This is a genomic window from Bacteroidota bacterium (assembly GCA_025059945.1).
Taxonomy (GTDB): Bacteria; Bacteroidota; Rhodothermia; order JANXDC01; family JANXDC01; genus JANXDC01.
The window spans coordinates 57672-111706 of the sequence record JANXDC010000015.1 but is presented as its reverse complement, the minus strand read 5'-3'; the positions used below and the strand labels follow the sequence as shown (position 1 = coordinate 111706).

The 54035-nt window shown below is 62.8% G+C and carries 57 protein-coding genes and 2 tRNA genes (2 of these 59 cut by a window edge); 33 read left to right on the top strand and 26 right to left on the bottom strand.

All coding sequences use genetic code 11. The features are described 5' to 3' along the window. From NZ993_08500 to NZ993_08475, 6 genes are all read left to right on the top strand, one after another. A protein-coding gene (locus tag NZ993_08500; protein ID MCS7155827.1) for a hypothetical protein crosses the window boundary here: on the top strand, positions 1 to 340 show its 3' portion. Its footprint begins 50 nt before the window's first position; the window shows 340 of its 390 coding nt (coding positions 51-390); the start codon falls outside the window, past its left edge; the stop codon is at positions 338 to 340. Then, positions 337 to 1038, top strand: a complete 702-nt coding sequence (locus NZ993_08495) for a hypothetical protein (protein MCS7155826.1) — start codon at positions 337 to 339, stop codon at positions 1036 to 1038. The genes NZ993_08500 and NZ993_08495 overlap by 4 nt, the downstream gene beginning before the upstream one ends. A gap of 94 nt (positions 1039 to 1132) precedes the next feature. After that, positions 1133 to 2350: a hypothetical protein gene (locus tag NZ993_08490; protein MCS7155825.1), complete on the top strand. Its 1218-nt coding sequence runs from the start codon at positions 1133 to 1135 to the stop codon at positions 2348 to 2350. 13 nt (positions 2351 to 2363) lie between these two features. Next, positions 2364 to 2819, top strand: coding sequence for a hypothetical protein (locus NZ993_08485; protein ID MCS7155824.1), 456 nt, complete (start codon positions 2364 to 2366; stop codon positions 2817 to 2819). A gap of 403 nt (positions 2820 to 3222) precedes the next feature. Next, the gene (locus NZ993_08480) at positions 3223 to 5733 is read left to right on the top strand and encodes an adenosylcobalamin-dependent ribonucleoside-diphosphate reductase (protein MCS7155823.1); all 2511 of its coding nucleotides are present in this window, start codon (positions 3223 to 3225) and stop codon (positions 5731 to 5733) included. A gap of 58 nt (positions 5734 to 5791) precedes the next feature. After that, a complete protein-coding gene (locus tag NZ993_08475) occupies positions 5792 to 6397 on the top strand; it encodes a hypothetical protein (GenBank protein ID MCS7155822.1) in 606 nt (201 codons plus the stop codon). Positions 6398 to 6863: 466 nt separating this feature from the next. Here the strand turns inward: NZ993_08475 and NZ993_08470 are convergent, their stop codons facing one another. From NZ993_08470 to yajC, 5 genes are read right to left on the bottom strand one after another with little or no spacing between them, the layout of a single operon-like run. Beyond that, positions 6864 to 7133 (bottom strand): acylphosphatase, encoded by a 270-nt coding sequence (locus NZ993_08470; GenBank protein ID MCS7155821.1) that lies wholly within the window; start codon positions 7131 to 7133, stop codon positions 6864 to 6866. Further along, positions 7130 to 7750 (bottom strand): DNA-3-methyladenine glycosylase 2 family protein, encoded by a 621-nt coding sequence (locus NZ993_08465; protein ID MCS7155820.1) that lies wholly within the window; start codon positions 7748 to 7750, stop codon positions 7130 to 7132. The genes NZ993_08470 and NZ993_08465 overlap by 4 nt, the downstream gene beginning before the upstream one ends. 14 nt (positions 7751 to 7764) lie before the next feature. Next, a complete protein-coding gene (locus tag NZ993_08460) occupies positions 7765 to 9138 on the bottom strand; it encodes a TldD/PmbA family protein (protein ID MCS7155819.1) in 1374 nt (457 codons plus the stop codon). Continuing rightward, positions 9135 to 10364: a bifunctional 3,4-dihydroxy-2-butanone-4-phosphate synthase/GTP cyclohydrolase II gene (locus tag NZ993_08455; GenBank protein MCS7155818.1), complete on the bottom strand. Its 1230-nt coding sequence runs from the start codon at positions 10362 to 10364 to the stop codon at positions 9135 to 9137. Before NZ993_08455 ends, NZ993_08460 begins: the two co-directional genes overlap by 4 nt. 15 nt (positions 10365 to 10379) lie before the next feature. Next, positions 10380 to 10700: a preprotein translocase subunit YajC gene (gene yajC, locus NZ993_08450; protein MCS7155817.1), complete on the bottom strand. Its 321-nt coding sequence runs from the start codon at positions 10698 to 10700 to the stop codon at positions 10380 to 10382. A 121-nt stretch (positions 10701 to 10821) separates the two neighbouring features. Here yajC and era point away from each other — a divergent pair, with 121 nt between their 5' ends. The 5 genes from era (at position 10822) to NZ993_08425 (ending at position 13717) form a co-directional block, all read left to right on the top strand. Further along, the gene (gene era / locus NZ993_08445; protein ID MCS7155816.1) at positions 10822 to 11748 is read left to right on the top strand and encodes a GTPase Era; all 927 of its coding nucleotides are present in this window, start codon (positions 10822 to 10824) and stop codon (positions 11746 to 11748) included. Positions 11749 to 11753: 5 nt separating this feature from the next. Beyond that, on the top strand, positions 11754 to 12239 hold the full coding sequence (gene mog, locus NZ993_08440) for a molybdopterin adenylyltransferase (GenBank protein MCS7155815.1): 486 nt from the start codon (positions 11754 to 11756) through the stop codon (positions 12237 to 12239). After that, positions 12229 to 12720 (top strand): hypothetical protein, encoded by a 492-nt coding sequence (locus NZ993_08435; GenBank protein MCS7155814.1) that lies wholly within the window; start codon positions 12229 to 12231, stop codon positions 12718 to 12720. The genes mog and NZ993_08435 overlap by 11 nt, the downstream gene beginning before the upstream one ends. Before the next feature lie 79 nt (positions 12721 to 12799). Continuing rightward, the gene (locus tag NZ993_08430) at positions 12800 to 13162 is read left to right on the top strand and encodes an iron-sulfur cluster assembly accessory protein (GenBank protein MCS7155813.1); all 363 of its coding nucleotides are present in this window, start codon (positions 12800 to 12802) and stop codon (positions 13160 to 13162) included. Between the two features lie 102 nt (positions 13163 to 13264). Further along, positions 13265 to 13717 carry a tetratricopeptide repeat protein gene (locus NZ993_08425; protein MCS7155812.1) on the top strand — a complete coding sequence of 151 codons (453 nt, stop codon included), beginning with the start codon at positions 13265 to 13267 and terminating at the stop codon, positions 13715 to 13717. On the opposite strand, the gene purB is transcribed toward NZ993_08425, so the two are convergent. The 3 genes from purB to NZ993_08410 form a co-directional block, all read right to left on the bottom strand. Beyond that, complete coding sequence (gene purB / locus NZ993_08420; protein ID MCS7155811.1) at positions 13714 to 15009, bottom strand: adenylosuccinate lyase; 1296 nt, start codon at positions 15007 to 15009, stop codon at positions 13714 to 13716. The genes NZ993_08425 and purB overlap by 4 nt on opposite strands. Positions 15010 to 15089: 80 nt before the next feature. Further along, a tRNA-Val gene (locus NZ993_08415) sits at positions 15090 to 15164 on the bottom strand. Between the two features lie 39 nt (positions 15165 to 15203). Then, positions 15204 to 15276 (bottom strand) — tRNA-Gly (locus tag NZ993_08410). Between the two features lie 141 nt (positions 15277 to 15417). Between NZ993_08410 and rpmH the strand changes: the two genes are divergently transcribed. The 4 genes from rpmH to yidC are packed head-to-tail and all read left to right on the top strand — an operon-like array spanning position 15418 to position 17999. Next, entirely contained in the window at positions 15418 to 15573 is a 156-nt protein-coding gene (rpmH, locus tag NZ993_08405; protein MCS7155810.1) for a 50S ribosomal protein L34, read from the top strand. A gap of 11 nt (positions 15574 to 15584) precedes the next feature. Then, positions 15585 to 15980 (top strand): ribonuclease P protein component, encoded by a 396-nt coding sequence (gene rnpA, locus NZ993_08400; GenBank protein MCS7155809.1) that lies wholly within the window; start codon positions 15585 to 15587, stop codon positions 15978 to 15980. Continuing rightward, positions 15970 to 16182: a membrane protein insertion efficiency factor YidD gene (gene yidD / locus NZ993_08395; GenBank protein MCS7155808.1), complete on the top strand. Its 213-nt coding sequence runs from the start codon at positions 15970 to 15972 to the stop codon at positions 16180 to 16182. The genes rnpA and yidD overlap by 11 nt, the downstream gene beginning before the upstream one ends. 29 nt (positions 16183 to 16211) lie before the next feature. Continuing rightward, on the top strand, positions 16212 to 17999 hold the full coding sequence (gene yidC / locus NZ993_08390) for a membrane protein insertase YidC (GenBank protein ID MCS7155807.1): 1788 nt from the start codon (positions 16212 to 16214) through the stop codon (positions 17997 to 17999). Here yidC and NZ993_08385 read toward each other — a convergent pair. The 5 genes from NZ993_08385 to NZ993_08365 form a co-directional block, all read right to left on the bottom strand. Then, positions 17996 to 18160 (bottom strand): hypothetical protein, encoded by a 165-nt coding sequence (locus NZ993_08385; GenBank protein ID MCS7155806.1) that lies wholly within the window; start codon positions 18158 to 18160, stop codon positions 17996 to 17998. The two genes, yidC and NZ993_08385, sit on opposite strands and share 4 nt — an antisense overlap. A gap of 113 nt (positions 18161 to 18273) precedes the next feature. Further along, positions 18274 to 18759, bottom strand: coding sequence for a 2-C-methyl-D-erythritol 2,4-cyclodiphosphate synthase (gene ispF, locus NZ993_08380; GenBank protein ID MCS7155805.1), 486 nt, complete (start codon positions 18757 to 18759; stop codon positions 18274 to 18276). Then, complete coding sequence (gene ispD, locus NZ993_08375; protein MCS7155804.1) at positions 18756 to 19466, bottom strand: 2-C-methyl-D-erythritol 4-phosphate cytidylyltransferase; 711 nt, start codon at positions 19464 to 19466, stop codon at positions 18756 to 18758. The genes ispF and ispD overlap by 4 nt, the downstream gene beginning before the upstream one ends. 3 nt (positions 19467 to 19469) lie before the next feature. After that, a complete protein-coding gene (queA, locus tag NZ993_08370; GenBank protein MCS7155803.1) occupies positions 19470 to 20543 on the bottom strand; it encodes a tRNA preQ1(34) S-adenosylmethionine ribosyltransferase-isomerase QueA in 1074 nt (357 codons plus the stop codon). Between the two features lie 176 nt (positions 20544 to 20719). Beyond that, the gene (locus tag NZ993_08365) at positions 20720 to 21412 is read right to left on the bottom strand and encodes an SDR family oxidoreductase (GenBank protein ID MCS7155802.1); all 693 of its coding nucleotides are present in this window, start codon (positions 21410 to 21412) and stop codon (positions 20720 to 20722) included. 76 nt (positions 21413 to 21488) lie between these two features. Between NZ993_08365 and NZ993_08360 the strand changes: the two genes are divergently transcribed. After that, entirely contained in the window at positions 21489 to 22916 is a 1428-nt protein-coding gene (locus tag NZ993_08360; GenBank protein ID MCS7155801.1) for an aminotransferase class V-fold PLP-dependent enzyme, read from the top strand. Here the strand turns inward: NZ993_08360 and NZ993_08355 are convergent. Genes NZ993_08355 through NZ993_08340 form a run of 4 tightly spaced genes read right to left on the bottom strand, consistent with a single transcriptional unit; the run spans position 22913 to position 25843 of the window. Then, positions 22913 to 23569 (bottom strand): ATP-binding protein, encoded by a 657-nt coding sequence (locus NZ993_08355; protein ID MCS7155800.1) that lies wholly within the window; start codon positions 23567 to 23569, stop codon positions 22913 to 22915. The genes NZ993_08360 and NZ993_08355 overlap by 4 nt on opposite strands. Positions 23570 to 23622: 53 nt before the next feature. Next, entirely contained in the window at positions 23623 to 24666 is a 1044-nt protein-coding gene (locus NZ993_08350; GenBank protein MCS7155799.1) for an NAD(P)H-dependent glycerol-3-phosphate dehydrogenase, read from the bottom strand. A 6-nt stretch (positions 24667 to 24672) separates the two neighbouring features. Beyond that, positions 24673 to 25320, bottom strand: a complete 648-nt coding sequence (gene plsY / locus NZ993_08345; protein MCS7155798.1) for a glycerol-3-phosphate 1-O-acyltransferase PlsY — start codon at positions 25318 to 25320, stop codon at positions 24673 to 24675. A 43-nt stretch (positions 25321 to 25363) separates the two neighbouring features. Beyond that, on the bottom strand, positions 25364 to 25843 hold the full coding sequence (locus NZ993_08340) for a M23 family metallopeptidase (GenBank protein ID MCS7155797.1): 480 nt from the start codon (positions 25841 to 25843) through the stop codon (positions 25364 to 25366). Positions 25844 to 26039: 196 nt separating this feature from the next. Between NZ993_08340 and NZ993_08335 the strand changes: the two genes are divergently transcribed. The 3 genes from NZ993_08335 (at position 26040) to NZ993_08325 (ending at position 29899) form a co-directional block, all read left to right on the top strand. Then, entirely contained in the window at positions 26040 to 27317 is a 1278-nt protein-coding gene (locus NZ993_08335; GenBank protein MCS7155796.1) for a molybdopterin molybdotransferase MoeA, read from the top strand. After that, complete coding sequence (locus tag NZ993_08330; GenBank protein MCS7155795.1) at positions 27292 to 28401, top strand: PA0069 family radical SAM protein; 1110 nt, start codon at positions 27292 to 27294, stop codon at positions 28399 to 28401. Before NZ993_08335 ends, NZ993_08330 begins: the two co-directional genes overlap by 26 nt. A gap of 127 nt (positions 28402 to 28528) precedes the next feature. Continuing rightward, positions 28529 to 29899 carry a tryptophanase gene (locus NZ993_08325; GenBank protein MCS7155794.1) on the top strand — a complete coding sequence of 457 codons (1371 nt, stop codon included), beginning with the start codon at positions 28529 to 28531 and terminating at the stop codon, positions 29897 to 29899. Here NZ993_08325 and sdaAA read toward each other — a convergent pair. From sdaAA to NZ993_08300, 5 genes are all read right to left on the bottom strand, one after another. Then, positions 29871 to 30806, bottom strand: a complete 936-nt coding sequence (gene sdaAA / locus NZ993_08320; GenBank protein MCS7155793.1) for an L-serine ammonia-lyase, iron-sulfur-dependent, subunit alpha — start codon at positions 30804 to 30806, stop codon at positions 29871 to 29873. The genes NZ993_08325 and sdaAA overlap by 29 nt on opposite strands. A 12-nt stretch (positions 30807 to 30818) precedes the next feature. Continuing rightward, complete coding sequence (locus tag NZ993_08315; GenBank protein MCS7155792.1) at positions 30819 to 31862, bottom strand: bifunctional phosphoglucose/phosphomannose isomerase; 1044 nt, start codon at positions 31860 to 31862, stop codon at positions 30819 to 30821. 111 nt (positions 31863 to 31973) lie between these two features. Next, positions 31974 to 32963, bottom strand: a complete 990-nt coding sequence (locus NZ993_08310; GenBank protein ID MCS7155791.1) for a tetratricopeptide repeat protein — start codon at positions 32961 to 32963, stop codon at positions 31974 to 31976. Positions 32964 to 33091: 128 nt separating this feature from the next. Further along, complete coding sequence (locus tag NZ993_08305; protein MCS7155790.1) at positions 33092 to 33223, bottom strand: hypothetical protein; 132 nt, start codon at positions 33221 to 33223, stop codon at positions 33092 to 33094. Between the two features lie 57 nt (positions 33224 to 33280). Continuing rightward, positions 33281 to 34222, bottom strand: a complete 942-nt coding sequence (locus tag NZ993_08300; protein MCS7155789.1) for a tetratricopeptide repeat protein — start codon at positions 34220 to 34222, stop codon at positions 33281 to 33283. Between the two features lie 159 nt (positions 34223 to 34381). On the opposite strand from NZ993_08300, the gene NZ993_08295 reads away from it, so the two are divergent. From NZ993_08295 to NZ993_08265, 7 genes are all read left to right on the top strand, one after another. After that, positions 34382 to 36472 (top strand): peptidyl-prolyl cis-trans isomerase, encoded by a 2091-nt coding sequence (locus NZ993_08295; GenBank protein ID MCS7155788.1) that lies wholly within the window; start codon positions 34382 to 34384, stop codon positions 36470 to 36472. Positions 36473 to 36578: 106 nt separating this feature from the next. Further along, positions 36579 to 39473, top strand: coding sequence for an excinuclease ABC subunit UvrA (gene uvrA / locus NZ993_08290; protein ID MCS7155787.1), 2895 nt, complete (start codon positions 36579 to 36581; stop codon positions 39471 to 39473). Between the two features lie 48 nt (positions 39474 to 39521). Next, complete coding sequence (locus tag NZ993_08285) at positions 39522 to 40709, top strand: amidohydrolase (protein MCS7155786.1); 1188 nt, start codon at positions 39522 to 39524, stop codon at positions 40707 to 40709. Beyond that, a complete protein-coding gene (locus tag NZ993_08280; GenBank protein ID MCS7155785.1) occupies positions 40697 to 42541 on the top strand; it encodes a lamin tail domain-containing protein in 1845 nt (614 codons plus the stop codon). Before NZ993_08285 ends, NZ993_08280 begins: the two co-directional genes overlap by 13 nt. 4 nt (positions 42542 to 42545) lie before the next feature. Then, positions 42546 to 43352, top strand: a complete 807-nt coding sequence (murI, locus tag NZ993_08275; GenBank protein MCS7155784.1) for a glutamate racemase — start codon at positions 42546 to 42548, stop codon at positions 43350 to 43352. 65 nt (positions 43353 to 43417) lie between these two features. Beyond that, entirely contained in the window at positions 43418 to 44380 is a 963-nt protein-coding gene (locus NZ993_08270) for a ring-cleaving dioxygenase (GenBank protein MCS7155783.1), read from the top strand. Beyond that, positions 44377 to 45039: a molybdopterin-dependent oxidoreductase gene (locus NZ993_08265; GenBank protein MCS7155782.1), complete on the top strand. Its 663-nt coding sequence runs from the start codon at positions 44377 to 44379 to the stop codon at positions 45037 to 45039. The genes NZ993_08270 and NZ993_08265 overlap by 4 nt, the downstream gene beginning before the upstream one ends. Here NZ993_08265 and NZ993_08260 read toward each other — a convergent pair. The 3 genes from NZ993_08260 to NZ993_08250 are packed head-to-tail and all read right to left on the bottom strand — an operon-like array spanning position 45033 to position 48246. Next, positions 45033 to 45959 (bottom strand): DUF58 domain-containing protein, encoded by a 927-nt coding sequence (locus NZ993_08260; protein MCS7155781.1) that lies wholly within the window; start codon positions 45957 to 45959, stop codon positions 45033 to 45035. The two genes, NZ993_08265 and NZ993_08260, sit on opposite strands and share 7 nt — an antisense overlap. Further along, positions 45956 to 46501, bottom strand: coding sequence for a tetratricopeptide repeat protein (locus NZ993_08255; GenBank protein MCS7155780.1), 546 nt, complete (start codon positions 46499 to 46501; stop codon positions 45956 to 45958). The genes NZ993_08260 and NZ993_08255 overlap by 4 nt, the downstream gene beginning before the upstream one ends. 11 nt (positions 46502 to 46512) lie before the next feature. Then, positions 46513 to 48246, bottom strand: coding sequence for a DUF885 domain-containing protein (locus NZ993_08250; protein ID MCS7155779.1), 1734 nt, complete (start codon positions 48244 to 48246; stop codon positions 46513 to 46515). Between the two features lie 390 nt (positions 48247 to 48636). On the opposite strand from NZ993_08250, the gene speD reads away from it, so the two are divergent. Next, positions 48637 to 49029 (top strand): adenosylmethionine decarboxylase, encoded by a 393-nt coding sequence (speD, locus tag NZ993_08245; protein MCS7155778.1) that lies wholly within the window; start codon positions 48637 to 48639, stop codon positions 49027 to 49029. Between the two features lie 79 nt (positions 49030 to 49108). Continuing rightward, on the top strand, positions 49109 to 49987 hold the full coding sequence (speE, locus tag NZ993_08240; GenBank protein MCS7155777.1) for a polyamine aminopropyltransferase: 879 nt from the start codon (positions 49109 to 49111) through the stop codon (positions 49985 to 49987). On the opposite strand, the gene NZ993_08235 is transcribed toward speE, so the two are convergent. Next, the gene (locus tag NZ993_08235) at positions 49984 to 50955 is read right to left on the bottom strand and encodes an NAD-dependent epimerase/dehydratase family protein (protein ID MCS7155776.1); all 972 of its coding nucleotides are present in this window, start codon (positions 50953 to 50955) and stop codon (positions 49984 to 49986) included. The two genes, speE and NZ993_08235, sit on opposite strands and share 4 nt — an antisense overlap. Positions 50956 to 51038: 83 nt before the next feature. On the opposite strand from NZ993_08235, the gene NZ993_08230 reads away from it, so the two are divergent. The 5 genes in view from NZ993_08230 to ribE are tightly spaced (each overlapping or abutting the next) and all read left to right on the top strand, a layout consistent with a single transcriptional unit that may run on beyond the window. After that, the gene (locus NZ993_08230; protein MCS7155775.1) at positions 51039 to 51452 is read left to right on the top strand and encodes a CoA-binding protein; all 414 of its coding nucleotides are present in this window, start codon (positions 51039 to 51041) and stop codon (positions 51450 to 51452) included. After that, a complete protein-coding gene (locus NZ993_08225) occupies positions 51434 to 52174 on the top strand; it encodes an HAD family hydrolase (GenBank protein MCS7155774.1) in 741 nt (246 codons plus the stop codon). The genes NZ993_08230 and NZ993_08225 overlap by 19 nt, the downstream gene beginning before the upstream one ends. Then, positions 52171 to 52941, top strand: a complete 771-nt coding sequence (locus NZ993_08220) for an SDR family NAD(P)-dependent oxidoreductase (protein MCS7155773.1) — start codon at positions 52171 to 52173, stop codon at positions 52939 to 52941. Before NZ993_08225 ends, NZ993_08220 begins: the two co-directional genes overlap by 4 nt. Beyond that, a complete protein-coding gene (locus NZ993_08215; GenBank protein MCS7155772.1) occupies positions 52934 to 53791 on the top strand; it encodes a PHP domain-containing protein in 858 nt (285 codons plus the stop codon). The genes NZ993_08220 and NZ993_08215 overlap by 8 nt, the downstream gene beginning before the upstream one ends. Then, positions 53775 to 54035 carry the 5' portion of a 6,7-dimethyl-8-ribityllumazine synthase gene (ribE, locus tag NZ993_08210; GenBank protein ID MCS7155771.1) on the top strand. It continues 204 nt past the right edge of the window, so 261 of the gene's 465 nt are visible here — the first part of the coding sequence; the start codon lies at positions 53775 to 53777; the stop codon falls past the right edge of the window. The genes NZ993_08215 and ribE overlap by 17 nt, the downstream gene beginning before the upstream one ends.

The window sequence follows — 54035 nt, the reverse complement described above, 5'->3', positions numbered from 1 at the left end:
GTCCCCTCCGCCGGAGCTTCTAGAAGGGTTGCGGCAGGCGGCCCGACACCGGGTTCGCATCCGGCGTTTGCGTCGCTGGGGGGTGCGCCTAGTGGCCGCCGCGCTCCTGGCGATCGCCGCGGGAACCGCTTGGTGGCGTTTTTATCCCCGCAACGAAATCGCGCTAAGGACCCAGAACCCGGAGGCACTTGACCCCCTCACAAGGCCTGAGCTTTTAGAGTGGGATTACCCCAGCCTCCATCTGCAACCCCGCCTACAAACGGTGCAGCATCAGATCGTCTGGATGCAGCAGGTGGTAAGCCAAGAAGTGCAAAGTGCGCAGGAGGAGTCCATCCCATGAGGCGTTCGTGTGTTTGGGCGCTAGGCGCGATCCTGTGGGCCGCGACCTTGGCCCGCGGCCAAAGCGCCAGCCTGGAGGTGCGCAACGGACGGGCCTACATCAACGGCCATGAAGCGGTTCCAGGGGCGATACCCGAGGGCCTGGACCTTAGGGGTTTGAACGGCATTCGCATCGTGCTCGCAGGACCCAATAGCTGGGGAATATTCACGGATCGCGGGGGCAGGCGCTGGGCGTTCTCGGTGGACGGCCGCTTACGGCCGGCAGAGGCCCTGGAGGGCGCAAGCCCCCGGGCCCGTTTCGTCAACCCCTTTCCGTTTGGACCCGGCCTACTGGGACAAGAGATTCCGGAGCAAGAGCTAGCCGCTCAGAGGGCCCGCCTACAAGCCTGGGAGACGCAGATGCAGGCCCTGGAAGTGCAGCTGGATCAGCTACTGGCCCGGTATCATCGGCTGCTTGGGGAGCCGTATGCGAACCAGATTCCGGCCGAGCAGGTGCGGGCCCTTGAGGGGCGCCTGCGCAACCACTTAAACGAGCTTTTTGAGCTTCAGCAACGCCTGTACCAACGACAGATCCAAAGCCTGCAACAGGAGCTAGAGCGCCTCAATCGAACTTTAGAAGAACGCCAGCGACTGCGCGAGCAGATCATCGAGCGTCGGCTGCGGGAGCTCCTAGGAGGACGCCGAAATGGGGGCGAGTAGGAGCCAGCATGCGCGCTGTGGGGCATGTGTACTGCTTGGGGCCGCGGTTTTAGCACACGAGCCCCTGCACGCTCAGCCCCCAGCTAGTAGGTCTGTGGGCGCGTCGCAGCAGGCCCCCCAGGTCTATGTCGACTGTCCAGGCGGGCACTGCGACCTAGACTACATCCAAACCCAGGTGGCCTTTGTGCATTACGTGCGGGATCCGGCGCAAGCAGAGGTGTACGTGCTGGTAACCACACAACCGACCGGAGCGGGGGGCGTAGCGTACACGCTCACCTTTCAAGGGCGGCGCCGTTTTGCGGGCCTTCTCGATACGCTTCGTTTCGCCCTGCCACCTCAGAGCGCAGCCGACACGGAACGCCGAAAGCTGGCGCAAATGCTGCGCCTGGGCCTGACGCGCTATGCGGCCCGCACCCCGATAGCGGACCAACTGCGGCTCGTCCATGAGTCCCCCTCGGATGCCACGAACCCCGCACCTCCCAGGGATCGCTGGAAGAACTGGGTCTTTAGCCTATCGGCCAACGGGTTTTTCAGCGGGGAGCAATCCCAGCGATACGCGAACTACTACGGTGCGCTTTCGGCGCGCCACATCACGCCGGATTGGAAGTTTACGCTCACGGTAGCCTACAACCATGGCTGGAGCCTCTTCAAGTTGGGCGGCCGAGACCTGAGGACGACGAACTGGAGCCAGAGCGTTAACGCGCTTTTGGTGCGGAGTCTAGGCTCGCATGGGTCCGCAGGAGCGTTTGCCGGTCTTGCGCGCTCCACGTTCAACAACCTCGCCTGGAGCGTGGATTTCAAACCGGCCTTCGAATACAATCTTTTTCCCTACGCCGAGGCCACCCGACGGCAGTTTCGCATCCTCTACCGGGTGGGGCCAAGCTGGAGCCGATACCGGGAGGAGACGATCTTCGGCAAAACGGCGGAGGGGCTTTGGGCGCAGCACCTTACGCTGGCCCTGGAGTTCCGAGAGCCCTGGGGTTCTGCGAGCGCCTCTGTAGAGGGCTTAAACTACTTCCACGATTGGGGCAAGCGAAGGCTCACGTTCTGGGGATCCGTCAACTTACGCCTGCTCAAAGGCCTGGGCCTAGACCTTTCGGGCAGGCTCTCGTGGATCCAAGACCAACTCTCCCTTCCTAGGCGAGGGGCAACAGAGGAGGAGGTTTTGCTGCGCCAGCGGCAGTTGGCCACGCATTACCACTACTGGATCAACCTGGGGTTGACCTATACGTTTGGGGCGATTTACACCGCCGTGGTCAATCCCCGATTCGGAAGCACCAGCGGACGTGGGGTGCAGATCATCCTGCAATAGGAGGCCGGTAAAGATGACCTCTGTGGCGATCTTGTTTTTAGGCTTAGCGCTTACGGCGCACGCCGATTCCGACACCGTGAGCGCACGCGCCTATACGATTCGCATCCAAGAGGGCCGCATCTGGCTCAATGGACGCGAGCTTAAACCCGACCCAGACGGCGTGGTCGCCTTTCGGCTCGACTCCGGAGAGCGAGTCTTGATCTTACCCAAGACCGAGTGGCGCTACGGCCTATTGGGATGGCTATGGTTCTACAGGCCTGAGCGGCGCATCTGGATTCCTCGCTTTCGGCTTGAGCGGGATGATTCGATCTTCTTGCGCCTGCCCGAGATCCGGTTCCGACTGGAACGCTTCAATGACCCCCGAAGGGACCCGGAGGCCGAACTAGAGGCCCTGGAGCGGCAGGTGCGGGAGCTAGAGGCGAGGCTACGGGCTTTGCGCGAACGGCTTCTTCAACACCCCGACCTATGAGCCACTTTCCTTCCCTCCTCCTATGCTACCTATGGTGACGGGGCCCCCATGGGCCCCGTCACCTTTTTGAGGCCAGCAACGCGTAGCCTCTTTGCTCTACTGCTCTAGGCCGGGATCTGAAGGGCCAGAGGGCGACGGGTTCGTTTCTGCATAACGGACCTTTCTGGGAGATAGGCCGATGATTGTGGATAAAAGCCGACGATCGGGGCTAAAATTTGGCATGCTACTTGATTTGTCCCTTGCCCTCCTTTTGGGAGGGCCCCACGGGGAGGCACGCCCGGTTCTGACCCATCTTATGCTCGAAGGCGCGCTGTGGAAAAAACTTCATCCCTTCTTCTTGACGAACCGCCTGTAGGTTGCGTACTTGCTTACGTGTTTCGACACACGGGAGGTCTAATGCATTATGCTAGAGCGCATGTTCGCCCATCAAGGGAAGATGGCCCGACGAATCGGTCCGGAGCGTGTTAACGGATACGCGGAGCTACACCGCTATCTCAGCCAGAAGGTGCAGAGGGGGCAGCTGCCCAGCCATCCCGATTACCTGGGCGGCAACGAGCTGGCCACGAACATCTATCAGCGGAAGTACTATCTCAAGGACCTCGAGGGCAACCTGATAGAAAGGCGCCCCGAGGACGTTTTCGTGCGCCTTGCCGCCTTCATGGCTGCCATCGAGCCCGAAAAAGCCAAGCGGCGGCAGTGGGCGGAGGCCTTCTATCGGCTTCTGTACGAGGGGCGCTTCATCCCCGGCGGCCGCGTAATCGCTGGCGCGGGAGATTTGTATCGGGTCAAGACGCTGGCCAACTGCTTCGTCACCCAGATAGCAGAGGACTCAATTGAGGCCATCTACCAGGCCGCTTACGAGTGCGCCCGCACCTATTCCTTCGGCGGAGGGATTGGGGTGGACGTCTCCCCCTTGAGACCCAAGGACTCCGTGGTGCACAACGCAGCCGATCGTTCCACGGGGGCGGTCTCCTTTATGGAGCTGTTTTCCCTCACCACGGGGCTCATCGGTCAATCCGGACGGCGCGGGGCGCTTATGATCACCCTCGATGTCAAGCACCCGGACGTGCTGGACTTTATCCGGGTCAAAAAGATCCCGAATTGGGTCACGCGCCAGATCGTGGAGCAATGCCAATGGACGGGGCTGTTTTCGGAGCGGCAACTGCGGGAGATCGAACGCCAGGTGATGGAAAATACGCAGGTGCGTTTTGCCAACATCAGCATCAAGGTCTCCGATGAGTTCATGCAGGCCGTAGACGAGCAGACCCGTTACGGGCCGCAGGCGCTGTTGGTTTACCGTAAGCTGACGCGCTCCACGCTGCGACAGGCCTATCAGGGCCCGGAGCTCCACTACGCTTCGGGTATCCCCTCCAAGGATATTCGGGCCTATGAGCTGTGGCGAGTGTTTGAGGATCTGGAGGCGCTCAACCGCTTTCTTTCTCAAGAGGGTCTTCCGAAGCTCGATGAGGCTCTTTTGCGGGACCCCTCCCAGCGCGACGTGTTTGGGGATTACGTTATAGAGCTTCCGGAGCGCGCCTACGACCTAGCCATCCGCTATGGCGGAGATTTTCTGCTGTATTTCGGCTCAGAGCCCACAGGGGAGATCCGGCGCCTAGTCAAGGCCCGCGATATCTGGGATGCTTTTGTAGAGGGCAACTACCGCACAGCCGAGCCTGGGCTCATCTTCTGGTCCACTATGGTGCGCTATAGCCCCTCCAACTACGTGGGGCGTCCGATTTCCTGCACCAATCCGTGCGCCGAGGTGCCGCTAGAAGACGGGGGGGCTTGCAACCTGGGGTCGCTGAATTTGAGCCGTTTTGTGCGCAACGGCTACCGGCCCGACGCGGCGATCGAATGGGATCGCCTTTGGGAGGCCACCCAGGAGGCCGTGCGCTTTCTGGACAACGTGGTAAGCTGGAACGAGGTGCTCAACCCTCTGGAGAAGCAGCGCCGGGCAGCGGCCGAGACCCGAAGGCTAGGCCTGGGCGTGATGGGCATCGCGGACATGCTCAACCAGCTCGGCATCGGCTACGACAGCCCCGCGGCCCTCGAACTGCTGGAACAGGTGATGGCCCACATCGCCAACGCCGCCTATCAGGCCTCTGCGAAGCTGGCTGCCGAAAAAGGGCCTTCGCCGCTGTTTGCTTTCGACTGCTATAGCCAAGGACCCTTTTTCCAGGAAGCGCTTTGGCCGGAAACACAGGCCTTGATCCGCCAACACGGCCTGCGCAACATCGCCCTGCTGTCGATCGCGCCCACGGGCACGATTTCCAACATCGTCTTGGCCTTTGAACACGAGGGGCGACACTACATCGGGGTATCCGGGGGTATCGAACCTATCTTCGCCCTGTACTATACCCGACGTTCGGAGTCCTTCGGCAACCAGTTCTTCCGGGTCTTCCACAGCACGGTGCAGGCTTACTTAGACATGCATGGCCTTTCGGAGCGGGCGCAGCACGTGGATCTGGCGGAGCTGCTTCCGGAGCATTTTCTGCGCACGGCGCATCACATCGACCCCTCGATGCGCGTGCGGATTCAGGCTATCTGCCAGCGCTACATCGATCACTCTATTTCCTCCACGGTGAACTTGCCCGAGGACATAGAGCCGGAGGTCATCTCAAACATCTACCTGGAGGCCTGGAGAAACGGCCTAAAAGGCATTACGGTGTATCGAGACGGCAGCCGCTATCCCATTCTCAGCGTGGACGGCAAAAAGACGCGCTTTCAAGAGATCAAAGACAAGCGGTTTCGCATTCGCCTGGCCGATGGCACCACGTTAGAAGCGGCCGGAGACGAGGTCGTGCGCCTGCCGAACGGGCGCTTGACAACCGTCTATCACCTTTTGGAACGCCGACAACAGTCTGGCTCACCCCAGCTTGAGTCTTTGCCAGACGTTAGGCTGCATCAGAATTAAGCGATGTCCCTGTTTGCTTCCTTACAATAAAGCCCGTTAACGTCATGAGGAGGCGGTCATGTTAGAACTCCCGACGATGCCGGTCGAGGTGGAGGAGATCAAAATCGAAAAACCCATCGCCGGCCCGCAGTTGGGCACCGATTCCGGGGTGATCGTAACGCGTCCTGATGTCGTAGAAGCGAAGGTTTATAAGCTGCGCAGCGGCTTTGTGAAGCATAGCGTCTACATCACACTGGGCTACATTGAGGAAAACGGCCGCAAGCGGCCCATTGAGATCTTCATTAACTCCAAAGATCTGACGCGGGCCGCCGAGTACGCCGTGCTAACACGGCTGATCTCGGCCATCTTTCGGAAATCCACGGACGCAACTTTCATCCTGGAGGAGCTCAAGGGAATCTACGACCCCAACGGAGGCTACTTTAAAAACGGCCGTTACATACACTCCTTCTACGCGGAGGTCGCTGAGATCATCGAGCGCTTCTTCCAGGATATCGGGTGCATGCCCTCGGGATCTAGCCAGCCGGGCTCCGAAGCTCGTGTCCCCTCTCAAGAGAGCACAGAGCTGAAGCTCTGCCCGGATTGTGGGCGTAGAAGCGTGAAAATCGAGGCCGGATGCCTCGTCTGCATCGATCCGGATTGCGGCTATTCCAGATGTGATCACTAAACGTATAACCCATTTGAGAAATCGGCCCGCCTTACGGCGGGCCTTTGTTTTGGGGCGAAACTTATTTACATTTTATCCACAATGTGTATAACCTCCCATTAAGCTAGTTTCCCGAACGCGGTGCATATCAGCTGTGAAAAGGGATGGGGATAGGTGTAAGGAAAGGGTGTGAGTTGGCTGGGGAAAACTCATGACATGTGCCTCCGGAGCGGATAAGAAACCCGATCTTCCACATCTCGTTCACCGGTTTTTCACTTGGTTGCACTTGTGTATAACCCAACAGCACAAAAGGCTTCTGATATGTGAATATGTGGATAACGCGCTCGCTGCAGCCCAAACTCGTCATTCTCGTTATCCACGATGTGAGTAATACTGTGTACAACTTGTGAGTCATAGGGACTCAAGCGTGTTTTTCCTCTTTTCCACGGGCCTTATAGCTACAACAGAACTTTTTTCGATGTGGGGCTTATCGAATAGAGAAACCAGAGATGGGGGGAAGACTGGACAGCGGGGTCGTCTGGATATCCTCCACGCGGGCTGCTGGTGGACCATCCTGGCACCAGAGCAGCATTTGCTCAACCTGTTGCTCCGGCCCGATAAGGAGAAGGCTTACGGAGCCATCTGCCTCGTTACGGACCCAACCGGAAAGCCCCAAGAACTGAGCTCTCCTTAAGGCCCAGTATCGAAAACCTACGCCCTGCACGCGTCCGGTGATGCGCGCCTGAACGGCCTTCATAGGCTGGGGTCTCCGTCTACGCTTTTCCACAGATACCAGGTAGCGATGGTTTCATAGGGGGCCCAGGGGCGAGCGATAATCCGAAGCGCCTCAAGACGTGCTAGTTCCCCTAGGTTGTATCGCAGTCGTATCGCCCGCTGAAGCCCCAGATCTTGCAGGGGGAGCACCCGGGGATGAAGGTAGGCGAAGATGAGCACCATTTCGACCGTCCACCGGCCGATGCCAGAAAAGGCGGTAAGCCGGCCGTAGACCTCTTCCGCCGGTGCCGTGGCGAGCGCTTCCAGATCCAGGCGGCCCTCGCAGATCGCCTCCGCTACGCGCCGCAGGGTGAGCGTCTTGGTCTGGGAAAGCCCAATCTGCCGCAGGCTTGCCTCTGGCGTTCTTAGTACGGTTTCTGGATCCAAGCGCTCTTGTCCCACTGCCTGACATAGCCTCTGGTAGATGCTTCGCGCCGCGCGTATGGAGATCTGTTGTCCGATAACGGCTCGGCAGAGCACATCGAAGGGCGGCCCGAGCGCCTCCAGCGTACACGGGCCCAGGGTCTCGATCAGCTCCCGCAACACCGGATCGACCCGGCTTAGGTGCTCTTCGGCCTGTTTCCAGCGAGATCGCTCCATGCCGATTGAACCGTTTAGGCTGGGTTGTGGGCTATCGCGCGAATTGCGCCTATGAGCACGCTCGGAGAGGCGGCGGAGACCGGAAGCGCCTGCCCCTGCTTGAGACAAGTTCCATATGCCGCGCCAAGGTGCAGATCGTTGCCCACGGCCAGCACACCTTTTAGGAGCCGATCGGATGAGGCGACGAGGCGAAAGGGCGCTAAGGGATAGCGGACGCGCCCGTGTTCTACCCAGTACGCCTCTACGACCTCAAACCAGATTTTCGCCGAATCGGGCAGCACACCTCCCGGACCCAGGCGCAGAACCCATAACCCCTCCTCAAGCCCCTCTAGAAGGGAGTCTGCGCTGTATGGCCCGGGGGCGAGCACGGTGTTCGTCATGCGGGGCAGGGGCGGGTGCCGAAAATTCATCCGCCGTCCGTTTCCGGTCGGGCTTCGGCGCAGCCGGGCCGCCCAAAGCCGATCGGTGAGCAAGCCCACCAGTTCGCCCTCGGCGACTAGCAGGGTTTGCTGTTGCGGGGTGCCTTCATCGTCAAAAGCCGCCGATCCCCGCCCTCCCGGAAGGGTGCCCCAGTCCCAGAGCGTAACGGCGCTCGAGGCGATGCGGGCTCCTGGTCGAGGTCGTCCGTCTTGGGCCGACCATACGTCCGCCTCCACGCGATGCCCCAGTGCTTCATGCCAGAACATGCCGGTCCAGCCCGGGCCCAGCAGCACCGGATACGAACCTGACCGCAGGGTCTGGGCCTCTCGCTGTCGTTCAAGGTCTTGGTAAAGGCATCTAAGCGCTTCTTCCGGCAGCGCGATCCAGGAGGCCTCCGGGCCTCCTATGCCCCCATTCAGGTAAAGGGCCCGCATGAGGCCCCGAGGACCCCGCTGGGCGACTTCTACGCGAGCCGTCCAGCTGCGGCTGTATTCCTCGATGAGACGGCCTTCCGTGTGGACAATGCATTTGTGACGTTCGTTTAGGATGAGGGTCGCCTCCAGGTGCGCTATTTGGGGCAGGGCGTCGTATACCAGCGCCCGCAGGCTAGCGAGGGCCTCTTGAATCAGGTCCTCTGACGGTTCTTCGGATGTGGCCGGTTTGACCGTGATAATACGCAAATCCGACTGCAGGGGTGCGGATCCGGGCAGGCGATGGGCTTCGACGGCGGCGCGTAGTTCTCTCAGAGCCGTGCCCTCAAGCGCACAAAAGCGGACCTCAAGCGGGGAGGTCCAGGCTCGGAGGGCCGCTCCTTGGTAGCCGTCTTGTTTGATCTGACAAGACCCATCCGGTAGCAGGCAAAACCAGCGCTCAAGGGTTTTTTCCAGGAAAAGATCCGCAAAGTATCCCCCCCCTCGAAGGCGATGCGCCATCTGTAGCAGCGCTTCTGCATCCCAGGGGAGGTTCATGGTTGAGAAGGACGCTGATCAAGCAAGATCAGGTGTCCAAGCCGGTCGCGTTTGGCCTCTAGGTAGCGACGGTTATGGCGATTCGGAGGGACCTCGATGGGCACCCGTTCGACGATCTCCAGCCCGTAGCCTTCGATTCCGATTCGCTTGATGGGGTTGTTGGTGATCAGGCGCATCTTGCGCACCCCGAGGGCGCAGAGGATTTGGCATCCGATGCCGTAGTCGCGGTTGTCCGCCCGGAAACCCAAGACCTCATTGGCCTCGACCGTATCGAGGCCCTCTTCCTGCAGCTTATAGGCGCGAAGCTTGTTTAATAGCCCGATCCCGCGCCCCTCCTGCTTCATGTACAAGAAGACGCCCTTTCCGGAGCTGGCGATCATCTGGAGGGCGGCTTCGAGTTGGTCTCCGCAGTCGCAGCGCAAGGAGTGGAAGATGTCCCCCGTTACGCACTGCGAGTGCACGCGCACGAGCACCGGCTCTTCGGGGCTCCAGCTGCCCTTGGTCAAGGCCAGGTGCTCTTCGCCCGTGATGATGTCTCGAAACGCGCTGAGCCGGAAATCCCCGAACCGGGTGGGTAGCTGCACGGAGATCACCTCTTCAACCAGGGACTCCGTGCGCATCCGATAGGCGATGAGGTCCTTGATCGTAATGAGCTTAAGCCCAAACCGTTGCGCCACCCGGTATAGGTCGGGCACGCGGGCCATGGAGCCGTCTTCGTTCATGATCTCCACAAGCACGCCGGCCGGGTAAAGCCCCGCCAGTCGGGCCAGATCCACGGCGGCCTCCGTATGTCCGGCCCTTCGAAGCACACCCCCTTCGGCGGCCCGGAGCGGGAAGACGTGACCGGGCCGGGCGAAGTGCTCGGGAACCTCTTGGGGATCGGCTAGGGCGCGCACCGTGCGCGCCCGATCGGCGGCCGAAATGCCCGTCGTGGTGCCGATCGTGTAGTCGACCGATACTGTGAAGGGCGTGCCATGTAGAGCCGTGTTGTCCCGCACCATAGGCTCCAGCCTGAGCTCCTCGGCCCGCTGCCGGGTGATGGCCACGCAGATAAGCCCCCGGCCGTACGTGGCCATGAAGTTGATCATCTCCGGGGTGCAGAGGGCCGCTGCCCCGATGAAATCCCCCTCGTTTTCCCGATCTTCGTCATCGACCACGATCACAAGCTTGCCCTGGCGCAGGTCGTCGAGGGCTTCCGGGATGGTGTGAAAACGAATCGGCTCCATACCTTAAGGGCGGCCCTATTCCTTTTTGGCCAACACGGCCGCGATGGCGTTTTTGTCAAACCGGATCTTGGTCTCTTCGTCCACTTCCAGCAAGACCGTATCGCCGTCGACGCTTACGACTCGGCCGTGAATGCCCCCGATCGTGACGACCTTGTCCCCCTTCTGCAGAGCCTCCAGCATTTTCTGTTTCTCCCGCTGGCGTTTCTGCTGGGGCCGAATGATGAAGAAATAGAAGACCACAAAGATCAGGATCAGCGGCAAAAACGTGGCCAAAGGGTTGGGCGCTTGCCCCTCCGGAGGGGGGGCCATGAGCAGCACTTGCAGGAGCGAAACCATGAGCTTCCTCGTTCGTTTTTAGGGTACCTTGCGCAAATCTACGGCCAAATTGGGTCGCCGTGCCAGTTTGAACTGGCCGCCGCTTGCGTATAATCCCACGCCGTGCCTACTTGCTGGGGTCATGGCCGATGAGCTGACCATAGCGCCCTTCGAGGCGCATTTGCCCCCGGACCATCGGGCGGGCTATGTGGCCTTGCTCGGTCGGCCCAACACGGGCAAGTCCACCCTATTAAACACATTATTGGGCCAAAAGCTCTCCATCGTTTCGGCCAAACCTCAGACGACGCGTCATCGGATCTTGGGCATTCTAAACGAGGAAAACGCCCAAGTTGTCTTCTTCGACACGCCGGGCGTTATCGCACCCCAGTATTTACTGCACCGGGCTATGATGCGAGCCGTAGAGGAGGCCGTGCGCGAGGCCGACGCGGTATTGTTTCTGGTAGACGCCACGCGCCCGGATCCCCAGGATCCGAGCTTGGAGTACCTACGGGGCCTCTCCAAGCCCGTGCTATTGGCCGTAAACAAGCTCGACGCGGTCTCCGAGGACCAGAGCCGCCGCGTTCTGGCCCAATATGCGGACCGGTTTGGCTTTGCCGACCTTATTCCGATCTCGGCGCTAACCGGCTACAACGTGCCGTCCCTTAAGGAGCGGATCCTCCAGGCTATTCCATTCGGGCCGCCTTTTTATCCGAAGGAACTCCTGAGTGCTCATCCGGAGCGTTTTTTTGTGGCGGAATTGATTCGGGAGAAGATCTTCGAGCTTTTCGAGGAGGAGATCCCCTACTCCGCTCAGGTCAACATCGTCGCCTTCAAGGAGCGGCCCGAAGGCAAGGATTTCATCGACGCCGAGATCGTACTCGAACGCCCTTCGCAGAGGGCTATTCTGTTGGGGCGAGACGGAAGCAGGATCAAGGCTTTGGGCATACGGGCCCGAGCCGATATCGAGGCCTTCTTGGGGCGTCCGGTTTACCTGCAGCTGCACGTAAAGGTGCGGCCCAATTGGCGGCGCAAGGCCGCGTACTTGCGCAGTTACGGCTATAAGCTATAGCGAGCATGGAGCCCATTCGGACCGGAATCCTGACCGTAAGCGATCGGGCCTTTCGCGGCATTTACGCGGACCGAAGCGGGCCGAGCCTGCGCGAGGCCTTGGACGAGCGCTTCATGGTCGTCGCCTATGAAGTCGTGCCCGATGAGCGGGAGCAGATCGAGGCCGCGCTTCGGCGCTTTAGCGACACGCTGAGCGCAGAGCTTGTGCTCACCACGGGGGGCACCGGTCCGGGACCGCGAGACGTCACCCCAGAGGCCACGCAGGCCGTCTGTGACCGGTTGGTGCCGGGCCTGGGGGAGTGGATGCGCGCCGAGGGCCGACGCCATACGCCGTTGGCGATCTTGAGCCGCGCCATAGCTGGCATTCGCAACCGCACGCTTATCGTCAACTTGCCCGGAAGCCCGAAGGCCATATCGGAGCTGCTGCCTGATCTGCGGGAGCTGCTTTCGCATGCCGTAACGCTATTGCGAGGAGGTGGGCATGAGCTTTGAAGAGCTGCTGTTTTGGGCCTTGGTGCTGTACTGGGTCTGGGTTTTTCTGTTTCGCGGCCGTCAGCGGGCGCCCCAAGAGGCCCCGGCGCCGCAGGCCCCGCGGAGACGTCATGCCGAGGCCGTGGAAGAGGCGCTTCAGGAGATCCGGCGCGCGCTGGCTGAGCTCACCCTCGAAGCGGAGCCCGCTCCCTCGTTGCCCGCCCCTACTGCCGAGCGCGTTGAGGAGCGTTTTCGGTGGACAGAGGGGGCGATCCAAGAGGCGTCTTTTGAGAGGGGTCGCTTTTTCGATTCAGAGCCCCCTCCTGAGAAAAAGGCTCGGCCATCTGTCGCACCCCCCCTCCGCTTGCCTCCGAGCCCGCAACTTCCGCCCTTGCGGGGGGAGACCCTCCGGTGGGCCCTCTGGTACCGCGAGGTGTTGGGGCCGCCGCGCGCTCTGCGCCCCTGGCGCCCCCACTGGGACCCTTGGGAACCTAGGCCATAGGCGGTGGCGTTAGCTTGACACACAAAACGGGCTTGCCTAGCTTGCAGATAACGAAAGTGTACCAGCAGGAGGCGCATCCATGAACACAAGCCCAGAGGTTCGCTCCGATACGTTGGCCCCAGTAGTGCTTTCGGCCCGCGCCGCGGAGGAGATCAAGCGCATCATAGAGGAAAAGCAGGTGCCCGCCGAGTATGGCCTGCGTGTAGGCGTGCAAGGCGGGGGATGTGCGGGGTTATCCTATGTGCTGGGCTTCGATACGCCGCGGGAGTTCGATGACATCTTCGAGCAAAACGGTATCCGTTTGATCGTCGACCGCCGCCACGCGCTGTACCTCATGGGCACGGTGCTGGACTATCACGATGGACTTAACGCGCGTGGGTTCGTCTTTCACAACCCCAATGCCAAAAGCGCCTGTGGCTGCGGAAGCTCCTTTACGACCTAATTACAGGAGCCCACTGGTAGGGGGCCTCTGCCGAACGGCAGGGGTTTTTTCTTTTTTGGTATGGTTTCTGCGCGGCTGCTTCATGCACAGCCTGTGGAGGCAATGATGAGGCGCTTGGGCAGTCAGCTTGCGCTCTTCGGTATCGGCTTGGGACTCAACGCATGCGCGCCCTCCGGCCCCCCTGTGCGGGAGGACCTGCTCGATGTGGCGTCGCGGCGCATTCCGGAGCCTCAGGTGGCGGCATACGAAATCTACGGGCAAAACTTGTCGCAAGAGCTCAGCGTAGGCATTCGTCTTTATGCCATCGGGCAGTACACGCCCGCCGAGATGCGCTTTCGTCAGGTGCTGGCCCGAAACCCGCGCGATTTTTCCGCGAATTACTGGCTGGCGCGGGTATTGTACACGCAGGAGCGGTATCAGGAGTCGCGCGTCTATTTTCAGTACGCGCTGCGGTATCTGGATCCAAGCACCCCGAACTACACCAAGCTGCAGACGGAGATCACCCAGTATTTGCGTCAGATTCTGGCCCGTTCGGGCCCTTGGTATCGCCGTTAAAGCCCGGCGCGTTCAAAAAGGTAATCGACGTATTGCAGGTAGGGGTCCAGGCTGAAGGCCTCTTCCAGATCCCGGTCGGTTAAGTACCGACGAACGCGTTCTTCCGATTCCAGCAGCTCGCGAAAAGAGCGTCCCTCCTCCCAGGCCCGCATGGCTAAGGGCTGCACAAAGCCCGAGTAGGCCTCCTCTCGCGTTAGCCCCTTTTCGATGAGCTTAAGCAGAACCCGTTGGGAGAAGCCGAGCCCCAAGCTGTGGGCGAAGTTGGCGCGCATGCGCTCCGGGTAGACCCGCAGCTCCTCCAGGATATGGCGCATGCGCGCCAGCATGTAATCCAAAAGGATCGTGGTGTCGGGCAGGATAACCCGCTCTACGGCGGAATGCGAGATGTCGCGTTCATGCCAGAGGGCTACGTTTTCGTAGGCGGCGATCATGTTACCGCGCAGCAGGCGCGCGCAGCCGCTTATGTTCTCGGCCCCCACGGGGTTGCGCTTATGCGGCATCGCCGAGGAGCCCGTTTGGCCCTCGTAGAAGGGCTCCTCTACCTCTCGAACCTCGGTGCGCTGCAGGTGCCGGATCTCTATGGCGATCTTTTCGAGAGAGGCCCCGATGAGGGCTAGCACAGCGACGTAGTGGGCGTGTCGGTCGCGCTGCACGATCTGCGTGGCCACGGGTTCCGGTTCGAGGCCGAGCTTGCGGCAGACGTACTCCTCCACGAAAGGCGGCAGGTGCGCAAACGTCCCCACGGCGCCGCTGAGCTTGCCCACGCGCACGGCCTCGGCTGCGGCCTCAAAGCGCTGCTGTTGGCGGCCCAGTTCCACATACCAGACCGCCAGTTTGAGCCCAAAGGTGGTAGGTTCCGCGTGCACCCCGTGCGTGCGGCCCATGATGGGCGTGTATTTGTAGCGTCGCGCCAGCTCCCCAATTGTCTGGCGAAGCTGAGCCAGCCCCTCCCGAAGCAGCCGGTTGGCCTGCAAAAGGCGATACGCCAGGGCGGTGTCCAGGACGTCGGAGGAGGTAAGACCATAATGCAGCCACCTGCGCTCCGGTCCCAGGCTTTCTGCGATCGCCCGCGTAAAAGCGACTACATCGTGCCGGGTAAGGCGCTCCAGCTCCTGAATGCGGCCTGGATCCAGGCGCACCCCGCCTCGGATGGCCTCTAGATCCTCTCGGGGTATGACGCCCAGTTCGGCCCAGGCCTCGCAGGCGGCTAGTTCTACCTCAAGCCAGGAGCGATATTGGTTCTCTTCGCTCCATATGGCCCCCATTTGGGGGCGCGTATAGCGGGCGATCATGAATTCGGGTGGAAATTTTTTAAGGAAAAGCCTGCCGTTTCTGCCCCAGTTACGCCTTCGGGGCAAAAGCGACACTCTTGTGGGCGGTGACGGATTCGAACCGCCGACCCCCTGCTTGTAAGGCAGGTGCTCTAGACCGACTGAGCTAACCGCCCAAACTAAGAAAGGGGGCGGCGGAAAGCCGCCCCCGCGGGAGCGGGCGACGGGAATCGAACCCGCGACCCTCAGCTTGGGAAGCTGATGCTCTACCAACTGAGCTACGCCCGCAACGGGTAAGCCAATATTAACGCGGCCGTTTGGGGCTTGTCAAGTTGCTTTTTGGGGGATTCTCCGTAACTTTGTCTGCTCTGTTTTCCTATGTAGCGCGTATCGCGCGGTCGCTTGAAGCGAAAGCAGGGATCGTGATCCATGAAGCGCACGTATCAGCCCAGCCGGATTCGGCGTCGGCGCACCCACGGGTTTCGGGCTCGCATGGCCACCAAGCAAGGGCGTGCGGTGTTGGCCCGTCGCCGCGCCAAAGGGCGATATCGGCTCACCGTCAGCGACGAGGTCTGGCATAAGTAAAGCGGTTCCCCATGGCCTCCGAGGGCCAGCCGCGGGCGCGTCTGTCCAAATCAGAACGGTTGCGCCGCCGCAAGCTTGTTGCAAGCGTCTTCTCCGAAGGCCAATCCTGGGCTTCGGGCCCGATTCGGGTGGTGGCTGCCTGCGTGGCGCGACAAGAAGCCCCTGTGCAAGTGGCTTTTGCCGTAACGCGTCGGGTGGGAACGGCCGTCCTTCGCAACCGCATCCGACGCCGTATGCGGGAGTGCTATCGCCTACACAAGGCCCCCCTGCTGGAGGCGTTTCAAAAGCGCCCTCATACGCTGGCGCTTGTGTTTATCTTCCGGGGAACGGGCAAGACGCGCTACGCTGAGCTTCGGGAGGCTATGCGGTCCCTGATCCAGGTGCTTGAGGAGCAATATGCTGCGTAGGGTGCTGTTGGCCGCTATTTGGCTGTATCGGCGCGTGCTCTCTCCGCACCTACCCCCCGCATGTCGGTTCTATCCGAGTTGTTCCGAATACGCCGCCGAGGCCATCAGGCGCTATGGGGCGCTTAAGGGCGCATATCTAGGGCTGCGGCGGCTGTTGCGATGCCACCCCTTTCATCCAGGCGGGTTTGACCCCGTGCCCTAAGCGTTCGGCCCAAAGCCGGAGGATGCGCTGTGGATCGAAGCACCGTCATCGGTCTTGTTCTCATCACCCTCATCATGATGGTGTGGCTCTACTACCTGACCCCTCCCCCACCGCCTCCGCGGCCCTCTCGGGTCGATCAGGATACGGTCGCGACCCAAGAGCCGGCAAGGACGGGCTCTCCGGCCGAAGTCCCCATGGAGGCGGACAGCCTGGATCTTTTTGGCGCTGCCCTGCGGGGTCAGGAGCGACGTCTGGTCGTGGAGACCGAGCTGTATACGGCTGAGCTTTCCAACCGAGGGGCGACGATTCGGCAGCTAACCTTGAAGCGCTACCGGAGTTGGGATGGGCGTCCGGTTCGTCTGATCGCCGACTCCGCGCGCGGCGCCCTAGAGCTGGGCTGGCTAACCAAGACGAACCGCAACGTCGAAACGCGCCGGCTAATTTTCTCGCTACTCGAGCCCAACGGGTCCGATACGCTGCGCCTGAGGGCCTCTGATACCTTGCGCCTACCCTTTGTACTTGCGCTCGACAGTCTGCGCCGGCTGCAGCTAGAGTACACCTTTACAGGAGCAAGCTACGAGATCGGACTCCGCCTCAAGGCCGAGGGGCTACAGGAGGTGATCGCCGGCCGGCAGCTGGACGTTATCTGGGATAGCGGCCTGCCCTTTGCCGAAAAAGATCGCAAGACCGAGGCCCTGGAGATGGGCGCCTTCGCCTACTCCGGCCGGGTGCTGGAGGCCGTTCGGCTGGACAAAGAGCCCACAGAGCGCAAAACGCTCAGCGGCAAAGTCGACTGGGTGGCCGTGCGCAACCACTACTTTACGGCCATCCTCATGCCCACCGAGCCCACGGAGGGGGCAGAGCTCGTGGGGCTGCGGCGCGGTTCTGGGCCGGAGGATTCCGCTTACGTCGAGCATTATCGGGCGCGTCTGATCGTACCTTTTGATCCGGAAGCCTCATCCTGGGAGAAGCATTTCCGGCTTTACTTGGGGCCCATGGAGTACTATCGGCTGGCCGCCTATAAGAAAGACCTGTATCGCATGGTGAACCTCGGTCCGGGTTGGCTGGACTGGATCGTGCGGCCCCTTACGCAATACGTCTTCATCCCCGTCTTTACGTTTCTGGGGCGGTTTATTCCGAACTACGGGCTTGTGATCGTTTTGTTCTCCTTGCTCGTCAAGCTCGTCCTGCATCCCCTTACGGCTCGCAGCTATGAGTCCATGGCCAAAATGCGCGCTCTGCAGCCCGAACTGGAGGCGATCCGGGCCAAATATCCCGACAACCCGCAGAAGCAGCAGGAGGCGATGCTTAAGCTCTATCGCGAGCTGCGGATCAACCCGCTAGGGGGGTGCCTGCCTATGCTCTTGCAGTTGCCGATTCTGATCGCGCTCTGGCGCTTCTTTCCGAGCGTGATCGAAATCCGGCAGAAGGGGTTTCTGTGGTGTAAAGATCTTTCCGCCCCCGACTCGATCCTGGACCTGCCCTTTACGATCCCCCTTTATGGGGATCACGTGAGCGGCTTTACCTTGCTTATGGCGCTTACGATGATTTTGCAGACCCGCATGTCAAGCCCGGGATCGAGCCAAGCTCAGATGGCCTTCTTGAACTACCTGTTTCCGATCCTGCTCTTTTTGTTCTTCAACAACGTGGCCGCCGGGCTTTCGCTTTACTATCTGGTCTTCAACCTGCTTACGATCCTGCAGCTCAAATTCTTTGTGCGCACCGAGATCGATCACGCCACGCTCATGGCCGAGCTGCAGGGCAAAAAATCCCGACAGGCTCGAGCTCCCAAGCCCAAAAGGCCGATCCGCCGCTAGGCCGCCTGCGCGCCCACGGGGACATGCTGGATCTCGATCCGGAGCGCGCCGGGCACAAGCAGGCTAAAGCGCTCGGCGAAGACCAGCGCCTCCTCTAAAGCGACGAACTCCGCTAGCAGCCAGCGCCCTCCGTTTTGCAATTGAAGGTAGACCCGGTACATGGTCTTTGGTTGCTCTTTGCCACAAGGGGCTTATCAAAGCCCGTGCCGGACGATAAAACACCTGAGCAGAACGGCTCCTGGGGAAAGGCCAAGGACGAAACAGGAAAGGAACCTTACCTTTCTTCTATGGCGGCCAGGGCGTAGGCCACGACCCCTTCCCCTTGTCCGACAAAGCCCAGGCCCTCGTTTGTGGTCGCTTTGATTGAGACCTCGTGCAGGGCAAGGCGGAGGGCGCGGGCGATGTTGTGCCGCATCTGCAGCAGATACGGGGCGATCTTGGGGGCCTGCAGCACGAGCATCGCGTCTATGTTGACGATCCGGTAGCCTTGGGCGCGAACCGCGTCTCCGACCTCTTCCAGCAGCTCCAGGCTGTTGGCGTTTGCGTATCGGGGATCGGTGTCGGGGAAACGCTGCCCGATGTCTCCTAGGGCGGCCGCCCCCAGCAAGGCATCGCAAATCGCGTGCAGCAGCACGTCGGCGTCGGAGTGGCCGAGCAGGCCCTTCTCGTAGGGGATCTCCACGCCACCCAGCACCAGCCGGCGATCCGGCACCAGCCGGTGCACGTCGTAGCCAAACCCGATGCGTAGGGGGCGTGTCATGGCCTGTGTCCCGAGACCGGATTGCTTTGCTGCTGCAACCACCATTCGGCCCAGGCCCAATCCTCTGGCGTGGTGAGCTTGCGGTTTTCCGGAGCTCCGGGCACGACGCGCACCGGGGTTCCCAGGGCCTCTACGAGGCTGGCCTCGTCGGTGGCCTCCAGCCCGCAGGCCCGGGCGCGCTCGTATGCCTGCATGAGCAGATCACGCCGGAAGGCCTGCGGGGTTTGCGCGGCGCGCAGGGCCGCGCGGTCTAGCGTCTGTTGGACCCATCCATTGGGGTCAACACGCTTCAGGGTATCCACTACGGGCACGGCCGGAATAGCTGCCCCGTATGCGCGCATGGCCTCTATTATGGCGTCTAGAAGGCCCTTGGGCACAAACGGTCGCACGGCGTCATGCACGAGCACCCACTCGATCTCCTCGGGCACGGCGCGCAGGGCCTGCCAGACGGATTCTTGACGGGTGCGCCCGCCGGGCAGAAGCTTTTTCACCTTACGCAGATCATGCCGGTACACCCAGAGCGCCACCTCATCCATAAAGGCGCGGGGCAAGCTTACGTAAATCGCCGTCACCGCGGGGTGATGTTCAAAGATGCGCAACGTGTGCACCAGAAGGGGTAGCTCACCCAGCAAACGGAACTGCTTGGGGCGTTCGCCGCCCATCCGGGATCCGGATCCGGCTGCGGGGATGAGGGCCGCTACCGCCATGTTTTAAATGATCAGCATTGCATCGCCGTAGCTGAAGAGCCGGTACTCCTGTTCAATGGCCGTCCGATAGGCCCGCATGATCAGGTCATAGCCCCCGAAAGCACATACGAGCATAAGCAAGGTGGATTCGGGCATGTGGAAGTTGGTGATGAGCCGCTGGGTGATCTTGAAGTCGTACGGGGGGTAGATGAACTTGTCCGTCCAGGCGCTGCCCGCTTTCAAGCGGTTGTCCGCTGTGATGCTGGATTCCACGGCGCGTACCGAGGAGGTGCCGCAGACGAAGACGTAATTGCCTCGTCGCTCTAGCGCGCTGTTGACGATGCGGGCCGCCTCTGGGGAGATCGAGAAGAATTCCGAGTCCATGCGGTGCTTGGTCAGGTCCTCCACCTCTACGGGCCGAAAGGTGCCCAGGCCGATGTGCAAGGTGACGTAGGCGATCTCCACCCCTTTGTCGCGCAACTGTTGCAGGAGCGTTTCGGTGAAGTGCAGTCCGGCTGTGGGGGCTGCCACGGAGCCCCTATTGCGAGCATACACGGTTTGGTACCATTCTTTGTCCCGGGTCTCGGCTTTGCGCTTGATGTAGGGCGGAATGGGCGTGGTGCCAATCCGGTCGATGACCTCATAGAGCTCCTCGTTGGTGCCGTCGAAAATGAAGCGAATAGTCCGTCCCCGAGAGGTGGTGTTGTCGATGACCTCCGCCACCAGGCCCTCATCGAAGTAGAGCTTATTGCCGATGCGTATTTTGCGGGCTGGGTCTACGATTACATCCCATAGGCGGTTTTCCGCCTGCAGTTCGCGTAGAAGCAGCACCTCGATTTTGGCGTTGGTTTTTTCCTTGCGGGCAAACAAACGGGCTGGGAACACCCGCGTGTCGTTCAGCACCAGCACGTCGCCGGGCTGGAAGTATTCCACGATGTCTCGAAAGATGCGATGTTCGATCTCCCCCGTATCCCGGTGCACGACCATGAGCCGGGCGCTGTCCCGAGGTTCGGCCGGATACTTAGCTACGAGCTTAGCGGGGTAGGAGTACCGGAAGTCGGAAAGTTTGTACGTAACCCCTTCCACAAAGCGGTTCATGCCTGCTCCTGTTCTGGAGACCAGAAGTGCGGCGGGCTATTGAGAGGAAGCCGTCGGCGGGGCGTTGCTATGACCCTGTGTGCGCGCACGCTGAAGCCACAGGCGCCAAGGACATCAAGATAAATATACGCTTAAAGTAAGCCCCCGCCAAGAGCTCCCCGAGGCCTGGGGGCGGGCTAGAGGATAGGGTAATCCCCATAGATGCGCAGGGTTTCTCCGGAGATCGCTCCGGCCTCTTCTTGGGCCAAAAACAGGCAAAGCCGCGCTACAGCCTCTGCCGAAACACCCGGCCCTTCCTGGTCGGCCTCCCGAATCAGGCTCGGGGCGATGGCGTTGGCCGTGATCCCGGAGCCCCAATATTCCAGCGCCACGGACTCCACAAGGCGGATTAGGCCCGCCTTGGAGGCCGAGTAGGCCGCCTGCCCGGAGCGCCCCCGCTCTAGACCCTGCATAGAGGCGATGGCGATCAGGCGCCCGTAGCGGCGCGGCTGCATCCAGCGCAGCGCCTCTCGAAAACACAGGAAGGCGCTGTTCAGGTTGAGCCGCATGAGGTCCTCCCAGGCCTCTAGAGACGTCTCCAGCAGGGGACTTCCGGCCCAGGTGCCCACCGTGTGGATGAGCACATCCAAACGGCCCCATCGGGCATGCACGGCCTCAAAGGCGGCTTGTACCTCGGCTTCCTGAGTCAGGTCCGCCGTCAGCCCCCACCAGGACGCATCCGGTTGCCCGCTCACCTCCAGAGCGTGCAGGGATTCGGCGCGGCGGCTGATCACGACCAGTCCCCCCGGTTCGCTTTGGGAAAACAGCCGCACCAGGGCCCGTCCCAGCCGGCCGGCCCCCGTGATCACCACCACACGATCTCGAAGCATTGCGGCCTCCTACGACGGTTGCGCTGAGCGAAATCGGGATGAGAATTTACGGCTCCCCGGAAGCTATTCAAAGGCCATGCTTGATCTAGATCCCGAAACGAGAAGGGCGCTTTGGGCGCAGCTGGCCGAGGTGGCGGAGGCCTACTGGGCGCAGGTTTTGCGCCTGCCCGTTAGCCCCCGCTGGGATCCCGAAGGGCTACGGCAGGAGCTAGAATCGCACCGCTTTGAGCAGCCCCTTTCGCCCGAGGCGGTGCTCCGTTGGGGGGTGGAACAGCTAAGAGAGCATCAGGTGCACACGCCCCATCCGCGCTACTTTGGCCTGTTCAATCCCGCTCCGACGCCCATGGGGGTGGCGGCCGAGTTTCTGGTGGCCCTCTTCAACCCCCAACTGGCGGCCTGGACCCACAGCCCGTTCGCCGTGGAGCTGGAAAGGCGTCTAGTGCGATGGTTTGGCGCTCAGTTCGGCTGGCCCGAGGCGGAAAGCGACGGCGTTTTCACCTCGGGCGGAGCGGAGGCCAACCATACCGCTCTGCTTTTGGCGCTCTGCGCGCGTTTCTCCGAGGTGGGGCGGGTGGGTTTGCGCGCGCTTCGGGCCCAGCCCGTGCTCTACGTCTCCGAAGAGGCGCATCATTCCCTGCTCAAGGCCGCCCAGGTGAGCGGGTTAGGCCGGGAGGCCGTCCGGGTGGTGCCCGTAACGGAAACGCTCCAGTTTGATTTGGAGGCGCTGGCCCGGCAAATCGCCCAAGATCGGCGCCAGGGCCTTGAGCCCTTTTTGCTCGTGGGCACGGCCGGCACAACGGCCGCCGGGGTGATCGACCCGCTGGAGGCGCTTGCGGATCTGGCGCAGGCCGAGGGGCTCTGGTATCACGTCGACGCCGCTTGGGCCGGAGCCGTGGCGCTCGTGGCGGAATACCGTCCCTGGCTGAAGGGGGTGGAGCGGGCCGATTCCATCACCTTTGACCCGCATAAGTGGCTTTCCGTCCCCATGGGAGCCGGCCTCTGTCTGAGCCGGCATCCTGAGATGCTGGAGCGCGCCTTTCGCGTTCCGGAGACCTACATGCCTCGTGAGGCCGCCTCTTGGGGGGTTCCGGATCCCTTTGCGCGTTCGCTTCAGTGGTCGCGCCGCTTTGTGGGGCTCAAGGTCTGGTTTTCGCTCATGAGCTTAGGCCGTCAGGGCTATGAGACGGCCATCCGACACATGGTCGCGATGGGCCACAGGCTGCGTCAGGGGCTTTGCGATCGAGGCTGGGCGCTGCAAAACGCCACCCCCCTGCCGCTGGCTTGCGTAGTTGACCCCGCCTTTGCCGAAGATGCCGCCCATCATGAGGCGATCGTGCGCGAGCTCATCGGCTCCGGTCGGGCTTGGGTTTCCACGGCCCGGCTGCGCGGCCACCACACCGTTATCCGGGCCTGCATCACCAACTACCGCACCGGCCCAGAGGACGTGGACGCCCTGCTTGAGGCCCTGGATGCGGCCCGCCATCGGGTTCGCTTGGGTCGTTAGCGGGCTCCGTTTTCTGGAAGCTCGTGGGCTAGGGTGAAGAATGCTCCCCGCTCCGTCTGGTGCAACCGCAGCACGCCTGCGCGCATCAACGTGACCAGAATCCGGGAGGCGCGGCGAAGGGAGATGTTCACCATGCGGCTGAATTGGCGCACCGTGATGCGCTCGTAATGATTGAGGTAGCGGAAGAGCTGTTCCTCGTGAGGGCCATATTGAAGCCGAAGGGGTCGCTCTTTGCGTTCTTCTCGCAGCAGATGCACCAGTTCCACGCCGGCCTCTAGGCTCTTGTCCTGAACCCGGACGAACGCCGTGCGGCCCTCCGGGCCGATCCGGAAATGGGGCTTCCGGGAGCTCTCCGGCACGTAGATGACGAGCACCTCGCGGCCGGCGTAAGCGATGAGTTCGAGCGCGTAATCGATCGGAGGATCGCAATGATGGCGCGCGGCCTGTTCGATTTCAAACTCCGCCTCTTCGGGGCTGCGCACTCCGATCACGGTTCGGTTGTCATCGATTCCGATCAAAATATGCCCGCCTTGTGAATTGGCAAACGCCACCAAGGTTTTAGCCAGCTTGTCGGCCGTCGGTACTTTGCGCTTGAATTCTACGCGGAAGCCCTCGCCCAAGGCGATGAGCTGCCGGAGGGCCTCGGGGCTCATATGTGGGGGCTCCTTTGGCGGCTAAGCACAGTACTCGAACGTCAAAGCCTCTTTTAAGAGCCGGGATAGGCGGAGACCGAAAGCCCGCCGAGCCAGTGCTCCTCTTTAGCTGAGCGAGTCATCAGCTCCAAGACAGCCTGTTGCGGTGTCTTCCCGGCGAACAGGACCTCATAGACGGCCGTGCTGATGGGCATCTCCACCTGGTGGTGTTGGGCCAGGGCGTGCACGGCGCGCGTGGTGCGCACGCCCTCGGCGACCATGGGCATCTCGGCGAGGACCGCCTCCAGGGGGCGGCCCCGACCGATCTGTTCCCCTACGTAGCGGTTGCGGCTGTGTCGGCTCATGCAGGTGACGACCAGGTCCCCAATCCCAGCCAAACCGGCGAAGGTAAGCGGCGAAGCCCCCATAGCTATCCCCAGTCGGGCCATCTCAGCAAGACCGCGCGTGATGAGAGCGGCTTTTGTGTTGTCGCCCAGTTCGAGCCCGTCGCAGATGCCGGCCGCGATGGCGAGCACGTTCTTGACCGCCCCCGCGATCTCGACGCCCACTAGATCCGTGTTCGTATAGACCCGAAACATGGGGGTCATGAAGCGTTCCTGCACCGTCTGGGCTGTTTCGATCTCCCGGGAGGCCGCGACTACGGTGGTGGGCAAATGACGCGCCACCTCCTCAGCATGACTGGGGCCGTGCAGTACGCACAGTTGGGTCTCGGGCAGTTGAGGCAAGGTTTCGGCTAAGATCTGCGTGACGGTTTTCAGGGTGCTCGCCTCGATCCCCTTGGTGACGCTCACCAGGATCATGCCGGCCGTGACGTACGGCCGCATGCGTTCAGCCAGCTGCCGGACGGCGTGCGAAGGGGTGGCCACCACGACCATATCCGCTTCGCGTAGCGCCCCCTCCAGGTCGGCTGTTACGCGCACTTCCTGGGGTAGTCGCACCCCCGGCAAATAGGTGGGGTTGGTGCGGGTTTGCTCTAACAGTTGGGCCTGTTCGGCGCGTCTGGCCCACAACACCACGCGGCGGCGTTGTTCGGCTAATAACACGGCCAGAGCCGTGCCCCAACTGCCCGCGCCCAAGATCGCCGTGCGCCCAGTCATGTCAACCTACCGAAGACGCCATGAGGGTAACCGAATCCGGTTTTCCGTTCCGTTGAGCAGACGTCGGATGTTGGCACGATGCGCATATAAGATCACCCCCGCCAGCAGTACGCCGAAAGGCAGCAGGGCGTTGTCAAGAGGCACATGAAATATGTATTTCCGAATAGCCAGCACAATCGGAAACGCCAGCGCCGCTGCGATTGAGCCCAAGGAGGCATACCGAGATAGGAGCGCAACCAGCACAAAGATCCCGGCGCAGATGAGCGTAGTCCAAGTCGTGATGGCCAGTAACGCCCCGGCTGAGGTGCTGACGCCCTTTCCGCCCCGGAACCTGCTCCATATCGGATACATGTGCCCGAGCACGGCCGCCAGGCCGGCTAGGATTCTCTCCACCTGCCAATTGGCTAACCCAGCCGGCAAGCTGTCTATACGCAACGTGGCGATAAGGCCTGTGGCCACCAAGCCTTTGCCCATGTCCAGTAGCCCCACCAGCACCCCGGCCCGCCATCCCAGCACCCGCCAGGTATTCGTCATGCCGGGGTTGCCGCTACCGTGCTCTCGGATATCTATCCCACGGCGACGGCTGATGAGCACACCTGTGGGGATGGCCCCTACCAGGTAGCTTAATATCAAGATGAGCGCCAGCGATACCATAGTGCGCCTGTGTGCTTGGTCTGAGGCGGCACCTGAGGGGGTGTTAACCTTTTCGGAAATACGGCTCTGGGTTGATCGCGTTGCCGCGGCGGTGCAATTCGAAGCGCAGCACGTGGGTGGTGCTAGCCCGTTCCCCTTCGCCTACGTAGCCGATAATCGCCCCGAGCTCTACGCGCTGACCGCGTTCGACCAAGACCCGGCTCAGATGGGCGTATACGGTCTCGTAGCCTCGCCCGTGCTCGATGATCACGTACAAGCCTCGGCTTAGGTTCCGGTTGATCTCCCGTACCCGACCCTCCGCGGCGGCATATACAGGGGTGCGCGTTTGCACCACAAAGCTCACGCCGAGGTTCATTTGGGTTTTGCGCAACAAGGGGTGGAAATGCAGCCCAAAGCCGCGCCAAACGGGCGCGTTGACCGGACGCTGTAGTGCCAGCTCCTCCGAAGGGTTCGCATAGGTGCCTTGAGCGATCCAGCCCGAAATCAAGCAGCCCATACACAGGAAACACCATCGAAGAGCCATGGCTTCGGTCTCCCTGGGTGCTAGAAGCGGCTTGTGAGCGTGCGCCCGATTTTTACAAAAAATCCCTGTTTTCCGCAAGCCTAACCCCGAGATGGCCCGGCTTTCAGTCCGCCGAACCTCGCCGCGGCCCCGGCACGCCAGGCTTGCGTTCGGATACGGGGCGCGGTAGTTTTTTGACCTCAAGGGCACAATTTCCATGGAGCTGGTCTCTGTCTCGGAGGCGCACGCGCTTATCTTATCCCGGCTTGCGCCTTTGCCTATGGAGAGGCGACCCCTTGAGGAGGCTCTGGGATTGGGGCTGGCCTCACCCATCCGGGCCCGGGATCCGGTGCCGCCTTTCGACACCTCGGCCATGGATGGCTATGCGCTGCGCGCAGCGGACACGAACCAGGCGCCCGTTCGCTTGCGTCTTGTCGGGCTGGTGCGGGCCGGCACAGTATGGCCCGAGGTATTGCGGCCCGGACAGGCCGTGCAGATCCTAACGGGAGCGCCCCTTCCTCCAGGAGCCGACGCAGTTGCGGAGCAAGAGATCGCTACCGTAGAGCCAGATGGATGGGTGCGCATCCGAGAGCCCATCTCCCCGGGCCGGAACATCCGCAAAGCCGGCGAGGATATGCCCGAAGGGGCCACGGTTTTGGAGGAGGGCCTCGTGCTGGAGCCGGCCGCCATAGCGGCCGCTGCTGCAGCCGGTTGGGCCGAGCTTCCCGTGCGCCGACGGGCCCGTGTGGCGATTCTGATAACAGGAGATGAGCTGGTCGATCCAGGCTCAGCGCTCCCTCCGGGTAAGATCCGGAACAGCAACCGCTATCTCCTTGAGGCCCTCTGCCGACGAGAAGGGGCCGAGGTAACCTATCGGGCCACCGTGCGGGATGACCCGGACGCCCTCCAGGGGGCTTTCGAGGAGGCACATGCCGCAGCGGACCTGGTGCTGAGCACAGGGGGCGTCTCGGTGGGGGTTTTCGATTACGTGCAGGCCGTGCTCGAGAAGCTGGGCTTTGAGCGCGTCTTCTGGCGTGTGCGCCAGCGCCCCGGTAAGCCCTTGCTGTTCGGCCTTCTACGGGGGAAGCCGTTTTTCGGGTTGCCGGGAAATCCGGTCTCGGCCGGGGTCTGCTTTGATCAGTACGTGCGGCCCGCGTTGCGCTACATCATGGGCCTTAGGCCCACGCATCGCGCTCGGCTGCGCGGGATGCTGGAGGAGCCCTTTGCGGCCAAGCGGCCGGGGCTGTATACGTTTGTGCGCGCCCGATGGCGCTTGCGCCCCGATGGCCGCATCGGCGTGCGCCCCACCGGGCCGCAGGGTTCGCACCTGGTCAGTTCGCTTGTCGCAGCCACCTGTTTGCTGCATCTGCCGGAAGCTTGGGGCCCTGTGCCCGCGGAAACGGAGGTGGAACTGGAGTTGTGGGCCACAGAGCCGGAGCCTTTCGTCGCTTCTGCCGGGATGCCGTATCATGCGCAGACATCCTCCGCTCGCTAAAGGCCGTGGGGCGGCCTACAATCCTCCGAACCGGTTTGAGCCGCTGCACGTGGAGCTCCCTTCAGAGGAACTGGCCCCGTACTTCGAGCCCCCTGAGTTCGCCCGTCAAGTATCGGTGCAGGTGTACCGGGACCGCTCTCAGGAGGTGCTTTCCGAAAACCGCAGCCCAGACGTGGGATTTCGCTATAGCTTGAATCCTTATCGGGGCTGCGAGCACGGCTGCATCTATTGCTACGCCCGACCCACACATGAGTATTGGGGTTTTTCCTCGGGGCTGGATTTCGAGACCCGGATCGTGGTCAAGCTCGATGCCCCAGAGCTGCTGGCTCGCGCGTTTCGAAGCGCCTCCTGGAGGCCGCAGCCTGTGGTGCTGGCGCCCAACACGGACGCCTATCAGCCCCTGGAACGCCGACTGGGCCTCACCCGGCGCTGTCTGGAGGTTTTTCTGGCTTTCCGCAACCCCGTGGCGATTATCACGAAAAACGCCCTCATCCTGCGGGACGTGGATCTGCTGCAGGAGCTGGCTCGTCTGGAGCTCGTAACCGTTACGATCTCCCTGACCACGCTGGACCCCGAGCTGCGTCGCCACTTGGAGCCCCGCACCTCGACAGCGGCCCGGCGCCTGGAGGCGATCGCGCGTCTCCGCGAGCGCGGCGTACCGGTGGGCGTCAACATCGCCCCCGTGATCCCGGGGCTGACGGATCACGAAATCCCCCGATTGCTCCAAGAGGCCGCCCAACACGGCGCTCAATGGGCTGGCTATGGGCTCCTGCGTTTGCCTTATGCGGTAAAGGAACTTTTCGAAGACTGGTTGGCCCGCACCTATCCGGATCGCTCCGATCGGGTGTTGGGGCGTATTCGCGCGGTCCGAGAGGGCAAGCTAAACACCTCCGCCTTCGGCTACCGCATGGTGGGTTCAGGCCCCTACGCCACATTCATCGGGCGTCTGTTTGTGGTCTTTGCTCGTCGTTATGGCCTGGATCGCCCCCCGCCCCAGCTGTGTACGACGCGCTTTCGACGCGTGCCCGAGCAAGAAGACCTATTTGAGGTCTTAAAAGGATCGGATTCACCCCGGTGGGCTTAAGGGAGGACATGGATCGTTTCGTTCCCCCTCTGGCGGCTGTTTGCGGGGAGATCCGGCCTGTGCTGGCGGGCGTAGCCTCTATTTTAAGGACACCAGATCGCGCGGCCTCAGCTGAAGCTCAAAACCCATGAAGACCATCATCGAGCCGTTTCGCATCAAATCCGTTGAGCCCATTCGCATGAGCACCCGCCAGGAGCGGGAGCGTTGGATCGCCGAGGCCCACTACAACCTGTTCGCCCTGGATGCCGAGCGCGTGCTCATCGATCTCCTGACGGACTCCGGCACGGCCGCCATGAGCGCGCGCCAGTGGGCCGCCATGATGCAGGGCGATGAGTCCTACGCCGGAAGCCCCTCCTTTGATCGTTTCGAAGCGGCCGTGCGCCGGCTTATGCCCTTTCGTTTCATCATCCCCACGCATCAGGGCCGGGCCGCGGAAAAGATCCTCTTCTCCATCCTCGGGGGGCCCGGTAAGATCATCCCGAGCAACACGCACTTTGACACCACCCGGGCCAACATCGAATTCACCGGGGCCGAAGCCGTGGACCTGCCGATACCCGAGGCCCTGCAGCCGCAGCTGGAGCACCCGTTTAAGGGCAACATGGACGTGGAAAGGCTTGAGGAGCTATTGCGGCGTCTGGGCCCGCAGCGCGTGCCCCTGTGTATGCTCACGGTTACGAACAACTCCGGCGGCGGGCAGCCCGTCTCGATGGCCAACATCCAGGCCACGGCCGAGGTGTGCCGCCGTTACGGGGTCCCCTTGTTTATCGACGCCTGCCGGTTTGCCGAAAACGCCTACTTTATCAAGCTGCGCGAGCCCGGTTACGCGGACAAGTCCGTCTTGGAGATCGTGCGCCAGATGTTCTCCTATGCCGACGGCTGTACGATGTCGGCCAAAAAAGACGGGCTAGCCAACATCGGCGGCTGGCTTGCCCTCAACGATGAGGCGTGGGCCCAGCAGGCGCGGACCCTGCTTATCCTAACCGAGGGCTTCCCCACCTATGGGGGCCTGGCCGGCCGGGACCTGGAGGCCATTGCGGTGGGCCTGGAGGAGGTGATCGAAGAAGATTACCTGCGCTACCGGATCGCCTCCACGCAGTACGTGGGCCGGCATCTCATGGAGGCGGGTGTGCCGATCGTGCGGCCCGTCGGCGGACACGCGGTGTATTTGGATGCGCGCGCCATCTTGCCCCACATCCCTCCTTTGCAGTATCCGGGTCAGGTGCTCGCCGTGGAGCTGTACGTGCACGGCGGGGTGCGGGGCTGCGAGATCGGCACGGTCATGTTCGGCCGGCAGCCGGATGGCTCCGAGAAGGCGGCGCCCATGGATTTGGTCCGCCTGGCCATTCCCCGGCGCGTCTACACGCAGAGCCACATGGACTACGTGATCGAGGTTGTGCGCGAGGTCTACGCCCATCGGCAGCGGTTGCGCGGCATGCGCATCACCTGGGAACCACCCGTGCTGCGCCACTTTACGGCGCGCTTTGCGTATCGGGACTAGGGTCCCCTTCTGAGGGGTCGGATCCCAAGATGGGCACGTCTTGTATCAGCACCTGCTGTGCGATGGCCTTGCCCGTTGGCGTGGTGGCCAATCCCCCGAGGGCTGTCTCCTTGTAACGCGCATCCATGGCCTGTCCAAGCTCGGCCAGCACATCGACCACTTCGTCGACCGGGATCACGCTCGGCACCCCGGCCAGGGCCATCTCCGCCGCGGCAAACCCCACAAGGGCCCCTGAGGCGTTGCGCACCACGCAGGGCACCTCTACGAGCCCGGCTACGGGATCGCAGATGAGCCCCAGCAGGCACTGCAGGGCGATCGCCACGGCGTTGCCGATCTGCTCTGCGCTTCCCCCCAACAGGTACACAACGGCCCCCGCCCCCATGGCGGCCGCGGATCCGGTCTCGGCCTGGCATCCGGCCACAGCCCCCGCGATCCCGGCCCGACGCTCGATGATGAGCGCGATCCCGGCCGCCACAAGCAGCCCATCCAGGATGCGCCTTCGGGGGATGTTGTGCTCCTGCATGAGCACCGTCAGCATAGCCGGCAGGATCCCCGAGGAGCCCGCCGTGGGCGCGGCCACGATGCGGCCCATGCAGGCGTTGACCTCCTTAGCCGCTAGCGCCCGAGCGATAACGGCCGTCACCTGCGGACCCAGAATGGACACACGGGAGCGGGCCACGCGCTTGCCCCAGTCTCCGAGGAGGCCGCTTCGGGAGCGCATCTGCTGCTCGAGGCCTTTTTGCACCGCCTCCTCCATGACCCCCAAGGCCCGATCCAGCCGCGCGTAGATCTCTTCCCGGCTGCGCCCCTTGAGCTCCATTTCGTAGCGGACCATGGATTCGGCCAGGTCGATGCCCTCTCGTTCGCAGTAGACGAACCATTCGCGAAAGCGCTCAAATACCGGCATAGGTGGGGCCTACTACGCTTCGGCGTTCCAGCTGGCTAGCTCGGCTTTGAGGAGATCGATCTTCGCCACAGGCGTCGGATCGACCTCGTAAAGGAGCGCTAGATAATAGCTCGTCCAGTCTCCTAGATAAATAAGCCCCAGCATGCGGGCCAGTCGGCCCTGTCCTTCCGCGTACAGATCATGAACCGAGGCGGCGTGGGGCTGTATGAGGCGACGCGTGATGCGCATGCGCTGCCGAACGCGGGGGTGATCCTCCGGATCGTGCAAGAACACGACGGCCATCTGCCGAAGCAGCTCGGGCAGGTTCTGCCAGCCTACGATCTCGTTATGGTTCATCTCCGGCAACACGTGCCCGTAGGCCAGGACCTTGGCGTTTTCCGCTAGCTGCCCTCGCCAGCGCAAGGCCACGGCCTCCATGGGGCCGTGCCCGGCGTAGAGGATCGGCAGCTTACCGAAAAGGGCTTGGGCCAGGCGCACGGCGGGGTTGTGTTCGGAGGCGTGCGCGTATCGGGCTAGATGGGCTTCCAGCAGCTGAGCCGTTTCGGCGATTTCCGTGTGCGGGTCCGCACAAAGTCCGGCCCGCCAGGCCGCATGCAGAAGCGGGGCGAATAGGTAAGCCAGGGCCGTGCGAGGCGGTCTGCCCGGCGGAATGCGCACGAGCCGATGGCCGTACCGGGCGGCCAGCTCGGCCGCCCGACCGCCAGAGCTGACCACCAGCACCTGCGCCCCTTGGGCGACGGCCTGCTCGTAGGCGGAGAGCGTCTCCTCGGTCTGCCCGGAGTAGCTGCAGACGAGCACCAGCGTATGCGGGCCGACAAAAGTCGGCACGCTGTAATGTCGACACACCAGAATCGGCGCCGGCGCGCGATCGCGCAAGTACGCGCGCAATAGATCCCCCCCAATGGCGGATCCCCCCATGCCCGCCACGAGCACCTGATGTACGGGCCGGCTCGGAAGCCAATCGGCCAACGCCTCGGTGGCCAGCGCGTGCGCTTCGGACCAGTCCTCCGGAAACCGGCATAAGATGCCGTGCATGTTGTGCTGGTCAACCGACATGGCTTTATTCCGCTTTGTGGGCGCAGAGGTGAAGCAAAAAAGCCGGTTTTATCGGGGAATGTCAACCGACTTCGGGGCCGCCTGCCTGGCGCTGCGGCCCCGAGAGACCGTTTATAGCTCTTCTTCGTTTTTGCGGAATTGGATGCGCCGGTACTGGCGCACGTTCTTATGGATGGCCTGCCGGGTGAGGCCGATACGTCGGCCGATGTCGGACTGGTTGCGAATGCCGGGGATGCCGATGAATCCATCCACAAGACCCGTTACGTAGCGCTGGCGCAGCTCTTGTAGATCCATGAAGCCGAGCACCTTGGCGATGTCGAGTCGTTCTAGTTTATCCTTACAGCGCTCATAGGCGGCGTATTTGCGCTCGTAATCCCGAATCGCCCCCAGCTCCCGATATAGCTGCAGGGCGGCGCGGTAGTACTCCAGGGCCAGGCCAAAATAGCCCATCGCCTCGTAGAGATCGGCCAAATTGGCTAGCGTGGTGGCCTCCATAAGCCGATCCCCCAGTTCGCGGGCCAGCGTATAGGCGCGTTTTAGGTAATCCTCGGCCTCATCAAAGCGGTTTTCGTCCTGAAAGCAGACCCCTTTATTGTTGAAGATGAAGACAAATCGGCGGCGCAGCCCATGACGTTTGGCCAGGTTGTAAGCTCGGCTGTAGGCCTCCTGAGCCTGCTCGAAATTGTGCTCGGCCCGGTAGGTATTGCCGATGTTGGTCATCACCCGAACCATCCAGTCGTATTCGTGTAGCTCGCGGAAAAGCAAATACGCCCTCTCGAATTGCTCGCGCGCCCCGGCGCTGTCGCCATGCAGCCGCAGCAGGGCCGAGCCGTAGCGCACCAGCCAGATGGCCCGTTCCAAGTCGGTTTGAACCGGAATCCGATTGAGCAGGTCAAAGACTTTGGGATCTTTGAGTCGCAAGTACGCATTGGCCATCTCCAGCTCGATGCGCACACGCGAGCTCCTCTCGTGCTCGGGAAGTTGTTCTAACGCCTGACGGCAGAGCAGGAGCGCTTCCGATAGCTCTCCAGACTCGATGCGGCGTTCCACTTCTTCCAGAAAGGCCGCGAGGTTTTTGGCTGCAAGTAGGGTTGCTTCCATGACCTCCCCTTACCCGACGCCCCCATCAATTTATGCATTCCGCGTATGCGTTACCAAAGTAATATTTTTTGCCCCTACCAGGGGCAGCGCTTTTGCGTTCCATCTCCGGGCCCCGCTGCGCGGACGCACTAGGTGTCGTCCACGTCGTCGCCGCCGCGCACCTGATGGGTCTGCTGTTCTGGGCCAAGCAGCTCGACGGCGCAACCGACGTAGCCGGCTGCCAGCGCCAGCAGTAGGCTGAGAAGCAGAGCTTTGCGCATCGGGCCACCTCCTATATTGGTTTGGGGGGTGCTGGGATCGCTTCGCGTCCAGAAGGTTTAGGCTGAACGGCCATAAGCTTCAGGCCGAGGCGTATGGCTGAAGTGTTCGACCAGGCTTCGCACGTAGCGGGCCTCAAGCTCTTCGGGGGATAGAAGCCCTACGATTGCGGCCACGTTCAAGGCGTCGAGCGCCTGTTGGCAGCGCACCAGTCCGGAGCGGGCCTGGGCGTACAGCTCCTGAGCTCCCTGGCGAGCGAACAAGATCAGGGCGCACTCGTAGTAGGGGATGGCTAGCCCATAGTAGCGCATGCGCTCATGATACAAGCGCGCCAAGTGATACAGGCTTAACGCTTGGGCCCATTCTTCGCCCATCTCCTGCGCTAGGCTCAGGGACTCTTGCAGGTAACGCTCCGCCTCCTGCAAGCCCCCCAGATGCTGTAGGCTAACCCCCACGTTATGAGTCAGTACCTGAAGCCAAGGGCGGAAGCCCTCCTGACGAGCTATGCTAAGGGCATGTTGGTAGTACATGGCGGCTGTAGCATAGTCGCGCTGCGCATAAGCCGTGCGGCCCAGCCCGTCGAGCGTCAACACCAGCCAGGGGGGCCTGCGCAGGTGGCGCAGCACCGTATAGGCTCGTTCGTAGGCGTAAAAGCCGGGCTTGGGCCCTATACGTCGCTCTTGCAGACGGGCTTCCAGCCACAACCGAACGCCGCGATCCTGAATCGATCCGGCCGGCGCGGCCTCCAAAGCCAGCACGGCCTCTTCGTATAGTCCCAGCTCGAGGGCGCAAAAAATGCGCAGCTGCGCCACCTCGGCCTCCGTTGACGGCTCTGGCTTATAAGAGGCGGCGTGCTGATGCAGCGCCCCCCAGTCCCGCAAGTCCGCCTGCTCAAGCCCGGTGGCAAGTCCGGGCCAGAGCGCGCCGAGCGGAGCATGTCGGATTGTGGTGTCGACGGAAAAGGGCGCCTCGGGGGTGTTGTTTTTTCTGGGTTGAGCCATGTAGCGTTTCCCTGGTGGGTTGGCCAAAGGAGCGCACAAGCGTCGTACCAATTGCCTTTTTGCGTCCGGTGAACCGCTCCGCGTATATTCGCGAGACCCGGGCGGATCGAAACGTAACGGTTCGCGTCCGTTTTGGTAACGGAACAGGGGTGTCCATCCATGGGCTTGATGAGTCGCTTGCGGGACAACACCCATCTGATTTTGTGGACCCTGGTGATCGCCTTTGGCCTGATTTGGGTGATGACCGACGCCGGCCTCTTTGAGGCTCTGGGCACCCAGCGCACCCACGTGGGCGAGGTCGACGGTCATCCGATCACGTATCAGGAATACACCGAAACCGTGGATCGATACCTGCAGGCCTATCAGCAGCAGACGGGCGAAGGCGCCTCCCCTCAGATGGTGGAGCTTTACCGGGATATGGCCTGGCAGAGCCTGACAAACGACATCCTGCGTCGGGAGCTCTCCCGTCGGCTGGGCCTGCGCGTGAGCGAAAGCGAAATCTTGGAGCTCGTCGTAGGCGAAAACCCCGATCCTTTCATCCAGCAACAATTCGCCGGTCCGGACGGCCGTATCGACCGCAACGCGTTGCTGGCGGCCATTCGCGCCCCGGAGACCCGCGAGGGCTGGTTGCAGGTTGAGGACTATCTGCGCCGCAAACGGGAGGCGGAAAAGCTGGAACAGCTCATAGCCTCCATTGCGCGCGTAAGCGAAGGGGAGATCCGTTACCGCTACTATCTGGAGCGCAAGACGGTCGACATAGAGTACGTAATGCTATCGTATGCGAGCATTCCGGAGTCCGAGCTCAAGCTCACCGACGGGGATCTGCGGCGCTACTATAGCGCGCACCGCGGGGAGTACCGGGTTCCGGCCGCCTATACGATCGAATATGTGCTGTTTTCGAAAAAGCCCACGCGACAGGACACGCTGCGCACGATCGAGGAGCTGGCCCAGCTGAAGAACGATTTTGCGCAAACGCAAAACGACTCGCTTTTCCTGGTCCAACACGGCAGCCTAAGCCCGTATTCGCGCGCCTTTGTCAAGCTTTCGGAGCTGGCCGAGCCCCTGGCCAACGCCATAGAGCGGGCGCGCCCAGGGGAGGTCGTAGGTCCCCTCAACGACGGGACGTTGGTGCATGTGGTGAAGGTCCTCGAGACCCGGACAGCCCAAGAGCCGGTCGTGCGGGCTCGGCACATCTTGATTGCGTTTGGAACCGACAAGGCCGAGGCGCGGCGCAAGGCCGAGTCCGTGCTCGCTCGGCTTCGCGCCGGAGAGGATTTCGCCGCTGTGGCGCGGGAGGTCTCCCAGGATCCCGGATCGGCCTCCCGAGGCGGGGATCTGGGCTGGTTCGGCAGAGGACGGATGGTAAAAGAGTTCGAGGAAGCCGCTTTCGGGGCGCGCCCCGGGCAGCTTCTGGGGCCCGTGGAGACGAGCTTCGGCTATCACATCATTCGCGTCGAGGGCCGCAGCACCGCGGAGTACCGGATCGCGGATCTGAGCCGCCGCATCGAGGCGGACCCCACCACGACGGTGGCCCGGGTGCAAGAATCGGCCGAGGACTTCCGCTACTTCGCCCGCGAGTCCGGTTTCGACCAGGAGGCGCAGCGGCGGGGCCTGCAGGTGCAGACCTTTGATTTGACCGAAGAGAGCCGGTTTGTGCCGGGCGTTGGAGTGGCGGGGCCCCTACTGCACTTCGCCAAATCCGCCAAAATTGGGGAAATCAGCCCTCCGATCGAGATGGACGAATCCTTTGTCGTGGCGCGCCTGAAAAGCCGCCGCCCCGAGGGGTATCGACCCTATGAAGAGGTCAAAGAGGCCATCCGAGCCCAAGTGCTGCAGGAGGAGCGCCGCAAGTTGGCCCTAGAGCGGCTCCGCAAGGCCGCCGAAGCGCACAAGGATCTGGCCGCGGTGGCTCAGGCCCTTTCGGTGTCTGTACAGACGGCCCAGGGGCTTTCCCTGCAAAACCCCGTGTTGCCGGCGGTGGGATCGGAGCCTGTCCTGATAGCTGCGGCCCTGGGGCTGCGTACAGGCCAAATCTCGCCTGTGCTGGCCGGTCAGCAGGGGGCTTATCTACTGCGCGCGGTGCGGGTAACAGAACCGGATCTGCGCGCCATACCGGCTGCGGATCGGCAGCGCATCCGCGAGGCGTTGCTCTCCCAGAAGCGCTCCCAGCTCATGGGGCAATGGCTGCAAGAGCTGCGCAAGCGGGCCAAGATCGAAGACCGCCGTCATCTGTTCTTGCGCCCCTCTTGAGCCGGGGTTCGGACGCATTCGGTTTTCCCTCCAAGCCCGCCTCTTGATGGAGGTGGGCTGTCGCGTTCTCTGGGGATAAAGCGAAGAGGCGATCGGCAAGATCAGTATGTCGACGGGGACGCAGCAGGGCATCCGGATCTCGGGGGCGCGGGAGCACAACCTGAAGAACATCTCCCTGGTGCTGCCCCGCTACCGGCTAATCGTATTTACGGGCCTTTCTGGAAGCGGCAAAAGCTCCCTGGCCTTCGATACGCTTTACGCCGAGGGCCAACGCCGGTATCTGGAGACCTTTAGCCCGTATGCGCGGCAGTTTTTGGGTGTGCTAGAACGTCCGGACGTGGACCAGATCGAGGGCCTCAGTCCGGTGATCGCCATCGAGCAGCGAACAACCGGCTACACCCCTCGTTCCACGGTCGGCACCGTTACGGAGATTTACGATTTTCTGCGGCTTCTATTCGCCCGCTTAGGGGAGGCCTTCTGCTATCAATGCGGCCAACGCATGCGGCAGCTAAGCGATGAGGAGATCGTGCTGCAGCTGCGGGCCCTGCCCTGCGGGGTTATGCTGGAGATGTTGGCTCCGCTTGTGCGGGGCCGCAAGGGCCACTATCGGGAGCTGTTTGAACGGCTGCTCCAGCAGGGCTTTACGCGGGTGCGCATCGACGGGCAGATCCGCGAGCTGAGCTCGGGCCTGCAGGTGGACCGCTACAGAACGCATACAATCGAGGTTGTTGTCGATCGACTTCGGGTCGATCCCCACGAGAAGGTCCGGCTGCGCGAGTCCGTGCAGCTGGCCTTGGAGCTGGGGAGGGGATCCCTTATCGTGCGCCGCCTCGATACGCAGGAGGAGTTTTTCTTAAGCCGGCACCTGAGCTGCCCGCAGTGCGGGATCGCCTATCCGGAGCTGGCCCCGCATAGTTTTTCGTTCAACTCTGCGCACGGAGCCTGCCCCGAATGCCAGGGGCTCGGAGAGACGCTGCGGGCCGATCCGGACCGGATCATCCCGGATCCGCGCAAGAGCATCTTGCAGGGCGGACTGGCCCCAATCGGCAAGCCCGCCCCAGGCGACTGGTTTCGACGCGCCCTAACGTTTCTGGGCCAGCGTTTTGGTTTTGCCCTCGATACCCCGCTAGAGGAGCTTTCCGAAGAGGCCCGATCCGTTCTGCTTTGGGGGCGGACAAGCCGGGAGGAGCCCGTTGTGTTGGAGCTTGAAGAGGGGGGCCGTCCTTACCGAATTCGCTTTGAGGGGCTTGCCGCCTACATCGAAAACGTCCGAGAACGGGCCTCAAGCGAGACCCAGCGCGAGTGGGCCGAATCGTTTATGCGCCCGCAGAGGTGCCGCGCCTGCGGCGGGGGGCGGCTGCGGCCCGAAAGCCTTTCCGTACGCATAGACGGCCTTAACATCGCCGATATGAGCCGTATGGACGCGGCCGCGCTCCGGGAGCGACTCCGAGGGCTACCAGAGCGTTGGGGCGCGCGCCAGCAGGCTATCGGCCAGCCCATTTTGCGGGAGATCTCGAGCCGACTGGAGTTCCTTCAGGAGGTGGGACTCGGGTATCTGAGTCTAGATCGCCCTATGCATACGCTCTCCGGCGGAGAGGCCCAGCGCGTGCGCCTGGCTAGGCAGATCGGCACGCAACTAGTGGACGTGCTCTACATTCTGGATGAGCCTTCTATTGGGCTCCATCCCCGGGACAACCAGCGTCTCATCGCCTCCTTACGACGGCTTCGCGATCTGGGCAACACGGTCGTGGTCGTCGAACACGACCGGGACACGATCGAAGCGGCCGATTGCGTAATCGACCTGGGGCCGGGTGCGGGCGAACAGGGCGGACAGGTGGTGGCCGTGGGCCCGCCGCAAGCGCTCGATGGCCCTTCGCTAACGGCGGCTTATCTGCGCGGGGAGCGCTACATCCCGATCCCACCGCAGCGACGCACGGGCAACGGGCGTTTTCTAGTGCTGCATGGCGCCCGGGGGCACAACCTCAAAAATCTCACCGTGCGCTTTCCCCTGGGAACCCTGATCTGCGTAACGGGGGTGAGCGGATCGGGCAAGTCCACGCTCGTCAACGAGACTCTGTATCCGGCCCTGGCGCGTCACTACCATCGGGCCGCGCTTGGGGCGCTTCAGTACGATCGGATCGAGGGGCTGGAGCACCTCGATAAGGTGATCGCGATCGATCAGAGCCCGATCGGCCGCAACCCCCGATCGAATCCGGCCACCTACACGGGTCTTTTTACCTTGATTCGAGACCTGTTTGCCCAGCTGCCGGAGTCTCGGATCCGGGGCTACGCGCCGGGCCGCTTTTCTTTTAACGTTCCGGGCGGCCGTTGTGAGGCCTGCGAGGGGGCCGGGATCAAGCGCATCGAGATGGCGTTTTTGCCGGACGTGCACGTGCGCTGCGAGCTCTGCGGAGGGCGACGGTACAACCGGGAGACGCTGGAGGTCCGCTACCGGGGGCGTTCGATTGCGGATGTACTGGAGATGAACGTCTCCGAGGCGCTCACCTTCTTTGGGTCCGTGCCCGCGATCGCGCGCCGGCTTCGCGTGTTGGAACAGGTGGGCTTGGGCTACATACGGCTCGGGCAGCCCGCCACGACCCTCTCCGGCGGGGAGGCGCAGCGGATCAAACTGGCCGCGGAATTGAGCCGTCCGGGGACGGGGCGCACGCTTTACATTCTGGATGAGCCTACGACCGGGCTGCACTTTGAGGACGTGCGCCTGCTGCTGCTGGTGCTGCAGGCTCTGGTCGATCGGGGCAACACGGTGCTCGTTATCGAGCACAACCCGGAGGTCATCAAGGTCGCCGATTGGATCATCGATCTGGGTCCTGAGGGCGGAGAGGCCGGCGGGCGTCTTGTGGCCGAAGGCCCCCCGGAGGTCGTGGCGGCCTGTCCGGAAAGCCACACAGGCCGGTTTTTGCGCGTAGAGCTCGAGCGCGGGGTGCGGGAACCGTGGCCGAAATGGGATATCCCGGCAGGCGGCGTTCTGCAGAAACCGTAACGAGCCCATCTATTGCGTAGTCCTCTGAACGGTCTAGATGGGGACACCATGTGCGCGGTTGCGCCTCAGCTTCCCTGGGCCGATTGGCTGGTGCGCCTGCGGCGTCACCTGCACCGAAATCCGGAGGTGGGCTTCGAGGAGCGCGAGACGGCCGTCTTTATCGAAGAGCAACTGCGCGCCTTGGGCCTTAGCCCTCGCCGCGTGGCCGGAACGGGGGTGGTAGTCGAGCTCTTTGGCCGCGGGCCGGGGCCGCTTCGGGCTTACCGCTCCGACATCGACGCCCTTCCCGTAGCGGACGCCAAGACGGCCCCCTACGCCTCATCCCGGGCCGGCGTAGCCCATTTGTGCGGGCACGATGCGCACGTGGCCATCGCCCTGGGGGTGGTGCGCTATCTGCTGGAGCGCTCCGATTGGTCGGGGTCTATTCGGGTGTTCTTTCAGCCCGCCGAGGAGCCCACGCCCAGCGGGGCGCTGCAGATGGTGCAAGCCGGCGTCATGGAGGGGGTGGAGGCGATCTACGCCGTGCACGTAGATCCGACCCTGCCCGTGGGGGCTTTCGGTTTCCGGGTGGGTGCTCTGAGCGCTGCCACCGACGTCGTGCGGCTTCTAGTGCGCGGACCCCGCACGGTGCACGCCTCGCGTCCTCATGAGGCGCCGGATCCCGTCTGGGTGGCCGTGCAGATCGCGCAGGCCTGCTATGGGCTGGCCGGCCGCGTGCACGACGCCCGGCAGCCGGCCGTCTGGGCTCTGACGTATCTGCGCGCCGGAACGGCCCTGAACGTGATCCCTGATGTTGTGGAGCTTGCGGGCACGTTGCGCACTACGGATCCCGAAGATCGGGAACGCTGGCATCGGGCTCTGGCTCAGATCGCACACGCCTTGGCCAAGGCCAGCGGCGTCGAATGCCTGCTGGAAATCCAGCGCGGATCTCCCCCCGTTTGCAACGACAAGCGCCTTGTGGAGCATGCGCGCCGTCTTGCCCGAGCCCTGTTCGGCCCCGAGGCTGTCCGGGAGATCGAACGCCCCAGCATGTGGGGGGAGGATTTCTCCCGCTATCTGGAGCACGCGCCCGGGGCCATGATCCGCGTGGGGACCTGCGGAAGCCCGCAGAGCTGCTTTGAGCTGCACGACAGCCGATTCGACGTAGACGAGCGGGCCCTGCCCCTGGCCGTGGTGCTGATGGGGGAGGTGCTGCGTCAGTGGCCTCCGGAGGGCTGGAGCTCATGCGACTCGTAGCGGTCCTGTTCGCGCTTCATCTGCTTGGGCCCGCTATCCTGAAGGCTCAGGTGGTTCGGGACGACTTCGAAGACGGCGACCTCACCCGGAATCCCGCCTGGATGGGCACGCTTGAGCGCTTTCGGATCGTCCGGGAATCCGAGGGAAACCGGCTGCGCAGCCAGGGTCGCCCGATGGCCGACACGTTGTATCTGGCCACCCGTTCGCCGATCGCCTACGGCTCCTGGAGCATCTGGATGCGCATAAGCGGCGTGAACTTGAGCACGGCCAACGGGGTGCGCTGGTACCTCATGGCCGATCAAGCGGAGCTCAAGGAGCCGCTTCGCGGCTACTACGTGCAAATCGGGACCACGAATGCCGATGATCTGCGCCTGGTGCGCCAGGAGGGGGCGCGCCGGCTTGAGCTGCTGCGCACGCCTGCGCTGTGGAGCGGCACCGAGCACCTGTTCTTGTTGCGCGTAGAGCGCCGCCTAGATGGCTCCTGGTGGCTCGAAGTCAACGGTCTGCGATATGGACCCGTACGGGACACAGCCTTAAGCCACAGCAGCTACCTGGGGATCTGGGTGAAGCACAGCGCCACGACGGGCGCGGCCTACGGTTTCGATGACGTGGAGGCCGTCTGGGGGGACGGCGCCAAACCCGATGAGCGCCCCTTTGCGCTGGTCGGCGCCTGGGTCGTTGCGGCAGAGGAGCTGCGGGTGCGCTATAGCCACCCGGTGGAAGTGAGCTCGGCCGAACGGCCCGCGGCCTATGTGCTCGAACCCGGCCCGATTCGGGCTTCTTGGGTGAGCCTAATGTCCGGCGGGCAGGAGGCCCTGTTGCGCCTGGAGAGGCCGCTCGAGAGCGGTCGGCCCTACACGCTGCGCGTTCAGGGCGTGCGCGACGGCTTCGGCCGTTTGCTGGCGCGCGCCGAACTTGAGGTGCGCTACTGGGATCCGAACGACGCCGAACCGGGCGCATTGCGCATCACCGAGGTGCTCTATGAACCCCTGGCCGGACAGCCCGAATACGTGGAGTTTTACCACGCTGGAACGCGTCCGCTTTCGCTGCAGGGTTGGACCTGGCATCGCCGGCCGGACGCTCGAGGGCGCGTGGTGCGCCACGTGCTCAGCTCTGAGCCCCTTGTGCTGGAGCCGGGCCAATTTCTGGTCCTCACCGCCGATACGCTTTCGGCCTCCGAAAGCCGGCTGGTGCGCTTCTTCGGTTTACCGGATCCCCGCACGGCGCGCCTTGTGATCAAGCGCGCTCAGGATTTGGGGCTGTCCAACGACGGCGACGCGATCGTGCTGCGCCGTCCCGACGGAACCTTGATCGATAGCCTCTACTATGAGCCCAGCTGGCATCATCCGGCCCTTTATGATCGGCGCGGCCGCGCGTTGGAAAGGCGCCATGTGCGCAGGCCCACCACGGATCCGAGCAACTGGGCCACTAGCGCCGACCCCTTGGGCGGAACGCCGGGAAGGCCCAACACCGTAAGCGCGCCGGATTCGCAACCGGGGCACAAGGGCCTCTGGGCGGAGCCCAACCCGTTTTCTCCGGACGGAGACGGACACGAAGAATATGCGCTGCTGCGTTATCGGCTTAGAAGAGCCGAACCGGCCTTCGCGCGGGTGCGCATTTTCGACCTTCGCGGCCGCCTGATTCGGGAGCTCGTCCCGGCCGGCGCGCTCGTTCCCCCTGAGGGCTATTGGGTCTGGGACGGCCACGACCACGCTCGCTCGCCTGTGCCAACGGGTCCCTACGTGGTGCTCCTGGAGGCCAGTTATCTGGATCCACCCCGCACCGAGACCTATCGAGCCGTTTTGGTGCTGGTGCGCGGTCGGGGGCGATAGGCCTATGCACCTGCATCCTGAAAGCCCCATCGGGGTGTTCGATTCCGGCATCGGGGGCCTGACCGTGATGCGGGCCCTCATGGATCGGCTGCCCTTTGAGCATCTGCTCTACTTCGGCGACACCGCGCGCGTGCCCTACGGGGTGAAGTCCGTGGAGACGATCGCCCATTATGCGACCCAAATCGCGAGCTTTCTGCTCGAACGGGGCGTCAAGTTGCTCGTAGTGGCCTGCAACACGATCGCCGCGGTGGCCTATTCCGTACTGGATGAGCTCTCCCCTGTTCCCGTTCTGGACGTGATCGAGGCCGGAGCCCGCATGGCCGTGGCCGTTACGCGCACAAAGCGGGTGGCCGTAATCGGCACACCGGCCACGGTAAACAGCAACGCCTACGCGCGTGCCATACACAGCCTGGATCCCGAGGTGCGGCTTTTTTCGCAGGCCTGTCCGCTCTTTGTGCCTCTGGTCGAGGAGGGATGGCTGGATCACCCGGTGACCCGCATGGTCGCCCAGGAATACCTGCGGCCCGTGCTGGCGGCGCGCGTCGACACGCTCGTGCTCGGGTGCACGCATTACCCGTTGCTAAAGCCCCTGCTGCAGGAGGTAATGGGGCCAGAGGTGCAACTGGTCGATTCCGCGGAGGCGATGGCCGAGCGCGTCGCCGGGCTGCTGCAGGAAATGCGCCTGCTTAACCCCTCCCGCCATCCGCCCCGATATGAGTTCTACGTAACGGACGTGCCGCTTCGGTTCCGCACGCTTGGGGAACGCTTCCTAGGCCGCGTGCTGCCCAACGTGCACCTGGTGCGCTGGTAAAGCCCGGGAACCGCAGATCCCCCCGGAGGCATTATAGGCCTGGAGGGTACTTCGGGAAGAACGCCATGAGACCGGTAGGGGGATTGCATCACGTAACGGCCATCTCGGGCCCGGCCCAGGAGAACCTGGATTTTTATGTGGGGATCCTGGGGCTGCGCCTGGTCAAGCGCAGCGTAAACCAGGATGATCCCGGCGTGTATCATTTGTTCTATGCGGACGCAGAGGGCCACCCGGGAACGGAGCTCACCTTTTTCCCTTGGCAGGATATGCCCCCGGGGCGGCTGGGTGCGGGTTTGAGCGTGGAAGTGGCCCTGGCTGTGCCCCCTGGAGCGCTAGCCTATTGGCAGGAGCGCTTGCATCGTTATGGAGTGGCCACCGAGGCCCCACAAGAGCGCTTTGGCGAGCGCGAACTGCCCTTCTCCGATCCGCACGGGCTGCGCTTAGCGCTAGTGGAGGCGGCCTCTGTTGCGGAGCGCCCCTTTAACCCCTGGCTCGAAAGCCCTGTGCCTGCGGCATGGCAGATCCGAGGCCTGCATGCGGCGCGCATCTGGGTGCGCACGCTAGAACCCACGGCCCGGCTGCTGGTGGAGGGCTTCGGCTTTGAGCGCTCGGCCAGCGATGGCGCCTGGATGCGGTTTCGTTCCCCTGAAGATCCAGCAGGAGGGTACTTGGACGTGCAGGTTCGGCCCGAAGCGGCTTCGGGCCGTTGGGGGGTGGGCACGGTGCATCATCTGGCCTGGCGCGTGGTGGACGCGGCCCATCAGGAGGCGGTGCGGGAGCGCTTGCTCTTGTCGGGGCTTTCGCCCACCCCGCCGATCGATCGGTTCTGGTTTCGGTCCGTGTACTTTCGCGAACCCGGCGGTGTGCTTTTCGAGTTGGCCACGGATGGTCCGGGTTTTGCTATAGACGAGGATCCCGATCATCTTGGGGAGCGCTTGATTCTGCCCCCTTGGTTGGAGCCCCGGCGAAAATGGATTGAATCCTTGCTGCCCCCTCTACGCTATCCTCCGGCGGAAGTAGCCCCATGAAGCCCCTACACCTCGAAAGCCCCACTTTGCGCCGCCCCGCACCCCCGGGACAGCGGTACATAGATACCTTCCCCATATACGACATTACCCCGAATCGGCCCCGCTTCGATCCGAGCAGCTACCGGCTGCGCATTTGGGGCGCCTGCGATAATCCTTTTGAGCTCAGCTGGGAGGCGTTCAAGGGGCTACCTCGTGTGGAGGTGGTGGCCGACTTTCATTGCGTTACGGGTTGGTCCAAGCGGGCGCTGCGCTGGGAAGGGGTACCCGTTCGGCTCATTTTAGAGCGCGCCCAGCCCTGGCCGGGAGCCGTGCAGGTGATGGCCCATGGGCTAGAGGGGTATACTACGAACGTGCCCTTGGAGTATCTGTGGGAGGAAGATGCGCTGCTGGCCGACACGCTCAATGGCGCCCCCCTAAGCCCCGAGCACGGCGCTCCGGTGCGGCTTTTGGTGCCGCAGCTATACGCCTGGAAGAGCGCCAAATACCTCTGCGGCCTGGAGCTGCAGACGGAGATGCAGGCCGGTTTCTGGGAGGAGCGGGGCTATCACCTGATCGGCGACCCGTGGCAGGAGCAGCGCTATGGGGAGCCCCTTGAACGCGTGCGCTCTGCGTGGCGGCAGCGAATTAGCCGCCTGGAGCGGCCCAGCAAGGGTCAATAGAGCTTGCCGCGCTTGCCTAGATAGTGCAATAGGGCCACGTCGTAAGGCGTAGCCGTGTCCAGCTCGACAAAATCGATGCGGTTTTCGCGGCAGCGCCGCCGAAAGGCCTCCAGAAAGCCCTCCATCGCCTCCTGATAGGCGCGCCGCAACGCGCCCGGCTCCAACGCGATCGTCTCGCCCGTTTCCATGTCCTCAAAGATCACGGGCTGATGGGGAAACTCCAGCCGGCGCTCGGTTGCCGCCTCCAGAACGTGAAACAAGATCACCTCGTGCTTGCGGTAGCGCAGATGGCGCAGTGCGGCCCAAAGTGAGTCGGGGTCGTCTTCTAGCAGGTCTGTGATCACGATCACGAGGCTTCGACGTCGAAGCCGTTCGGCCACTTCGTGTAACGCGGCGGCGGCCGCGGTCCGCCGGCGCTCCTCTGGGGGTGCCTCTCGAAGCAGCGCCTCCAGCCGGCTCAGGAGCAAACGTCGATAGCCGGGGGCCGAGCGGGCCGGAAGCCACCCGTGAATCGCCTCATCAAAGAGCACCAGCCCCGCCGCATCCCGCTGCAGGAGCATCAGATAATGCAGGGCGGCGGCTACGTGAACCCCATAGGCGAGTTTAGAGAGCGCCGCGCGCTGCCGATAGCGCATCGAGCTGCTCGTATCCAGCACCACGTAGGCGCGCACGTTGGTCTCTTCCAAGTACTGCTTGACGTAGAAGCGGTCGGATTTACCGTACACCTTCCAGTCCACGTAGCGCAGTTCATCGCCCGGATGATAGGCCCGATGTTCGGCGAATTCGACCGAAAAGCCATGATAGGGGCTGCGATGCAGGCCTGTGATGAAGCCCTCAACGATCAGACGCGCCCGAAGCTCAAAGCTTTTGATGCGGCTCGCTAAGCGCGGGTTCAATATGGCGCGCGCATCATCGCTCATGGGGTTGAGTCCGATAGCCCCGGAATCGTTTGCAATAAACTATCAAGCGATTTACCCAGCGTGCGCAGCTCAAAGCGCACGCCAGAGGCCAAGTCGCTATCCGGGTACCGAGCCAGAAAGGCCTCGTATACTCTGCGAGCCCGGGCGGTGTCACCTAAGGCGTTATGGGCCAGGTAGCCGATCATAAACAGGGCGTTTTCCGCCTGAGGCGAGTGGGGATAGCGTTCCAGTAAGCGTTCATGTAGGCCGATGGCCTCTGCTGGGCGATCTAATAGCCCCCCATAGAGCTGGGCAGCCAAGAACAGCATTTCGGGGGCTCGAGCATGTTGGGGGTAGCGCTCAACGAAGGCCATCGCCTCACGCGCCAAAGAGTCGGCCACTCCGCGATCCGCGGGCCGCTCGGAGAGCGCCACGCGCAGGGTCTCGATGCGCCGAAGGCGCTCTTCGGGTCCTGAGCAGCCTACCAGGGAGAGCAGCACGTGTGCGAGCAGCCCAAGACCGGCAATGCGGCGAAGCCGGGATATGTTTACCAGGGATCGCATCGGCGAGCTTGTTATCGGGAGCGAGTCTGTTGGATCCAGGTCTCTACGCGCTCTTCAAGGGTCGGAAGCGGGATGCTGCCGCCGCGTAGGACCACGTCATGAAAATCCCGCACGTCAAAACGGGGCCCCAAGGCCGCTTCGGCTCTGCGCCGCAGTTCTCGGATCTTGAGCTCCCCTATTTTGTAGGCCAAAGCCTGGCCTGGCCAGGCGATATAGCGGTCTACTTCCGTTTGCACTTCATGTCGGGATAGCGCGGTGTGTTCGGCCAGAAATGCGATGGCCTGCTCTCGACTCCATCCCATGGCGTGCAGGCCTGTGTCGACCACAAGCCGACAGGCGCGCCACATCTCGTAAGTTAACCTTCCAAACTCCCGGTATGGGTCGGCGTAAAAACCGACCTCTTTACCCAGGCGCTCGGCGTACAAGGCCCAGCCCTCGCCGAAAGCCGAAAAGCTGATCGAGCGCACAAACGGGTGCACCTGTGTCAGCTCCTGGCGGAGGGCGTACTGCAAGTGATGACCGGGCACGGCCTCATGCAAAGTGAGCGCCTCCAGCACGTACAAGGGGCGTCCGTTTAGCGGATACGGGTTGACCCAATAATAGCCTCCCTCCGTGCCTTCGGTTGGAGCGGGCACGTAGCGCCCCCCGGTGTAGCGGGGGGCAAGGTGCTCCGGCACAGGGGCCACGCCATAAGGCAGCCGGGGCAGGGAACGGACGTGAAACAGCCGCGGCAGGCGGCCATCCATCTGTTTGGCGATCCAGGCGGCTTCTTTGAGCAGCTCCTCTGGGGTGCGCGCGTAGAAACGGGGATCGGTGCGCAGAAATTCCAGAAACTCCGCAAAGGTCCCCTTAAAGCCCGTCTGCCGCATGACGGAATCCATCTCTGCCCGGATGCGGCGTACTTCTTCCAGACCGATTCGGTGTACTTCTTCAGGGCTCAAGGGTAAAGTAGTGTAGTAACGTACCAGGTGTGCATAATACTCTCGCCCTCCGGGCACGCTCGATATGCCGATGGTGCGTCGGGCTTTGGGGCGGTACTCCCGGGTAAAAAACTCCAAAAACAGCCGATATCCATACTGCACGGAATCCCGAATCACGCGTCGCGCTTCCGTCCGTAGCGCCTCTTGGCGTTCTGGCGGTACGGCGGCCGGGAAACGGCGAAAAGGCGCGAAAAAGACCGTCTGCTCAGGCTCAGGTCGCAGAAGCCCTTCGATGGTGACCTCATAGCCCTCCAGGATAGCGGCCGGAAGCGTTTGACCGCGGGCGATGCCTTCGCGCATAAGGGCGATGTGCTGGCGGACCCAATCCGGGAAGGCCCGCAGACGGGCTAGATACCAGATGTAATCCTGTTCGCGACGAAACGGCGTCCATTGGGGAAGCCGCGTAAAGGCGATGTGAAAGCCATCATCGGAGGTGATGGGAATCCGATAGGCGCCGAATCGGTGTTCGGCCCGCTCGTTTTCCAGCCAATGCCGCAGCACGTCGTAAGCAAGGCGCTCCTCGGCCGCTAGTTGGGCTCGATCGATCAGGGAAAGCTGCGCCCAGAAGCGATCCAGGGCACGCGCATAGCGCGCCAAGTCCTCCGGCCGCCGGCTGGGCAGCCGATCGGCTCCCAGCTCAAAACCCTGATAAGTGGCCAGAAGCGGATCCTCTCGTAACCGAAAGGCCCAAACGGAATCTAGAAGCGCGCGTAGTGGATCCGAAGACCCTCCTATCAGCCAAGCTAGGAAAACCCAGATCACCACGGCCAAACTCCTATGCTCACCGGGGTTACACGGATTACGTGCAATATCCAACCCCTCCATTCTAGCGGGCAAGCACGCCCTAGATTGCCCTTGATGTGAAGTTTTTGTATACTTGCAGCGCCTGCCGAACGGAGGTCGGCTGCCTGCCTAGGAGCGCATCCGTTCGTGTCTGGCAGCGCCGGCCTCTTGGGAGGCGGTGCAGCGCTAGCGGCTGGTGGATCGACCCTAGGGGATGTGAGCCAAGCGTTTCACTTCTGAACGTCTTCCGGCATCCCCCCTACCCTTCGTCTACCAGGACCGCGGTTGTATGGGTGGCGGCTCAAGAAGCCGTCAAAACATGCAATCTTAGACCCCGCCTAGAGGCGGGGGGTGCGAGCAAGGAGGGTAGCGATGCAAGCTCTCGGAAGACAAATCCTGGTCGAGTTCTATCAGTGCGACCCGGAGGTGTTGAACGACGAGCGCCGAATTCGCGCCATTTTACTCGAAGCCGTGCGCCAGTCGAAGGCCACCATTGTCGCGGATTCTTTTCATGCCTTCAGCCCTCACGGCGTCAGCGGCGTTGTCGTGATCGCAGAGTCGCACGTCGCCATACATACGTGGCCCGAATACGGGTACGCGGCGGTGGACATCTTCACCTGCGGGGAGACGATCGATCCCTGGGTGATCCAGCGTCATCTGCAACAGCAGTTTCAATCGCGCAGCGTATCCAGCATGGAGCTCAAGCGGGGGCTTTTCCCAGAGCCCGTGCGCCATAAGCCCGTAGAAGCGGCGCAAATGGCTTGAAGGAAACGCGCGCCGTTCGTTTGGGGGGCGGCTTCTTTCCGCCCCCCTGGTGTTTTTTCCCTTATGCCGGGGAAAAACCATGAGCACGGCGAAGTTTCATCAAATCCAGTACACCGAGTACTGGGAAGGTCGTACGGGGCAGACCTTCGGAGTCGAAGAGCTGCTTTACAGCCGGCGCAGCCCGTATCAACAGGTGCAGGTCTGGCAGACCGACGCCTTTGGGCGGATCCTCACCCTAGATGGGCTTGTGATGCTTACGGAACGCGATGAGTTCATCTACCATGAGATGATCAGTCACCCCGCGCTCTGCTTGCTAGAGGCTCCTCGTCGGGTGCTCGTCGTAGGAGGTGGGGATGGAGGAACGGTGCGGGAGGTGCTGCGGCATCCCGAGGTGGAGCAAGTGGATCTGGTCGAGATAGATGCCGCAGTCGTAGAGGCAGCGCGCGCTTTTTTCCCCAACCTCGCCTGCGCTTTCGATGATCCCCGATTGCGTCTGCATCTGGCCGACGGGGTGGCCTTCGCGCGCCAGGCTCCCTCGAGTTTTTACGACGTCGTCATCGTGGATTCGACAGATCCCATTGGCATCGCCGAAGGCCTATTCGGGGAGGCCTTTTATCGGGATGTGGCGCGGATTTTGGGCGCGGACGGGATTTTGGTGGCCCAGACGGAATCCCCGTTCGATCGTTTGTTCCAACATACGATTCGAGCCGCGCATGGGTTTTTGCGTGGGCTTTTTCCGATCGTGAGCATGTATTTGGCCTTCATCCCCTCTTATCCGACCGGCATGTGGTCGTTTACCTTAGCCAGCAAAAGCTTGCATCCGGTTCGCGATTTCGACTCCGAGCGCGTCCGGGCGCGCATCGCCTCTTTTGAGGCAGCGCTGCGATACTACAATCCCGACGTGCACATCGCCGCTTTTGCTTTGCCGAACTTTGTGCGCCAGCAGCTTGAGGCCTAAAGCCATCCTTGGGTCCGGTACCAGGCGATGGTCTGGGGTATGCCCTCCTCGATGTCCACCTGTTGCCGGTAGCCCAGCAGGCGGACGGCTTTCTCCGTAGAGCAGGTCCAGCGGGCTACCAGTTCGCGCGCTTTTTCCCGATTAAATGGGGGATAGAAGCCGAGGAGTCGGCTGATCCCCTCTATCAACGCCCCTGCGGGCACCACCAGGGCGCGCGGCACGCGCAGGGTCAGCGCACGCCGGCCCAGAGCCCGCAGCGTAACGTCGCGCAGCTCTTGCCAGCTGTAAAAGCGCTCGCTGGAGATGAAGAACACCTGTCGCAGTCCCTCAGGTCTTGTGGCGGCCAAATACAGCCCGCGCACCAGATCTTGAACGTGCACCAGACTCAACTCAGGCTCCTCTCCGGTCCCTATGATGGGTGCCACCCCAGTGGCCACCAGGCGAAAGAACGTGTAGATGTCCCGCTCCCGCGGCCCGTACACGGCCGGAGGACGCACGATCGTATAAGGCAGCTCCGCAAAACGCTCCCGAATGCGCGCCTCCATGAGCGCTTTGCTGCGTCCGTAGGCGCTTATGGGGCGCAGGGGGCTTTCTTCCGTTACGGGGCCGTTCAGGCTGGGCCCAACGGCGGCTTGGCTGCTCACAACCAGCACGCGCCGAATCGAAGGGTTGACGCGCCACACGAGCGCAAGCAACCGTTCCGTAGCCTCCACGTTGGCTCGGTACAGGGGCTCCCAGGTGGGCGCGCGCACAAGCCCGGCCACATGGAAGACGTACTCGACGTCGGCCAGGGTCTTCTCCAGGGCCGGATCCTCCATGTCGGTTGCGCGAACCAGCGTAACGGGAAGCCCCTCTAGCCATCGGGCCTGCCGTCGCACCAAGGCGCGCACCTCATAGCCCTGCTCAAGCAGGTACTCAACGAGGTGGCTGCCGATAAAACCCGTGCCTCCGGTTACGAAAGCCCGCATACGCCCAGGCAAAGATACATCGGGTTGGCAAATGGTCGCGTTCTCCTCTATTTTCAAGCCCGGTTTGCGGGGGCGCCTTTGGTATGATGGATTTGTTTAAAATTCTCAGCCAAGCCCGACGTATCGCCGTTGTGGGCGCTTCCGCGCACCCGCACCGGCCCAGCCATCAGATCATGCACTACCTCATGAGCCAGGGCTACGAGGTGATCCCGGTTAACCCCCACTATGCGGAGGTGCTCGGCCAACCTTGTTACCCCTCTGTGCAGAGTCTTCCCCAATCGGTCGACATCGTGAACGTATTTCGGCGGGCGCCGTACGTGGAGGCGGTCGTCGATGACGTGCTGGCCTCCGGACAACGTCCGGTGATTTGGACTCAGCTGGGGGCGCATTCGGAGGCGGCCCAACGCAAAGCCGAGCGGGCCCGCCTCCGTTACATTCCCGAGGTTTGCATCATGGTCGTACATCGACAGTGGCGGCAATGGCGATCCGGTTGGTGACGATCGATTTTTGGAACACGATGGTCGACCCCCACGTGGGGGGACTCGCCCGCAAGCAACAGCGTATAGAGCAGCTGCAACAGGTCTTGCAAAACCTGGGACGGGAGTCTGATCCCGAGGCGCTGGAGGCCGTCTACCAGCAGGCCCGTCGTTGGTTCGAGGGAGCCTGGCAAGAGGCCCGCTACACCCCTCCGGTGGAGCTGCTCGTGCGCCGGATTTGGCAGGAACTGGGCCTCACGGTTCCAGAGGCGGCGCATCAGGAGACGGTGCGCGTTTTTGAAGAGGGGCTGCTGCAGGCGCCCCCGGCTTTTGCTCCCGGGCTTCGGGAGGGGCTGCAGGCTCTGGCGGAATGCTACGGGCTCTGCATCGTCTCGGACACCATGTTTTCGCCTGGCCGCGTGATACGGCGGCTTTTGGAGGAGGCCGACTTGCATCGGTTTTTCCGCCATTTCGTGTTTTCCGACGAAACCGGCTACGCCAAACCCGACCCCCGAGCCTTCCTGCACGCCTTATCGGCCTTTGGTGTTGAGCCTTCTGAGGCGGTGCACATAGGCGATCTGCAGCGCACAGACGTCGCAGGGGCGCAGGCCGTGGGGATGCGCGCCATCCTGTACGTGGGCCTTAACCGCCGCGATCAGGAGGGCCACACCGCCGACGCCGTAGCCGAGGACTGGCGCGAAGTACCTCGTTTGGTCGCACAACTGGAGCAGGTCGACTCATGAACACGCCCGAGCCGCACATGCTGATCAGCGGCGCCTCTTCCGGGATTGGAGAGGCCACAGCGCGCCTAGCCGCCGGGCGGGGATGGCGGCTTTCCCTGGGGGCTCGTCGTCTGGAGCGGCTGCAGGCGCTAGCCGAGAAGCTGCAGCGCGCACACGGGGCCTCCGTATACGTCGCTCCCCTGGATGTGCGGCGAACCGATTCCGTGCAGGCCTTCCTGGAGGGGGCCATTGCCGCTCAAGGCGTCCCTACGGTGTTGGTCAACAACGCCGGCTTGGCTCTGGGGTTGCGACCGCTGTGGGAGACCCCCGAAGAAGACTACGAGACCATGTGGCAGACGAACGTGGCCGGCGTGATCCGGCTCACCCAGGCCGTGCTGCCGCACATGCTGCGCCAAGGCCGCGGCCACATCGTCATGCTCGGCTCTATTGCGGGATGGGAGGCCTACGAAGGGGGGAGCATCTACTGCGCCACCAAGTTCGCCCTGCGGGCCCTTACGCAGAGTTTGCGCCAGGAGCTGCTGGGCACGCCGATTCGGCTTACCAGCATCGACCCCGGCATGGTGGAGACCGAGTTCAGCCTGGTGCGCTTTCGCGGCGATCGGGAGAGGGCCCGAAAGGTCTACGAGGGGCTCACCCCCCTAACCGGAGAAGATGTGGCCCGCTGCATCCTATGGGCCGTCGAGCAGCCCGAACACGTCAACATCGATACCATCATCCTCAAACCCCGTGACCAGGCCTCCATGTTCAAGGTCCACCGTCGTGCGTAGTCGGGAACGCGCCGATCTGCATACGCACACCACGTGCTCCGACGGCAGGCTCACCCCCCGGGAGCTCGTGCGGCGGGCTGCTCAGGTGGGGCTTGGAGCTGTCGCCATAACGGACCATGACACCGTGGCGGGATTAGAGGAGGCCTATGCGGAATCTCGCAGCCGGGGGCTTGAGCTGATCCCGGGCCTAGAGCTCAGCGTGCGCTGGGTCGATCGGGACTTGCACCTGCTCGCCTACGGGATCGATCCCGATCACGGGGATCTGAGGAAAGCCCTAGAGGCCTTGCGGGAGGCGCGTCTGGAGCGCCTTCGGCAGATGGTGCGCAACTTAGGGGAGATCGGCATCCGGATTTCGCTGGATCGGGTGCTGGAGGTGGCCGGATCCGGCGTCGTGGGGCGTCCGCACCTGGCCCAGGTGCTCGTGGAGGCCGGCTGGGCCCGCACCCCGGCTGAGGCCTTCGCCCGTTATCTGGGCTCCGAGGGACCTGTTGCCGCGCCTCGGGTGGGCGTGCCGCTAGAGGAAGCCTTGCGCCTTATCCATCGGGCCGGCGGGGTGGCCGTCATCGCGCATCCCGGCCCGAGGCTAGCCGGAGCGCCCCTTGCTGCGCTCATTCGCGCGGGCTTAGACGGGATTGAAGTCGTGCACCCTCGCCATTCCTGGCGGTGGGCCCGTTACTACGGGGAACTGGCCCGCGAGGCCGGGCTTATCGCGACCGGAGGCTCGGATTACCACGGAGGACCGGAAGAAGAGGCGTACTTCGGTTCCGTGGTGGTTTCGTGTGCGATCGCAGAGCAGCTGCGCCATCGAGCCGCCTACAAAGGAGGTGCAACGTATGTCCGTTGTTCATGAGGGAACGCTATCTGCCCAGGGTCTGCGGCTGGGTATCGCGGTCAGCCGTTGGAATGCGCTCATCACGCATCGGCTGCTGGAGGGCGCCCTGGAGGCCTTGCGCCAGCACGGGGCGGATCCGGCGCAGGTGGAAGTGGCCTGGTGTCCAGGGGCCTTCGAGCTGCCCTTGCTTGCGCGCCGCATGGCGGATACAGGGCGTTTTGAGGCCATCATCGCCCTGGGGGCCGTGATCCGGGGCGAGACC

Excerpts from the sequence above, each read along its gene's own strand:
- NZ993_08495 (MCS7155826.1), top strand. The coding sequence starts at position 337 with ATGAGGCGTTCGTGTGTTTGGGCGCTAGGCGCGATCCTGTGGGCCGCG.
- NZ993_08485 (MCS7155824.1), top strand. The coding sequence starts at position 2,364 with ATGACCTCTGTGGCGATCTTGTTTTTAGGCTTAGCGCTTACGGCGCAC.
- NZ993_08480 (MCS7155823.1), top strand. The coding sequence starts at position 3,223 with ATGCTAGAGCGCATGTTCGCCCATCAAGGGAAGATGGCCCGACGAATC.
- NZ993_08475 (MCS7155822.1), top strand. The coding sequence starts at position 5,792 with ATGTTAGAACTCCCGACGATGCCGGTCGAGGTGGAGGAGATCAAAATC.
- NZ993_08470 (MCS7155821.1), bottom strand. The coding sequence starts at position 7,133 with ATGAAGGCCGTTCAGGCGCGCATCACCGGACGCGTGCAGGGCGTAGGT.
- NZ993_08465 (MCS7155820.1), bottom strand. The coding sequence starts at position 7,750 with ATGGAGCGATCTCGCTGGAAACAGGCCGAAGAGCACCTAAGCCGGGTC.
- NZ993_08460 (MCS7155819.1), bottom strand. The coding sequence starts at position 9,138 with ATGAACCTCCCCTGGGATGCAGAAGCGCTGCTACAGATGGCGCATCGC.
- NZ993_08455 (MCS7155818.1), bottom strand. The coding sequence starts at position 10,364 with ATGGAGCCGATTCGTTTTCACACCATCCCGGAAGCCCTCGACGACCTG.
- yajC (MCS7155817.1), bottom strand. The coding sequence starts at position 10,700 with ATGGTTTCGCTCCTGCAAGTGCTGCTCATGGCCCCCCCTCCGGAGGGG.
- era (MCS7155816.1), top strand. The coding sequence starts at position 10,822 with ATGGCCGATGAGCTGACCATAGCGCCCTTCGAGGCGCATTTGCCCCCG.
- mog (MCS7155815.1), top strand. The coding sequence starts at position 11,754 with ATGGAGCCCATTCGGACCGGAATCCTGACCGTAAGCGATCGGGCCTTT.
- NZ993_08435 (MCS7155814.1), top strand. The coding sequence starts at position 12,229 with ATGAGCTTTGAAGAGCTGCTGTTTTGGGCCTTGGTGCTGTACTGGGTC.
- NZ993_08430 (MCS7155813.1), top strand. The coding sequence starts at position 12,800 with ATGAACACAAGCCCAGAGGTTCGCTCCGATACGTTGGCCCCAGTAGTG.
- NZ993_08425 (MCS7155812.1), top strand. The coding sequence starts at position 13,265 with ATGATGAGGCGCTTGGGCAGTCAGCTTGCGCTCTTCGGTATCGGCTTG.
- purB (MCS7155811.1), bottom strand. The coding sequence starts at position 15,009 with ATGATCGCCCGCTATACGCGCCCCCAAATGGGGGCCATATGGAGCGAA.
- rpmH (MCS7155810.1), top strand. The coding sequence starts at position 15,418 with ATGAAGCGCACGTATCAGCCCAGCCGGATTCGGCGTCGGCGCACCCAC.
- rnpA (MCS7155809.1), top strand. The coding sequence starts at position 15,585 with ATGGCCTCCGAGGGCCAGCCGCGGGCGCGTCTGTCCAAATCAGAACGG.
- yidD (MCS7155808.1), top strand. The coding sequence starts at position 15,970 with ATGCTGCGTAGGGTGCTGTTGGCCGCTATTTGGCTGTATCGGCGCGTG.
- NZ993_08385 (MCS7155806.1), bottom strand. The coding sequence starts at position 18,160 with ATGTACCGGGTCTACCTTCAATTGCAAAACGGAGGGCGCTGGCTGCTA.
- ispF (MCS7155805.1), bottom strand. The coding sequence starts at position 18,759 with ATGACACGCCCCCTACGCATCGGGTTTGGCTACGACGTGCACCGGCTG.
- ispD (MCS7155804.1), bottom strand. The coding sequence starts at position 19,466 with ATGGCGGTAGCGGCCCTCATCCCCGCAGCCGGATCCGGATCCCGGATG.
- queA (MCS7155803.1), bottom strand. The coding sequence starts at position 20,543 with ATGAACCGCTTTGTGGAAGGGGTTACGTACAAACTTTCCGACTTCCGG.
- NZ993_08365 (MCS7155802.1), bottom strand. The coding sequence starts at position 21,412 with ATGCTTCGAGATCGTGTGGTGGTGATCACGGGGGCCGGCCGGCTGGGA.
- NZ993_08360 (MCS7155801.1), top strand. The coding sequence starts at position 21,489 with ATGCTTGATCTAGATCCCGAAACGAGAAGGGCGCTTTGGGCGCAGCTG.
- NZ993_08355 (MCS7155800.1), bottom strand. The coding sequence starts at position 23,569 with ATGAGCCCCGAGGCCCTCCGGCAGCTCATCGCCTTGGGCGAGGGCTTC.
- NZ993_08350 (MCS7155799.1), bottom strand. The coding sequence starts at position 24,666 with ATGACTGGGCGCACGGCGATCTTGGGCGCGGGCAGTTGGGGCACGGCT.
- plsY (MCS7155798.1), bottom strand. The coding sequence starts at position 25,320 with ATGGTATCGCTGGCGCTCATCTTGATATTAAGCTACCTGGTAGGGGCC.
- NZ993_08340 (MCS7155797.1), bottom strand. The coding sequence starts at position 25,843 with ATGGCTCTTCGATGGTGTTTCCTGTGTATGGGCTGCTTGATTTCGGGC.
- NZ993_08335 (MCS7155796.1), top strand. The coding sequence starts at position 26,040 with ATGGAGCTGGTCTCTGTCTCGGAGGCGCACGCGCTTATCTTATCCCGG.
- NZ993_08330 (MCS7155795.1), top strand. The coding sequence starts at position 27,292 with ATGCGCAGACATCCTCCGCTCGCTAAAGGCCGTGGGGCGGCCTACAAT.
- NZ993_08325 (MCS7155794.1), top strand. The coding sequence starts at position 28,529 with ATGAAGACCATCATCGAGCCGTTTCGCATCAAATCCGTTGAGCCCATT.
- sdaAA (MCS7155793.1), bottom strand. The coding sequence starts at position 30,806 with ATGCCGGTATTTGAGCGCTTTCGCGAATGGTTCGTCTACTGCGAACGA.
- NZ993_08315 (MCS7155792.1), bottom strand. The coding sequence starts at position 31,862 with ATGTCGGTTGACCAGCACAACATGCACGGCATCTTATGCCGGTTTCCG.
- NZ993_08310 (MCS7155791.1), bottom strand. The coding sequence starts at position 32,963 with ATGGAAGCAACCCTACTTGCAGCCAAAAACCTCGCGGCCTTTCTGGAA.
- NZ993_08305 (MCS7155790.1), bottom strand. The coding sequence starts at position 33,223 with ATGCGCAAAGCTCTGCTTCTCAGCCTACTGCTGGCGCTGGCAGCCGGC.
- NZ993_08300 (MCS7155789.1), bottom strand. The coding sequence starts at position 34,222 with ATGGCTCAACCCAGAAAAAACAACACCCCCGAGGCGCCCTTTTCCGTC.
- NZ993_08295 (MCS7155788.1), top strand. The coding sequence starts at position 34,382 with ATGGGCTTGATGAGTCGCTTGCGGGACAACACCCATCTGATTTTGTGG.
- uvrA (MCS7155787.1), top strand. The coding sequence starts at position 36,579 with ATGTCGACGGGGACGCAGCAGGGCATCCGGATCTCGGGGGCGCGGGAG.
- NZ993_08285 (MCS7155786.1), top strand. The coding sequence starts at position 39,522 with ATGTGCGCGGTTGCGCCTCAGCTTCCCTGGGCCGATTGGCTGGTGCGC.
- NZ993_08280 (MCS7155785.1), top strand. The coding sequence starts at position 40,697 with ATGCGACTCGTAGCGGTCCTGTTCGCGCTTCATCTGCTTGGGCCCGCT.
- murI (MCS7155784.1), top strand. The coding sequence starts at position 42,546 with ATGCACCTGCATCCTGAAAGCCCCATCGGGGTGTTCGATTCCGGCATC.
- NZ993_08270 (MCS7155783.1), top strand. The coding sequence starts at position 43,418 with ATGAGACCGGTAGGGGGATTGCATCACGTAACGGCCATCTCGGGCCCG.
- NZ993_08265 (MCS7155782.1), top strand. The coding sequence starts at position 44,377 with ATGAAGCCCCTACACCTCGAAAGCCCCACTTTGCGCCGCCCCGCACCC.
- NZ993_08260 (MCS7155781.1), bottom strand. The coding sequence starts at position 45,959 with ATGAGCGATGATGCGCGCGCCATATTGAACCCGCGCTTAGCGAGCCGC.
- NZ993_08255 (MCS7155780.1), bottom strand. The coding sequence starts at position 46,501 with ATGCGATCCCTGGTAAACATATCCCGGCTTCGCCGCATTGCCGGTCTT.
- speD (MCS7155778.1), top strand. The coding sequence starts at position 48,637 with ATGCAAGCTCTCGGAAGACAAATCCTGGTCGAGTTCTATCAGTGCGAC.
- speE (MCS7155777.1), top strand. The coding sequence starts at position 49,109 with ATGAGCACGGCGAAGTTTCATCAAATCCAGTACACCGAGTACTGGGAA.
- NZ993_08235 (MCS7155776.1), bottom strand. The coding sequence starts at position 50,955 with ATGCGGGCTTTCGTAACCGGAGGCACGGGTTTTATCGGCAGCCACCTC.
- NZ993_08230 (MCS7155775.1), top strand. The coding sequence starts at position 51,039 with ATGATGGATTTGTTTAAAATTCTCAGCCAAGCCCGACGTATCGCCGTT.
- NZ993_08225 (MCS7155774.1), top strand. The coding sequence starts at position 51,434 with ATGGCGATCCGGTTGGTGACGATCGATTTTTGGAACACGATGGTCGAC.
- NZ993_08220 (MCS7155773.1), top strand. The coding sequence starts at position 52,171 with ATGAACACGCCCGAGCCGCACATGCTGATCAGCGGCGCCTCTTCCGGG.